This is a genomic window from Bradyrhizobium diazoefficiens (assembly GCF_016612535.1).
Taxonomy (GTDB): Bacteria; Pseudomonadota; Alphaproteobacteria; order Rhizobiales; family Xanthobacteraceae; genus Bradyrhizobium; species Bradyrhizobium diazoefficiens_C.
This window is the reverse complement of record NZ_JAENXS010000001.1, coordinates 3,197,014-3,254,004: the sequence shown is the minus strand read 5'-3', so window position 1 is coordinate 3,254,004 and position 56,991 is coordinate 3,197,014. Positions and strand designations below refer to the sequence as shown.

Sequence of the window (56,991 nt, the reverse complement as noted above, 5' to 3'; positions counted from 1 at the left end):
AACTTCGGAAAAGATTGTCGAGAGGCTAGGCCATGCTCTTCGCCCATGAGAATACCTTTCTCTGCGAAATACGGATGAGGTCGAGCTTGTAGTTCAAGTCGGGTTCGAGCGTCGTTTTGGTTACGGTGTTACGCATCATCGATCTGACGAAATCACGATCTACCGCATGTTCACGACTGAAGCCGACATTCTTCTTGCGCTGCCGATAAACTGACCAATCCCCCAGCTGCTGTCGATAGGTGGGCGGCCATGGCTGAGCGGTAGCGATCGTCCCGTTTGTCGAAGCCCGCTCGGTTCGCCGCGCAGGCGTCCTGATGGACGCTGCTGGTGGCCTTCGCCCCCGTTGCGATCGCGTTGCTAATGCTGAGCGCTCGCCGGGGGCGCCGCGGTGGAGGATGTCTCAGCCGGCTCATCATCGGCGATCGCCCGCCAGGCGGCGCCATCGAGATCGTCATATTGGCCGTTCTTGAGCGACCAGAGAAAGGCCGCAAGGCCGAGCGCGCCAAGTACGAGCGCAAGAGGCACCAGATAGAGCAGGACTTCCATCAGGCGGGTTTCCTCTGCCGGCGCGCGCGCAAGGCATTGAGCATCACGAGCAGCGACGACGTGGACATCGCGGCCGCGGCGATGAGTGGCGTCACCAGGCCGGCCATAGCGAGCGGCACGGCGAGCGCGTTGTAGATCACCGCGAGCCAGAGGTTCTGCCGCATCAGCCGCACCGCCTGGCGCGAAATGGCGATTGCGGCTTGCACGGGTGCAAGCCGCTCGCCAAGAAACACCGCATGCGCCACCGACTGACTGAGGTGCGTCGCGGTGACCGGCGACATCGAGGCGTGAGCACCGGCCAGCGCCGGCGCATCGTTCAGGCCGTCTCCGACCATCAGCACCTTGTGGCCGTGGCGCGCGAGCTCGTCGATGCGGGCGATCTTGTCGACCGGGGTCACCTCGGCACGCCAATGATGAATGCCGAGCGTCTCGGCAGCGGCCCTGACGGCCGGCTCCCGGTCGCCGGAGAGCATCTCGACGGTCAAGCCGACCCGCTGCAGTGCAGAGACGGTGTTCGCCGCATCAGGACGGATCCGCTGCCGGACTGCGAAGACATGGCGCGTCAAACCATGTCGAAACGCGACGACGGATGCCTCGGGATCGTCCTGGAGAATCTGGTTAGCCGGCTCATCGGCGCCGCACCAGGACGGCCGCCCCAGCCTGATGTCGAGGCCATCGACCACGCCGGAAACGCCCTGCCCCGGCACCTCCGCGATGTCCGGCAGCGGCGCTTTTGCGCCTGCCGCGCGCGCAACCGCGGCGGCGACCGGGTGCCGGCTGGACAGCGCCAGGCGGCCGGCCAAATCGAAGACATCGGCAGGAATCGACGCGGCATTTGCGACGTCGAGCTCGGGCAGAGTCAGCGTGCCGGTCTTATCGAAGATCACCCGATCGACCTCGGCGATCCGCTCGATCGCCTCACCTGCATTGAGCAACACGCCCGAGCCGAACAGGGTGCCGGAGGCCACCGTCTGAACGGCTGGGATGGCGAGGCCAAGCGCGCAGGGACAGGTGATGATGAGGACAGCGATGGCAATCACGATCGAATCGTGGAGCGTGGCGCCTGCGACAAGCCAGCCGGTCATGGTCAAGAGTGCGGTCGCGTGGACAAGCGGCGCGTAAAGCCGCGAGGCACGTTCGGCAAGGCGCAGATAGCGCGACCGCGATTGCAGGGCATTTTCCAGCAGCCGCGAGATTTCAGACAGAAGCGTTGCTTCGCAAGCCGCCGAGACGCGCACGCGCAACGCGCCGGATCGCACCAGGGTCCCGGCGTAGACCGCACTTCCGGCGATTGCCGTCGTTGGCCGCGTCTCGCCGGTGATCAGGCTCTGATCGATCTCGGAGCGGCCGCTGAGGACAGCGCCGTCGACGGCCGACCGCTCGCCGGGACGGAGCAGCACGATGTCACCGGGGCGGATCGCGGCGACGGGAACGGTGCGGATCTCCTCGTCAGTGATGAATTTCGTTGCCGTTTCCGCCTTCAGCGCGGCAAGATTGCCGGCAAAGGCGCGGGTGCGCCGCCGCACGTTCTGGTCGAGATAGCGGCCTGCCAGCAGGAACGCGATCAGCATGATCGCCGCGTCGAAATAGGCGTGCTCGGCATGCGTCGCCGTTTCGAACAGCGACATCGCCAGCGCCAGCACGATGCCGATCGAGATCGGCACATCCATGTTGACACCGCGCGCGCGGAGCGCGGCACAGGCGGACGCAAAGAACGGCTGGGCCGAATAGGCTGCGGCCGGCAGCACGATCAGCGCGGAGAGCCAGTGAAAGAAGTCGCGCTGCTCGCCCAGCATGTCGCCGACATTGCCGGACCAGACCGGTACCGACAGCATCATCACATTCATCACCGCGAAAGCGGCAACTCCCAGGCGCCGCAGCAGCGCACTTGCGAGGTCGGCTTCCCGTGTCTCGGCGCCCGCCGGCTCGAACGGATAGGCCTTGTAGCCGAGCTCGGCGAGACGAAGGACGAAGAGCGCGGGATCCACCGCGCCCGCCTTCCACTCCAGCGCCAGGCGCCGATCGGTCAGATTAACCCGGGCCAGGGTGACATCCGGGATCTGCGACAAATTGCGCTCGATCTTGGCCATGCAGCCGGCGCAACAGATGCCGTCGACCGCGAGATCGAGGCGCAAGCGATCGGGGCCAGACCTCTTCAGGAAGTGCGAAAAATCGATGGTCGAATGCATTGCCTCGCGCCTTCAGTTCAGGACGACGCGGTTGCGCGACAGGAATAGGCGCTTTCCGTCCCGGTCGGCCTCGATCACCAGGTCCCACTGCCCCACCGCAACGCCATGCGCAATGCCATGGTAGTTGCCGTCGCCCGCCTCGATCATCGCAAACGCCTGGTCGGCTCTGCGGTCGGTCGGCCGCTCGAGCCGGCCGAAGACCGACAACCCGGCAAGCGGCGCGCCGTCCTGCGCCTTGGCGTCCAGAGTGAGCCGAGCCGTCCCGCCGGCCTGGCGCTCGATATGCGCATCGACTCTCCAATCGCGCCCGTTCTGCTGATGCGCAGCCTGGATTTCCTTCTGATAGGCAAGGCTCACGCTATAGGCGCTGTCGACGTCGGTTCCCGGCAGCGTGGCAATGGCAAGCCGCATCATCACCGCGTTGACGCCGATCACGACGGCAAAGAAAGAGACCACGGCGATCAGGACGAAGTGCCCGGTGATCGGCCGTATGGCGGATGAAGACGTTGTCATGTCCGTTTTCCTCAGATTTCAGGGCGTCACAAAATGATCGGTGGCGGAGGCAACCTCGCCGAGTCCGATGTCGGTGATGCGGAATTTCACCGGCTGGGTCTTCTCCATTGTCTCGTCGAAGGACGCAGTCACCAGCACGCGCAGCTCGGTGGTGGCATCGCGCGCAAGCACGATCATCGGCCGGTCCGGCGTGACGGAGTCGACGCCGACGATGTGGATCTGCGCATTGGCCGGCCCGTCGACATCGACGGCAATCACGCGATCAAATCCGCGCTTATTGAGGAAGCGCAGCGTATAGCCGTTGCGGATCGCGCCGGCGCTGAGCTTGACCGCCACGGGGTTCCGGTCGTGCAGCACGTTGAGGTCCAGCAGCGAGCGCGTCAGCAGCGCATGCAGCATCACCGCGCAAACCATGGCGATCAGCGCGGCATAGACCACCGTCCGCGAACGGACCGGCCTGAAGACTTCCGCCTTGCCGGATGTCCGCCGCTGCACATTGATGTCGTTGTCGTAGCCGATCAGGCGCATCGGCCTGCCGATCCTCTTCATCACGTTGTCGCAGGCATCGATGCAGAGGCCGCACTGGATGCAGCCGAGCTGCGCGCCGTTGCGGATGTCGATGCCGGTCGGGCAGACTGCGACGCATTGGTTGCAATCGACGCAATCACCGGCCGTCTCGCCCAGCGCGCGCTGGGCTCTCCCCTTCTTCACCGAACAGCGCGGCTCGCCGCGGTCGTATTTGTAGGTGACGTTGAGCGCCCACTCATCAGTAAGCGCGGCCTGGATGCGCGGCCATGGGCACATGTAGAGACAGACCTGCTCCCGTGCGTGGCCGGCCAGGAGATAGGTCGAAGCGGTGAGAATGCCGATCCAGATGTAGGCGATCGCCGGCGCCTGGAACGTGGCGAGATCCTTCACCAGCGTCGGTGCATCCGAGAAATAGAGGACCCAGGCGCCGCCGGTCCACCAGGCGATGATCAGCCAGATCGCCTGCTTCAACGCGCGCCGCGCCAGCCGCGCGGCCGTCAGCGGACCGGCATCGGCCTTGATGCGCGCGCGGCGGTCGCCCTCGGTCCAGCGCTCCACCGCGTAGAACAGGTCGGTCCACACCGTCTGTGGGCAGAGATAGCCGCACCAGGTGCGGCCGCCGAGCGCATTCATCAGGAACAAGGTGAAGGCAGCGAGGATCAACAGTCCGGTGAAGTAGTAGACCTCCTGCGGCCACAGCTCGATGAAAAAGAAATAGAAACGTTCGTTCGGCAGATCGATCAGCACGGCCTGATCGGGCGCACCAAGACCGCGGTTCCAGCGCAACAACGGCAGCAGGTAATAGACGCCGAGGCAGAGCGCCATCAGCCCCCATTTGATCCGCCGGAAGGTGCCCGAAACCCGTTGCGGATAGATTTTCTTCTGTGGTGCATAGAGCGGCAGATCATCATCGCCACCCATCAACTCCTTCGAAGTGACGTTCTTGGTCATCGGAACGCCCATCAAAATCCCCCGACAAGGCACCATTGCCCCAAGGCGGAACGGCTTCACCTGGGTGAACCGGTCAAACCTCGCCCGGCATTGCTATTTGCCACCGCCCAGCGAGTGGACGTAGACCGCCATCGCCTTGATGGTCGAAGGATCGAGCCGCCCTTCCCAGGCCGGCATGACCCCGGCGCGGCCATTGCTGATGGTCTCGATCAGGGTCGCCTCGTCCGAGCCGTAGAGCCAGATCTTGTCGGTCAAATTGGCGGCGCCGAGCTCCTGATTGCCCTTGCCGCCGTCCCCGTGGCAGGCGACGCAATTGTCGGCAAAGATCTTCTCGCCCTTGGCGGCGTCATAACCTTTCCGGGTCGAGAGGCCCGACAGCGAGCGCACATAGTTGGCCACCGTGACGATCTCGTCCGACTTGAGCACGCCGTCCTTGCCGAAGGCGAGCATCTGGCCTTCATGAGCCCTGGCATGACCGGAGCGTGCGCCGAACTGGATGGTCTGCATGATCTGCTCGAGCGTGCCGCCCCAGAGCCAGTCGTCGTCGTTCAGATTTGGATAGCCCTTCGCGCCGGCGGCGCCACTGCCGTGACAGGGCGCGCAATTGTCGCCGAACACCGTCTTGCCCCGCGCCCGCGCCAAGGCCAGGAGGGCCGGGTCGTTCTCGATCTCGGCCAGAGACGCGGTGCCAAGCGCCTTCATCTTTTCGCCGCGCATAGTTTCGAGTTGGGCCAGATTTGCGGTCACGGCGGCGCGATTGGTGTAGTGCAGGACCCCGGCCGTATAGCCGCTCACCAGCGGCCAGGCCGGATAGACCACCCAATAGCCGAAGGCCCAGATGATGGTGGCGTAGAAGGTCAGCACCCACCAGCGGGGAAGCGGCGTATTCAGCTCCTCGATGCCGTCCCATTCGTGGCCCGTGGTCGACCGGCCGGAAATGTGGTCGGTGTCGTTGTGCTGGCTCATCCGTCAATCCTCCCGCAGCGGCATTTTCGCCGCGGCATCGAACAGCGCCCTGTTGCGGGGACGCAGCGCGTAACAGACGATCGCAAGGAAGATGCCGACGAAGACCGGCGTCCAGAAGTTGAGCACGAACTGCGAGACCACGTTCTCAACGGAGACAATCACCTTCATCATAAACAGCCTTCAACGCAGATTGGCTTTTTCGTCGTAGAGCTTGAAGTCGACCAGCGTCCCCAGCATCTGCAGGTAGCCGACCAGCGCATCGAGTTCGGTGGGTTGGCCGGCCTTGCCGTCGAAGTTGCGGACAACCGCATTTGGATAGCGCTTCTGCAACGCTTCGGCATCCGCACCATCGGGATCGAGCTGCGCCTTGAGGTCGGCTTTGGCATTGGCGATCTGGTCGTCGGTATAGGGTACGCCGATCGCGCGGCTAGTGCGCAGATGCGCGGCGACGTCCTCAAGCTCGAGTTCGGTCGCAGCCAGCGATGGATACCCCGGCATCACCGATTGCGGCACGATCGCCCGCGGATTGATTAGGTGCCGGACATGCCAATCATCGGAATATTTGGCGCCGACCCGGGCAAGATCGGGACCCGTACGCTTCGAACCCCACTGGAAGGGGTGATCGTACATGCTCTCGGCGGCCAGCGAGTAGTGGCCGTAGCGCTCCACCTCGTCGCGCAACGGGCGGATCATCTGCGAGTGGCAGAGATAGCAGCCTTCGCGGACATAGATGTTGCGGCCGGCAAGCTCGAGCGGCGTGTAGGGACGAACGCCGTCGACCGCCTCGATCGTGCTCTTGAGATAGAACAGCGGCGTGATCTCGACGAGACCGCCGATCGCGATGACCACGAGGATTCCACCGATCAGGATGGTCGCGTTCTTCTCGAAGATCTTGTGTCGATTCCAGAAGGACATGGGATGCCTATTCGGCAGGCTGAAGCCGGCCGGCGGCGCGTGCCTCCTCGGCTTCGCCGGCCTTGACCGTCATCCAGAGATTGAAGGCCATGATCAGCGCGCCGATCAGGAACAACGCGCCCCCGGCTGCACGGATGATGTAGAAGGGATGCATGGCCTCGACGGTCTCGATGAAGGAATATTCGAGGAAGCCGAGCGAGGTGTAGGCCCGCCACATCAGGCCCTGCAGGATTCCGGACACCCACATGGCGGAGATGTAGAGCACGATGCCGAGCGTGGCGATCCAGAAGTGCCAGTTGACGAGCTTGAGGCTGTAGAGACCGTTACGATTCCACGCCCATGGCACCAGGCAGTAGAGCGCGCCGAAGGAGACGAAGCCGACCCAGCCGAGCGCGCCCGAATGCACGTGCCCGATGGTCCAATCGGTATAGTGGCTGAGCGAGTTGACGACCTTGATCGCCATCATCGGGCCTTCGAACGTCGACATGCCGTAAAAGGCCACAGACACGACGAGCATGCGCAGCACCGGGTCGGTGCGCAGCTTGTCCCAGGCGCCCGACAAGGTCATGAGCCCGTTGATCATCCCGCCCCAGGAGGGCATCCAGAGCATGATCGAGAATGTCATGCCGAGCGTCTGCACCCAGTCAGGCAGCGCGGTATAGTGCAGATGGTGCGGGCCGGCCCAGATGTAGAGGAAGATCAGCGCCCAGAAGTGGATGATCGAGAGCCGGTAGGAATAGATCGGCCGCTCCGCGCGCTTTGGAATGAAATAGTACATGATCGCGAGGAAACCGGCGGTGAGAAAGAAGCCGACCGCATTGTGCCCGTACCACCACTGGAACATGGCGTCCTGAACACCACCCCAGGCAATGTAGGACTTCGAGCCGAACACCGAGACCGGCAGCGCGGGGTTGTTGCCGAGGTGCAGAACCGCGATCGTCACGATGAAGGCGAGATAGAACCAGTTCGCGACGAAGATGTGCGGCTCCTTGCGCTTGACCAGAGTCGCCAGGAACACCAGCAGATAAGTCACCCAAACGATGGTCAGCCACAGATCGGCGTACCACTCGGGCTCGGCATATTCCTTCGACTGCGTCACGCCGAGCAGATACCCGGTACCGGCGATCACGATGAAGAAGTTGTAACCGAGCACGACGAACCAGGGGCCGAGATCGCCGGCGAGCCGGGTGCGGCAGGTCTTTTGCACGACATAGAACGAGGTCGCGATCAGGACGTTGCCGCCGAATGCGAAGATCACGGCCGAGGTGTGCAGCGGGCGCAGGCGGCCGAAGCTGGTCCAGGGCAGATCGAGATTGAGCGCGGGCCATGCCAGTTGCGAGGCAATGACAAGTCCCACGGCAAAGCCGGCAATCCCCCAGAACATCGCCGCCACGGATGCAAACCTGATAGGGCCAAGATTGTAGTTGGGACGCCCGTTGATCTCCTGCGGCGGCAGCTTGGCCGAGCGATCATAGTAGCGGTTGAGGATCGCAAACGCAGCCGCGATGCTGGCGGCGCAGCCAAGCGAGGCGTGAAAGGCGAACGGGGCGTCATGCGCGAATCCCGCACCGATCAGGCAAAGGAATGCGAGCACCGCAAACAGCGGCCACAACGTCGCTTCTCCGATCGTCATCGATTTTGCGCCAGCGGAGACGTTCGTCATGGTGCGACATCCTCGAGGAGTGGCTCAGGGAGGCACGCGCGGCGCCCGGGTTGATCGACATCAATTGCGGGTGGCGGGGACCGGCAGATTCTGTGGGGCGCACCGCTGCACATCATCCGCCAACGCCCGCAGCGTCTGCTCATTTGGGCAGTATTTTGCGGGCGTCGCTTGCCGCGCGTGATTCAAGTCGCGGGCGCAGCGCGCCTTGGACGCGCATTGGCTGCACACGCGTCGCAGATCGCGGAGCGCGTCACGGTGAAATTCTTCCTCGTGGTCCTCGGCAAGGCCCGCATGGGAGAGGCGCCTGCTCAGGGACTGAAGCGACCCCGAAGGCTTCAAGATCAGCGCAGCGAGCTCCGTCGTGGAAAGGTTCAGCTCGCGCGCGATAACCTCCATGTCCCGCTGGTCCAGCCGCTGCAACTCGTTCCTGCGATCCACGACGCCCTTCAGGCGGCCAAGGAGATTGCCGAACAATGTGCTGCACGTCTTGCCGGCCGCTTCAATCAACATGTGACGATTTGGGTCCCTTTTTCGATGATGTGTTACATCGGCCAAGGGACGTTGTCGTTGATGCAGATCAAATTGCGCTGCTGAACTGCGCGGCCTGCGCGCATCGATAGGTGTCGAAAGTTGCGGCGATGACGCGAACGACGGCCCGACCAGCCTCTGTGACTGTCAATCTGGCGCCCGCGATCTCGACCAGCCCCGCTGATTGCATCGGCGTCAGCCTCGCCATTTCATTGCGGAACTCGGCATTCGGCGCGACGACATCGAGATCGACAATAAAATCGCACATCAGCCGCTCGATGATGTGCGCGCGCTGCCGGTCGTTTTCATCGCGCCGGCATCCCCTGGCTGAGGCGAGTGAGCCGGCAGCGATGGCACCGAGATATCTCGGAACATCGGCTGCGTTCTGCGCGAAGCCGTCTGCGAAGGTCGATATCGAGGAGGCGCCGAGCCCGAGAAGAACGCCGCTGGCATCCTCGGTATAGCCCTGGAAATTGCGATGCAGCGTCCCGCCTGCCGCGGCCCTTGCGAGCGCATCGCCAGGCCTCGCAAAATGATCGATGCCGATTTTCACATAGCCGGCGCGAATCAGCTCCTCGGACATGACCTCGGCCTGCTCGATGCGCTGATCCTGCGACGGCAGTTTGGCTTCATCGATACGCCGCTGGTTGGCCTTGAGCCGCGGCAGGTGCGCATAGCCGAAACAAGCGATGCGGTCCGGCGCCATCGCCGCGACCAACGCACAAGTCTTGCGAATCGAGGCGGCTGTCTGCAGCGGCAGCCCATACATCAGATCGAAATTCAGATTTCTGATTCCGGCCGACCGCAATCGCTCGACGGCCGTCTCGATGACAACCAGCGGCTGGAGGCGGCCGATCGCGGCCTGCACCAAGGGATTGACGTCCTGCACGCCCAGACTCGCACGGCTGAGGCCGAGTTCCGCCAGGGCTTCCACGAGCGCGACAGTCACGTGACGCGGATCGAGCTCGATCGCGTGCTCGGAGCCGTTCGCAAACGGAAACTGACGGCGGAGCGCGGTGATCACGGATCGCAGGCCGTCAGGTCCGAGAATGCTGGGCGTTCCGCCGCCCCAGTGCAGGCGGGCAATTTTGGGCCTGGCCCCGAGCAGGCTCGCAACAAGATCGATCTCCGTCTCAAGCGCGCGACGATAGGCACCGACCACGTCATCACGGACGGCCATTTTGGTGTTGCAGCCGCAGTACAGGCATATCTTTCGGCAATAGGGCACGTGAAGATAGACCGAGACGGCCTGAGCCGCCCCGAGGCCGGCGAGCCAGGCCTCGTGATCTTTCGCGCCGACGTCGGCTGAGAAATCGGCGGCAGTCGGATAAGACGTATAGCGCGGCACATTGTAGCCGGCATAGCGGCGCACGACGGGGTTCAAGACACATCGACCTTGCTAGGAGGCCCCGGCCCGCTCCAGCGCGGTCGGCGCCCGGAATTCGACGGCATCTGCGAAGATCGTCCAGTCATGAACGTGCCTCTGCCGGCAAAAATCGGCTTCCGCTCGTCCAACCGCGTCCGTCAGGGATGGAGCTTCGATGGTGAACGCCGCCTCGCACGCGCGATGCTCGTGCCCCCTGTCGTCGCAGACCGTCTTGATGAAGCGCACCTCAAATAAGGACATTGTGTTTCTCCTGTTTGCCGACATGTTGCTCAGAACCGGAGCGAAGTCCTTGAGCAAGATCAATCAGGCATCGCGCCCGATCGCCCACGCTGCAGTCGACGCCCCTCGTCGGCGCAAGCACTGGCACCGGTCGGGCCGGCGACCGGCGGCTAGCTGATGCCGGGCTGCCCCCAGGCCTCACAGACCCACAGCGAGCGCGAGACGCATCAGTTCGGACATGCTGCGCGCCCCCGTCTTCGCCATGAGATTGGCACGGTAGACCTCGACCGTGCGCGGACTGATGCTGAGCTCATGCGCGATGACCTTGTTGATCTTGCCGGCCACAATCCCCTGCAGCACGTCGCGCTCGCGGGGCGACAGGTCTGCGAGCCGTGCCGCGGCCTGCTTTCGCGCGGAATTTTCGCCCGGAGCGGAGGGACGGGTATCGAGCGCGGCGCGGATCGCGTCCAAGAGCGCCGCATCATCGAACGGCTTTTCAATGAAATCCGCAGCACCCGCCTTCATCGCCTCCACGGCGAGCGCGACGTCGCCGTGGCCGGTGATCAGGATGACCGCACTGGCTGCTCCTTCGCGCTTCAGCTTCCTAACCAGCTCGATGCCGCTGATGCCCGGCATGCGAATATCAGAGACGACGCAGCTTAAAGTCTCGGCCCCGCCGCCGGCCAGAAACGCATCGGCCGTCTCGTAGACCTGCGACCTGTATCCATTGACGTCGAGCAGGAACGCCAGCGAATCCCGCATCGCAGCGTCGTCGTCAATGACGTGAATGACCGGCTTATCGTTCATCCGCCACCTCCGTTTCGGCGAAGGGCAGCGTAAATTCAAATACGGTGCCCGCGCCACCGTTGGGACGTGCCGCGACGCGTCCGCCGTGTGCTTCGATGATGGTTCGGCAGATTGAAAGACCTACACCCATGCCGTTTGCCTTGGTGGTGACGAAGGGTTGAAACAGCTTCTCGGCAATCTCCGGGGCGATGCCCGTGCCCGTATCGGTGACGGAGAACAAGGCGAACCTGTTTTGGCGGGTGACGCCGATGGTCAGCTCGCGCCGGCTGGTCGTTTCCATCGCCTCGATGCCGTTCCTGATGAGGTTGAGCGCGACTTGCTGGATCTGGACCTTGTCGACGACAACGTCGGGAAGGTCGTGGTCACAGCGCAGTGACACGCGCACACCCTGTTCCCGGGCCCCGACCAGGGCTAGCGCCGCGGCCTCCTCGAGCAGTGCCGCCGGATTCTCGATGGTGTGCTCGGTCTCGCCCTTGGCAACGAACTCACGCAGGCGCTTGATGATGTCGCCGGCGCGCAACGCCTGGTCGGCGCTACGGTCCATGGCCTCGCGCACGCGCTCCTTGTCGACTTCTTTCGGCTTCAGCAGGGTCGCGGCGCCGCGCAGATAGCTGGTGATCGCGGACAATGGCTGATTGAGCTCGTGCGCGAGCGAGGACGCCATCTCGCCCATGGCGGTCAGCCGCGACACGTGCAGTAGCTCCGACTGCAGCTCCTGCATGCGGCGCTCCTGGGTTCGCCGTTCCGTCAGGTCGCGGACGAAGCCGGTAAAGTACCGCTCGGCGCCGGCCTTGGCTTCGCCGACTGCGAGCTCCATCGGAAAGGTCGAGCCATCCTTGCGCTCGCCGACCACGATCCGCCCGATCCCGATGATGCGGCGCTCGCCTGTGGCGCGGTAGCGATCGAGATAGCTATCGTGCTCCTGCCGGTAAGGTCCCGGCATCAGGATGGAGACATTGTTTCCGATCGCCTCCGCGGCCGACCAGCCAAAGAGGCGCTCGGCCGTGACGCTGAAGGATTGCATGATGCCCCGCTCATCGATCACGACCATGGCTTCCGGGACGGTATCCAGGATTGACTGAAGCTGGGCCTGCCGATTTCGGGCATCTTCGGACTGTTGCCGCAGCCGGTCTCCGATCACGCCGAGGATCGGTCCCATGACGGTGAAGAAGGAGACATCGATCAGGTTCGCCGGGTCGCTATAGAGGCTGGTTCCGAGGAAATAGGCGCTGCTTCCAAGACAGAGCAGCGTGGCGAAGATGGCCGGCCCGCGGCCGCCGGCAAAGGCCGCAAAGACGACGACCGGAACGTAGATCACGGTGAAGGTCCGATCCTCGAAAGAGTGATGCAAGGCAAGGCGCAGACAGAGGATGAAAGCGGAGGCGGTTGCCGCCGCGCCGTAGCGAAGCCAAAATCGGGCTTGTGCTGTCATTCAGTGGCCAGATGCGAAAACGAAAGCGTCTTTGCGAGACTGGATGGTGATCGCCTCATAGCTCGACTGGCCGTCCTTTCGACAAGAGGTGGGCTGGAGCAAAACTAGTCTTTCGCGGGCCACGGACGCCAGTGCGTCGGATGAATGATGACGCGCTCGCGGGTGGTATCCTTGATCCAGCCGCTCGGGGTGCGACGGCAGGCGAAGATCAGCGCATGCACGCGATTGCCTTCGATCACGGCGAGCTCGAGCGCTCGTTCGTACGGGGCCGTCGAAATTCCTTCCCACACCGTTCGCTCGTCCATTGCTTTCATCTCACAGGATACCCTTGCCCCCTGGGGGAACATGCAACGGTCGCGCATCCAGCGCGTTGGCTGGGACTTCTATTCGGCAAACCCCTTCACGCCCAGGCATGGACAGTGTCTGGCTTTTATCCACCTCGATACTCAACTGCATCGCAAGCTCCCGGCCGAACCGACATGCTGGAATATTTCCGCGTCGACCGGCCGTCGGGTCACCAGATGGCACTGACACTTGAGCGAAGCCGGCCCCATCGGAAGGCTGCCCATGACATCTCTCGCACCAGGATCCTCGCTGATCCTAAAAGCCTGCCAGAGCTCATCTGATCGCCGCCGCACGTGACCGGTCAAAAATCGCCGCGCAGAGCCACTGGGTGTTCAATCAAATTTGTAGGAGGCCTGGATGAACGTGCCCCATCGTTCCATGCGGTATTTCGCAAGAGCAGCCTCCTGATCTCGGCCGCCCTGCCAGTTGGCGTTGTAGATCACATCGCTGTCCTTTTTGGTCCACATTGACCAATATCGACCACCAACTCCGATGCTGACATTCTTGGTGAGAAAGTAGGAGAGCGCCCCTTCCACCTGAAGGCCTCCGCCACCGTCTCCGCGCTGATCGTAGAACGTTGTCGCTGGGCGGAGGAGATGGTTGTCGCGACCACTGAACTCGGTCCATGGCAGGTAAGCAATGTCGGCGCTCACGCGCCAGCGCTCAAGCACCAAAGCCTCGGCGCTAACGCCGATGCGCGGCGCATTCCAATCGGTGTCTTGAGTGCCGATGAGCTGCCCCTGCCGCTGGGACGGCCCCGTGCATGGCCAGGCCGGCGAGGACGAAGCGGTCTGCACGCAACCTATCGAATCCGACTTCTCGCCGTAGGAGGTCCATCCGACAAACGCGCCCACCTTGTAATTGCTGCCGCGCAGAAAATCGTAGCCGGCATCCGCCGTGTAGTATGTGAATCGTCCGTTCGCCTGACCGGATAACGCGTTGAGATAGGCCCACTGCCCGAGGCTCGAATCTTCGTCGTTCCGCTTTCCTTTGTTGAAGCGTCCGAGGCCAATATTGCCCTTCAGGAATATCCTCCAAGGGCTGTCAAGGCGCCCGAACATCTCGCCGGACACGCCGTCGAGCCCCTGATAGGTGAGCCTTGAAGTGGGAACGCTTTCATCTCCTGGAAACCGGGGCGCATGTGTGTAGTCCCACTGGAAAGCGCCCCGGCTGAGCCAGACTCGTGAGCCGCCCTCGAGCGACCAGCCGCCCGTAGATAGAACGGGCTTGGCTTTGGCGCTCGCTGTTGCGGGGCGCAGCGGCGCATCGGCCCATTCCGCGGTCGGATCGACACCAAAATGGTAATTCAAGCCGACTTTACCGACGTGATAATCGCTAGATAAGCTGCTCGTGCTGGCGGGGATGATAGCAAGGGGCGGACGCTGCACGGTTGGAGGGGTCGCCACACGAGGTCCGCCAAAACCCATATAGTCGTACTCAAATTTGACGGACCAAGCGGGCGTGAGCTGCTGCTCGATGCCGACACCGACGGTCGCGCCGAAACGACCGTCATCGAACTGCGTCGTATGCCGCGGGTATCCGGCAAAGGTCCCGTCCCGGAATTCGTTGTGATTGGTGATCGCGCCGCGATTGTTTTGCCAAGCAGCGCCTCCTTTGACGTAGGCCAGCGTGTGGCCCTGCGGGCCAAAAGCATAACCCACACGAGCGGTTCCCGTGGCAAGGACGCTTGGACCTGCGTTGCAGGTTGCGATCACAACAACGCTGGAGAAGGCAAGACAGGTGTTTGTGCCGTCCGAGACAACACGGCTCGCTTCCAGCTCAACGCCGAACACCCAGCCGTCCCTCTGCCAGTTGTAACCGAGCTGTCCGCCGGCCAGGAATGCAGGCGTATCAACGACGTCCCCGTAAATCGATGGGCCATAGGGATCACTGAACGACGTCCGGCCGTAGCCCCCGGCGGCGTGTCCGCCGATATATCCTCCGGTCCAGCTCCACAGTTTCGGCGGGACTTTTGCGGCCGGCTTGAGATCTGTTGAATTGACTGCTCCGCTTGCAACGAGCGCAGCTGTTGCGGCCCACCAGGTAAGCACTTCAAATCGCATCATCACCTCACAATGTGCGTCATCATCGAACGAAGGCTGATGACACACAGACATTTGCACCCGTCCTTCGGTGGACCGAGTACGACAACTGCTTCAAGCGTGTCGTCATAGCGCATGCATCAGCGACACACCGAGATGGAGATGCGTCGAAGCTCACCGCCTGCGACGGGCAGCGGGTCGATCGCAGTCCCAAACCGTTGCGTTGCTGATGCTGTTACGCCGCCTTACACACGCAGCCTTCGCGACTGCAGGATCCAGGCCAGCGCCAAAGCGCGCCTTCATTGCCTCTGGCTTGTCGTGCGCAATGTCGCGTTCGCGTCAGCTTGGCGAGCTTCGGACAAGCCGTGCGTTTGCTTTCGGACATGGGCAGCTCGGGGCGCCGCTACCTGCCTCCGACCGCACCCGTGCCCTCTGCACAGTGACCATGACTCTTTGGAAGGGTCGGGATCGCTTCGACCGATTTTGGCGCGGGCCTTGTCCGCAGCGAAGTCCATTTGATGCGGCAGCTCCCGGCATCCCTCTGCCGTTTCCAAGCGGTGATCTCGCGGCGCGATGGGTTAGATCATCGATCCAGCGATAGAGGCGTTTTCCCCGCAATACGCTCCCTCTCGATCTCAATCGTGTTGAGCCAGCTTGCATGGTTGGAGGTGTCGTGGACGTCCGAGCCGCCGCAATATCCGCCTGGCTTCGGCGGGCGGGAATGTCTGATCGGGGCGCCTGCGAGGTGGGTCGATCATTATCCCGCGCGATGCCGATAGATGTCACTGGCGGGGTCTTGCTGGCGAGGATCGGACGTCAGCTTCGAGAGGTCATAGAACAAGGCAGCCGAACGCGGGCCAGTGATCGCGACGCCGGCATGCAATTGCCGCGGGCCGCCGTCCAGCGCGCAGAGCGCTTCCAGGATCTCGTCGATGGCCGCTGGCGCCTTGAGCCCTTCGGGAGCAATGAGCGGCGGGCACGACGCGATCGCGGTCGCATCCGATGCCCATGAAGCCAGGATGCCCGCTTCTCGGCAAATGCTGAGGCCCGGGTGTGAGACGAGATCCCGCGGGGGCTCGAACGCGACGCCGCGATGAAGCAAACAGCAGAAATCGACAATGTTGTCGTCGGGAGCGGTCGCAGGCCGCGTGGTCGCCTCCTGAGCCAGGACGAGTTACCGCATCCGCCGCGGGGGCCCGCGCGGCGAGATGTTTCAGATGTTCGGGACGGATCAGGCGACCCGGGATTCGACCTGTGTGACGTTGCTCGGAGCGACGTCGCTGATCGCAATGCGGCGCGGCTTCATCGCCTCGGGGATCTCCCTCTGCAGGTCAATGACGAGCAGACCGTTCTCGAAGCGGGCGCCCTTGACCTCGACATGCTCGGCGAGCGTGAACTGGCGCTTGACATTGCGTGCCGAGATGCCGCGATGCAGGTAGATCTTCTCTTCCTTCTCGCTCTTGCGGCCCTCGAGTGTCAGGACGTTCTGCTCGACCGTCAGCGAGACCTCGTCCGGCGTGAATCCGGCGAGGGCCACCGAGATCTGGAAGCGGTTCTCGTCGAGACGTTCGATGTTGTAAGGGGGATAGCTCTCTTCGGCGGTCCGCTGGACCTCGTCGAGAACGTCGAAAAGACGGTCGAAGCCGATGGCGGACCTCCCGAGGGGAGTCCAATCATACCTCATAGCCAAATCCTCCTTGGAGCAAGATGGGTACGAGCAGGCTCCGGACATCGTCCGGCGCCCGACTCATTTCGCGGGACCCTAAGAGCATCCCGATCGCCGCGGCGGCGACGCCGAAAAACTAAGAAGGCCGGAAAACGTTTCAAGGGCGCGGCGCGAATTTATCCCGGCCACGACTCGCGTTGGTTAGCTCCCTACCATCCGTGCTCCTCGGTCACGCTGACATCCTGGATATCGTCGAAGTCCGTCGACGCGAGACGACAGGAGATCACAATGCGCAAGGCGCTGCTTCGGATACCGCAGCGATGCTTGACCGTGACGAGCTTCGCTGCTGCGGCCGAAATCGTGGTCAAGATGCTGAACAAAGGTTCAGATGGCGGCAAAATGGTGTTCGAGCCGACGCTGGTGAAATCGAACCCGGCGACACCGTCAAATTCGTTGCCGCCGACAAGTGACACAATGCCGCAAGCAGACGACCGGCTGATTGATCGTCCCGAGCGTCTCCTAGACGGTACCCTTCGTGAAGAGCCCATGGCTGAACACGTTGAAGCCGAGCTCGCGGATCGCCGCCACGTTGCGCCGCAAGCCTCTTGCCAAAAGAACAGGCCGCTATTTTTGCAAAGATTTTTATGTTGTCAGAAGTTATTTGGTCTGGTGGCGATGAAAACGTGCCGCAGGCTCGCCTACCCGAATGAGATTCAGCTGTACGCCAACCCGATGGGCGGCGGGCATTAGAATGCCTCGATCAAGGCGGTGACGAATGCAAAAACGACCGGACTGGGTGGACGACATCGATTGGGACGACCTCTATCCAAGAGTCCTCGCTGTCGCCTTTCGGATGAGTGCCGGCCGAGCGAACAGGCGGCACGAAGCCGAGCAACTTGCGCAAGAAGCGATTACGCGGAGCTTCACAACCAGGACGGTTGATTTAAAGAAATACGAGCTCTTCGTCTATCTCGTCGGCATCATGCGAAGCATTCGCAGCGATCAGATGAGGTCACCAGGTGCAAGGTTGTTCGATTTCGATGATGAAGCGGTGATCCGCTTCCCCGCGCGTCCCACTCAAGACGACGCGCTGTCGATCGCGAGTCTTTCACGACTCATCGAACAACAGGACCCAGGGGCCAACCAGGTGGCGATGCATATGCTCGCAGGCCTCAGAACCTCGCGTGAAATAGCCGAGGCCATGAGTGTTTCTCCTCAAAAAGTGGACGCGCTCAAGAAGAATTTGCGCCGCATCATTCTGGAGCTTGGACGCAACGACTTGCGCCTCGTGCGTAAGCCGCCGTCTGGCGCCAAGATTGCTGATCTGGAGGAATAAATATGGGTAAATCGCTTATCGAAATGATCTTGGCTCGCCTCGACGCGAACCCGCCGGAAGATCACACGGATGTTCTCGATTATCCGGACGCCGTCATTCGGGAGGAACTGCGAGCAGCGGGACTGCGCCCCGAAATGCCGCCGGCACTGCGCGAGCTGACAGCAAAGTCTCAGGGCGATCCGAAGCCTCGGGGAGAACTCCATCCAGGTGGGCGATTCGGCGCTGCTGCAAACTCGATTGCGCGCTTATTCACGACGCGATGGTGCCTGCGTCTAGGGTTTGGAATTGCTGGCGTCGCTCTGGTTGTAAGCACGACAACGATGATCGAATTCTCGCTGGAGTTGCGAGCTGAAGTTGCCGAGATGCACTGGATCAATCAGTCCCTTAGAGCAGAGCGCTCGGAATCACTCGCGAATGTCGTCGCCTCGTTTGTGAAGCAGCAAAAGGAAGTCATAGCAGAGCTAAAGAACAGGCAAAATGAGATTTCCGAAATCGCCTTACAGATCAAGACTGCGCGGCCTTCCTTCGCCAATCGGGAAGGACATGTCATGTTCTCCCCGCCGCCCCTCGAAGAGACTCAGACCTCCGGAATGAAGGATCGGACATTGTCTTTGGCTCATGCAACGCCATCCACATCGAAGGTCATCGAGATGCCAAGATTGAGTCGCGACGTTAACTCGTCCATCGACCTTGAGAAGCTCGGTTATATGAAGAGTGTTCGGTGCGCGCCATTACCAGCCAATACGGACAAAATCGAGCCCTGAGAGGCAGCAATGAAGCCGGCGAGTGCACCCTCACTCGCCGGCTTCTTCTAAATGCCCAGCGCGTGAGCAATCGCCATGGCAAAGTAGATCAGTGCGATGGCAGCGTAACTCGCGCAAATGATCAGGCTCTCCTTATTCATTCTTTGCCGCCTTGCTCATTCGATTCGTTTGCCGTCGATTGGCCGGTCGCAACGTGCGCTTTGTTCGAAAACCGCCAATGTACCCAGGCGACGACCACATAGATGACCGAAATTGCGATATATCCTTGCGCCTCAAGCATCCAAAACGCCTCCATCAAAGCCTGTCGTTACTGAGTAAGGCGGGCCAGGTTCTGGATTTCGGATCGCGCGATGGCGATTGCTCAAGGAAAGCAAATTGCAATTTCAAATGAGATGTTCGCGCCGCGGCTCCCGACTGGCGCGAGATTTCCATCTCGATGTCGATTTTAGTTCACCTCATGCTTCGTCAATTTCCCAAAACCACCGTAACCGACATGAGGCCTCCACCTCGTCATCGCGCGGTTTGCTTGGGATACAGGCTGGCATGAGCTGATGGGAGGAGGTGAAGCGATGGCAAATGCCATGCTTGGTGCCAGGCAGGAAGGTGAGGCGCTTGGGTGACGGAAACAGGTCGTTTCTGTGCAGAGCCGAAGACGATCGGCGGACCCGCATCGCGCGTCGACGGAACAGATCTGCGTCACCGACGGGACAATAGCGTTGCGCGCCGTGTCGCATCGATGACGCGCCCCGCCCCGCCTATTCCAAGAAATCCAGCACTTCTCCCCTTGGCACGTATGTTGCTGAGCGGACTCGAGCGGTGGCCGTGCCTGATGATCGGGCCATGTCGTCACAGCCAAACCGCAAAACGCCCCGCCGCGCCAGGGAAAGGAGATGAGCGATGACTGAGGCACTCACACTCAACAAGATCACAAGCCAGAAGGGCATCAGTATCGGGGAGGCGACGCGCCTCATCGCGGATCTGGGCTGGACCCCGTCCTATGTGCAGGACGCGATGGCGATCCCGACCGACTACAAGATCAGCAAGCCGCCGCGCGACCCGATGAAGCAGGTGCTGCGTTCCTATTTCCCCATGCAGGAAGAGAAGGACAATCGCGTCTATGGCGCGCTCGACGCAGCCTTGCGCGGCGACATGTTCCGCAACGTCGAGCCGCGCTGGATTGAATGGATGAAGCTGTTCCTGGCGATCATCCCATTCCCGGAGATCTCGGCCGCGCGATCAATGGCGCCGCTCGGGCAGCTCGCCCCCGGCGACCATCTGCGCACCGGCTTCACGATGCAGATGGTGGACGAGTTCCGGCACTCGACCATCCAGATGAACCTCAAGAAATGGTACATGGAGAATTATATCGATCCGGCCGGGTTCGACATCACTGAGAAGGCGTTCGGCAAATGCGCTGCGACGACGATCGGGCGGCAGTTTGGCGAGGCCTTCCTGACCGGTGATGCGATCACCGCATCGAATATCTATCTCCAAGTCGCCGCCGAGACGGCGTTCACCAACACGCTGTTTGTGGCGATGCCGTCGGAGGCCGCACGCAACGGCGACTACGCGTTGCCGACCGTGTTCCTCTCGGTCCAGAGCGACGAAAGCCGCCATATCGGCAACGGCCATTCGATGCTGATGTCGGTATTGAAGGAGCCAGATAATCATCTGCTGTTGGAACGCGATATTCGTTATTGCTTCTGGCAGAACCACATGATCGTTGACGCGATCATCGGTACGATCATCGAATATGGCACCAAGAATCGTGACAAGAATAAGGAGAGCTACGCGGAGCTGTGGCACCGCTGGATATTCGAGGACTATTATCGCACTTACATGCTGCCGCTCGAAAAATACGGCATCAAGATCCACCACGACGACGTCCATGAGGCGTTCGATTCGATCGTCAAGAAAGGCTATGTCCACAAGTTCGCGCAGTCCATCTCGGCCGGCTGGTGGGCGACTTTCTGGCGGATCGAGGCGCAGACCGAGCGCGACTTCGAATGGTTCGAGGCCAAGTATCCGGGCTGGTACGACGAGTTCGGCGCCTGGTGGGAGAATTACGAGAAACTCTCGAAACCCGGCAGCGAGATCATCACCTTCGCCGACACCGGCTACGTTTATCCGCATCGCTGCTGGTCGAGCCTGGTGCCATGTGTCGTCCGCGAGGACTTCTGCGTCGACGAGGTGGACGGCGAGCTGTTCACCTATGCCAGCGAGGTCGACCGTTGGACCCACAAGGAAGCGTTCGCCGCCGAATATCGGGGCCGTCCGACCCCGGCGATGGGCCGCTTCTCGGGCCGCCGCCAGTGGGAAGAGGTCTATGACGGCTGGGATCTCGCCGACGCCATCGTTGACATGGGCTTCGTGCGTCCTGACGGCAAGACGCTGATCGCTCAGCCGCACATGTCGTTCGAGGAGAAGGACATGTGGACGCTTGACCATGTCCGAGGCCACACCATCCGCAGCCCGCTGCTCGCGTTGCGCGAACTGAAGCCCGAGGCGCGGGCCAAACATGTCGAGGACTATCGCAAGGGTTTCAAGATCCGCCGGATCTGACTTCCACCGGCAGCCGGGGAGGTGGTGTCGCCGCCTCCCCCGGCATCCGCTGCGACTGCCTCGCGGAGAATGATCATGGGACAGGAAATGCCTCAGCGCAGGCCGGCGGTGCACAAGGTGCGCCTCGAGCCGGTAGGGGTCGAGATGGAAGTGGAGGAAGGTGAGACCGTCCTCGACGCAGCCTTCCGCCAGGGCGTCGCCCTGCCGCACGGCTGCAAGGAAGGGCAGTGCTCCGCGTGCAAATGCATCCTCAACGAAGGGGATGTGGACATGCTCAAATATTCGACCTTCGCGCTCTCCGACCCGGAGAAGGAAAGCGGTCGGGTCCTGCTGTGCCGGACGCTCGTCTATAGCGACGTCAAGGTCGAGCTGCTCAACTATGACGAGGACTTGCTGTCGCGCTCGATCGCAGTCAAGGCGTTCAACGGAAAGCTGGCGAGCGTCGAGCGGCTGACGCACGATATCGTTCGCATCGCGATCGACCTAGACGAGCCGATGAAGTTCTGGGCCGGACAGTATGCGGACCTGACGCTCCATGGCGCGGAGATCACGCGCTCCTATTCGATGGGCAATCCACCGAGTGAGTCCGATCGCCTGGAGTTCATCATCAAGCGTCATCCCGGCGGTGCCTTCTCGACCGTGGTCGGCGAGGCGAAGATCGGTGATCCGATCACGGTGAAGGGGCCTTATGGCTCTTGCTTCCGTCGCGAGCAGCGCGACGGGCCGATGATCCTGGTCGGCAGCGGATCGGGCATGGCACCGTTGATGTCGATCCTGCTCGACCAGGCGGCAAGCGGCGAGACGCGCCCGGTTCGCTTCTTCTACGGCGCCCGGACAACGCAGGATCTGTTTGCACTCGACGTCTTCGCCGACCTTGAAGCGCGGATGCCCGACTTCAAGTTCATTCCCGCCGTGTCACATGTCGAAGCGGATTCGGAGTGGAACGGCGAAACCGGATTCATCCACGACGTGCTGCGCCGCCACCTGCTCGACATGGAGAATACCGAGGAAGCGGATGCCTATAGCTGCGGTCCACCGCCGATGATCGATGCCGCACTGCCGATCCTGCAAATGGCCGATATCGACCCGGCCAGGATGTATTTCGACAAGTTCACGCCCGCCACCCAAGCATGAGGCCGAATGCCCAAGAGAGAGAGAGGGAGAAGACGATGTCTGGACGATTGATGGAGCAGGAGCAGAGGTCCGCAGCGGCGGGCGCCAAGACCTTTCCGGGATCGGATAGCCGAGCCTATAATTATTTCGAGCCGAAGGGGCGTCGGGCGACGCATTACGAGGACGTCACCGTTGACGTCCAGCCGGACCCCGAACGCTACCTCCTCCAGAATTGGATCATGTCCTTCGGGGACGGCACGCCGACATACTCGAAGGAGTGGACCGCGCTGAAGAGCAGCGACTGGCAGCTCTATCGCGCGCCCGACCAGGAATGGGAACGGACGCACTATCAACGCCAGTCGACCATCTGCGGCATGATCAAGAACGTAATCGACAACGCACGGCGCGCCGGCGCACCGAGGCGCTTCGACAAGGCGTGGGTGAAAATACTGCAAGATCATCTGGGTGCCTTCAAGCATGCCGAATATGGCCTGGGCACCGCGCTGATGCGCGCGCAGCGCTACGGCTATACCCAAATGGTCAACAACGCGATCCTGACCAACTCGTCCTACAAGCTGCGGCTGGCGCAGGATCTAACGCTCTATCTCGGCGAGATCGCGCTCGACATCGAAGGCTTCGACGTCGACGCCGGCAAGCGCAATTGGCTGGAGAACTCGATCTGGCAGAAGGCTCGCGAACTTGTGGAATCTGCACGCGGCGCCGAGGATTTCCTGGAGCAGTATTTCATCGTCAACGTGCTATTCGAGCCACTGGTAGGCGAGTTGTTCCGCTCCGGTTTCGTCATGCAAGTCGCGGCGGCACAGAGCGACTATTCGTCGCCCGTCCTCATCTCAGCGGCGGAAGCGGATTACGAGCGCAATCTAGCCAATACGGTTGAGCTGTTTGCACTCCTGGTGCGCGATCCCGTGCATGGTGAGGACAATCGGCGCCTGCTGCAGGACTGGTTCGACGAATATTCGCCGATCGCGACCCAGGCGGCGCTCGATCTACAACCCATCTGGTCACAGCCGCGGGTGAAATCCGCGCAGTTCGCCGAATCTTATGCGTCGGCGATCAACCGCCTGCAGGCGATCGTGTCGGAGATCGGCGTCTTCTCGACGCAAATTCCGATGCCGGAGCTGCAGGTCGCCGAGCCCGTCGAATAATCGCGCGACGAAAGGAACCCATAGCATGGCCGTTACCACCGAGCAGCAGCTCTTCACGCCGCTCAAGGACATCACCCAGGAACGCACCATCTCGCATCAATGCGGGGTGACGATGAACGACAGCGTCGAGGCACGCTGCATTGCAGAGATTATGGAACAGCGTCCCGGAATCAAGGTCACCTACCTGCCGGCGATGATCCGTGTGGACGGCGAGGGTAAGATCGTCTTCGACATGGCCGAGATCAGCGAGGCGCTCGGCCGCGAGATGACACCGCACATCTTCGAGATTTCCACCGCCACCCATTACGGCCGGATGGTGATGATCGACGAGAACACCGTGATCCTCTTCGGGGACATGGACGAGGCGCTCCAATACGAATGACACGATCACGCGCCGGCGGCCGCGCCGCCGGCGCGTGTCATCCCCCTAGCCAGACCGGAATGACAAGGCTCCGCCCAACGGATGGCGGCGCACACAGGAGACGATAGATGGCCAAGATCATGCTTTACGATGCTGACGCTAGGGCGGCGCTTGCGCGCGGCGTGGACCAGCTTGCCCGCGCTGTAGTCGGCACGCTCGGCCCCAAGGGAACCAACGTCATCATGGATCGCCCGATCGGGACGCCGTTGGTGTCGCGCGATGGTGTCAGCATCGCGGCCGAGATCGAGTTACCCTGCCGGTTCGAGAATCTGGGCGCGCAGGTTGTTCGCGAGGTGTCCGCCCAGACCAATGAGATCGCCGGTGACGGCACCACGACCGCGACAGCGCTCGCCAATGCGCTGGTGCAGGATGGCGTGAAACTGGTCGAGCACGAGCACAAGGCGGTCGACGTTGTCGCCGGCATGGACCACGCCCGCGATCTGGTCATCAAAGCACTGCGAGAGGGCTCTCGGCCGCTGCGTCAGGGCGAATTGCGCATGGTTGCAAGCGTCGCGGCCACCGAGACGTCACTGGGAGAGCTTATAGCGGAAGCGCTCAAGCGGGTCGGCATCGAAGGCGTCGTCCATGTCGAATATGCGTTGCCGGGCTCACCGACGCGGCTGGAGGTCGACGAAGGGCTCGTGCTCGATCGCGGATTCGTATCGCACCATATGGCGACCGACAGTCCAAGCCTGGCCGCCGAACTCGACAGTCCGGCGATCCTGCTGACCGACCACAAAGTGCCATCGGCCGAGCCGATCCTGCGTATCCTCGACCAGCTCAAGGAAAGCGGGCGTCCGCTGCTGCTGGTAGCGGACGAGATCGCGCCTGAGGTCATCGCGGCGGTGATGCAGGCTCGGCTTCAGGGACGTGGCACCGTCGTCGCGATCAATCCGCCGGAATTCGGCCATTGGCGCAAGGCGATGATGGAGGATCTCGCGATCATGACGGGTGGCCGGGTGATCGCGCGCGACCTGGGTGCCCGGATCGAGGAGGTGACGATCGCCGATCTGGGCAATGCGACGCGCGCGAGGGTATCCGCATCCGCGACCGTGATCCTGGGCGGCAATGGCGACAAGGCGGCCATCGACGGGCGGCGGCAACTGGTCCAGAAGCTGTGGGACGAGGCACCGCAGAATATCGAGCGCGACAAGCTGGCCGATCGCCTTGCAAAGCTCACCCGCGGGACCGCGCTCCTGCTCGCAGGCGGCGCCACGCCGGTCGAGCAAAAACGCACGGCGCAACTCCTCGAAGATGGCCTTAACGCAGCCCGGGCTGCCCGTGGCGAAGGTGTGGTGGCCGGTGGCGGTACTGCCCTCGCGCAGGTCGCAGCGCAGCTCGATCCGTTGGTGGATCACGAGGTTGATGGCGCACAGGCCGGTGCGATGCTGGTCCGCGACGCGATCAAGCGCCCATTGGCGATCATCGCGGGCAATGCCGGACAGGATGGCGCTATGATCGTGACACGGGTCGTCGCCGAGCAACCCGGCACGGGCTTCGATGCCAGGAGCGGCAGATTTACCGACATGTTCGAAGCCGGCGTCATTGATCCCGTCAAGGTTACCTGCGCCGCTCTCGAGAATGCGGTGTCGGTGGCCAAGCTGATCCTGACGACCCATTCGCTCGTCGTCGACCTTCCTGAAGGCGTCGATCCTACCGCCGGCCCTGCGCGCGGCGGCGGTGCCGAAGTTTACGGCCGGAGCTGATCGGCGCGGACCGACGATCGCCATCGCGTTCGTTCCGCTCCGATCGATATGTCTACTTATCTTCCGAATCGTCAATGATCACTAAACGAGGCTTTTCGCAGAAAGAGCCATGCCCTCAGTTCCTGGTAGTTTTCCCGCCGGGAAGGGTAACGAAACGAGCTGGCTTTTGGGCCACTTCACGGCGCTACCTGGGGCTGATGAGAAGGTCCGAAGCGCCGTTGGCCTCTGGCGTCGGCCAGGTTACCAGGCGCTGATCGATCTTCCGGCTGCGCCCGACGCGGCGTGCTTTCTCCAAGGCGCAACTTATGGAATTGAAGCGCCCTTCGATGCGTCCGATCCCATGCATCAGTTGGTCTTCCGCGGTGAACCTGGTCTGCTGGATGATCTGATCCAGACGTTTCCTGCCCCCGCTCGATAGGAGAGCGGGGACGGCTTTCCGTCTCGCTCACTTTCGACAGCACGTTCGCCATCCAATGGGTGACGCGGCCGGCGATTTTTGCGCCGATGAGGTGATGCAGGATATGCGCGATGCTCTTGCCGCCGGAGGAAACAGTGCGACCGCCTTTCATCACCACCAATTCTCGCTTGCCGGTGCCCGCCTCAGTCGCAGGTTTTTCATCCCGGAAAGCTCGGGAATGTCGCTTCCGTCCAGGGGGGCCTTGATGACTCCCGTTTCCTTCTCGTCACGTGCGGCTGCGATTTTCACCACCGCGCCGCTCGTCGCTTTCGGCACCATCACGCCGTTGTCATCCGGGCTGACGATGTCGCCCGGATGAACGGCAATACCCATTGCAACATCGCCGCTTGCCTGATGCCGCGAGACGGTCCAGATCGGTACACAGGCATTCGGCTTGTGGCGCTGAGTCTCACTTGAGCAATAAAATGCGCCTTAGAGCCCAGCATGACGCTCAAATTCTGCGCTAGACGGACTCTTTCAGCGGATTTCGCCACAACGATTGTGTCAAGTTGCGCCGTACCTTAGCAGCTTCAGCGGCGCACCTTCTACATGGAAAGTCAGCAACTGGGAGCGAGTTGCGGATTGCAGCGCATCAAGCTGACATCCTATGGTTGGCCGGTCGAGCCAGTCAGCCGAAATAATTCCCTGAATTCCGCCAGCGCGGAATAATCTAAGGATGGAGCTCCTGGATCCGATGCCGCCGAATTTATCTGGGCGAACAAAACGGCTCGGAAAAGGGCCAGACGCGGGTCAGGATGTACTCAGGCAATTCACATGGGAGATCAGATCAATCAATGTGTGTCTGGACGACCTTCGCTGCTTCCAGGCGAATGCGCTCGGTATCACTGGACCGCAAATGATGATCTTGATGGCTGTAACCGAGTTGGAACGCGACGGCGGTGTTCCTGTCAATGTCGTTGCAAAACTAATGAACATCGGCTCGTCTTTCATCACGAAACATTCCAAGGAGCTTGAGAACAAACGATTTCTGCGGCGCACTCCAGGCCCAAAGGACGCCCGTCTCGTACATCTGTCTCTAACAGAGAACGCTCGCAAAACGTCTTGCGAGCATCGCGGCCCAGCAGGAAGAGCTCGATCAGTTTGTTTTTGACTATCTTGGTATTCAGGAATTCGCGAGATTGGCCAGCTGCCTTAGGGGAGTTAGGCATAGGCTAGAGAAAGCTCGCCTGCACGCTGAACTCAAATCTTGAGATGAACTGAGTGACCAGGATGGCGATCTCGCTTCCTGAAGCGATTCGCCGTCTCCAGCTTCGTTCGAGAAGGAAGCATGCGGAGGAGGATAGGACATCGCCGCACGGATTTCGTCGCGCCAGCAAGTATCAAGCAGCGCCTGCTGCCTTGCCTCTGCGGCACGAACATCTCATTTGAAATTGCAATTTGCTTTCGTTGAGCAATCGTCATCGCGCGATCCGAAATCCAGATTCTGGCTCGCCTTACTGAGCAACGACAGGCTCGATGGAGACGTTTTGGATGCTTGAGACGCAAGGATATATCGCAATTTCGGTCATCTATATGGTCGTCGCCCGGGTTCATTGGCGGTCTTCAAACAATGCTCACGTTGCAGCCGGCCAATCGACCGCGAACGAATCGAATGAGCAAGAAGCCAGAGAATGAACAGGGAACCTAACGCTGCGGGACTGGGCGATCTCCGCACTGCAAGAGTCCGGCGGGATCCGCGAATGCGAGAGCACGGCTGGATGCACGACCGCGCCGAAGCGGGACGCCCTGTTCCGCCGCGATCATAGACCTGGACTTCTTCAAAAGGATCAGCGGCAGGTACGGGCGTCCCGTTGGCGATGAGGTGCTGAGGAGCTTCGCCGTTTCGGTGGCGGCCGACATTCGAGCGTCGACAAAGCTGGGTCGTTACGGAGCGAGGAATTCCACCTGATCCTGACGTGCACGTCTCGGGCGCCATCCGGTCAACCTCGTCGATCGCATAAGAAATCGTCGATGAAATGGACTGGGACACGATCGGCGACGGGTTCAAGGTGTCGACATCGGCAGGCGTCAATCAACTCAGACCGGACGATGTGCTCACCCGAGCAGACGTTAGCTTTGTACCGGGCCAAGAATGCCGCAAGAAATCGCGTGAGCAAGGACTATTGATCGATTTGGCTCTTTCGTCTCGACCCTTCAGGAGCGGAGGCGTGGAAATGACGGCTCCGGCGCCCCCCAGCCTCACGCCGGGCCGTTTTCATTCTTTAAGCGAGCGCCAGTTCAAAGTGGAGGGATCCGGGTCGCACTCGTAATCTCAACTGACGAGCTGTCTCGGTAGCACCATCACAGCGTTGATCTGCTCCAGTGTCTTTGGCGATGAAGACGGGCGAATGTCATTGCGCAGACGATGAGCCCCACGCGGGGCTTTTGGTTGCGTGGTCCTGGACGGTTGAGAAAGGTGCAGATTTTGAGCGCGCGATCCGGCAACGGACGTTGCAGCGTCTTCGCCTCATTCCATGGCGCTCATCGCGCCCGTTAAGGAACTGGTTACTAGTCACTGTCACCATTTGCATATTAAGTCGGCATGTGCAGTAGCGCATTCTGAGAACGGTTTATATTCGACACACTCGGTTGGCGGTCTGTTGCAGGAGAGGCCTAATGTTCAAGGGCTTCACGGTGGCAGTTGTGGCGCTGATTGGCACAGCGCAGCTGGATCGATACCCTAACCAACGGCCGGTACACCGGCGCGGCTACGGAAATGCTGCGGCAAATCAGGCACGCGTTTGGGTTTTAGACAATTCTTTGGCGCGGAGGCGCGTGATGGACATCTCATGGGCTGATCTCGATTGCGGCGAACGACGCACCATTGCGATATTGGGAGCCGGACTTTCCATTGAACTGTGCGACCCGCTTGCACTCCTGACGTTAAGGCGGCTCGGTCTGATCGTAGGATTCCATTTGACGGCTGCCGGACACAATCTGCGAAGAGATGCGGTTGTGAAGAGTGTCGCGGGCTAAGCGTTGCGGGTGGGTGATTAAGACTGGCGGGCGGGTGGCAAACGCAATCGAGCTTATTGTGGACGGTTACGTTAGCCTGAATGACAGGAGGGCTCTCGACGATTTGCGCATGCAGCGCCGTAAGCTGGTCGTGGAACTAAAGGCACGCACCGGTTTTGATTGCCGGACAACCATTCAGCAGATCGAGGAAGATATCATCGTGATCGAGGCTGGGTTGGCGCAGTTGGATGGCCCGGCGACGACCTAATCTTTCCAAAGCGGTTTGCGTTTCAAGCTGCCGGGCTATCTGCCTTCTCAACCCCGCTGTTAGGCGGAGTAGCGAGGATAGAGGCTTGTGGTGATGCTGTCGAGATGCACATGGAGAAGCCGCCGACCTGCTCGACCTAGATCAACCGCTCCTTGGTGACCCGCAAGCTGCGAACGTAGTAGCCCTGCCTCTGAACGGCCGACTTGATCTCGGCGCTGACTTTGAGAACTCTTTTTCTGCTCTTGCGCCATTTATTCCGAGAGCAAACGCCGGGTATTGCAGAGCCGTTGCTTAGAACAAGCAACTCGTGCTTGCCATTACGATAGACATCAAACACTCTTTGTCCCCGCTGCTCGTATGAAGTAAACATGAAATATGTTTCGGTCGTCTCAATGGACGAGCTTGGCATCAGCTTAGTATCTCGAATGGCTACGCGGGTTGTAGATCTGCAACGTCCGCGATTTTTGGCTCACCGCGTTCGGGGTTTGGAACGAACTGATGCAAGCCCGATCATCGCCCAACTGGGCGCGCCTAGCGCAGTTACTTCGGCGATCGCGTGAACGGCGCGGGCATCGGTTCTCTGGCTTTAACCAGCATGCCACTGCGGCGAGAACGTGTTGCGGATGTTGGTGAACGGTGGGCTGCCTGTAGGACTCTCGCGGTCGGCCGAGTCGAAGAGCCTATCGAATTCCGCCACAACTGCATGGGCTCGCTCGGATCAACCCGACATGGATCCGCCCGAGCGGCGTTGCCGCTTGTGACCTGCGGCACGAATTTCTCCACGCGGACATTGTCCGGAATGACCCCGAGCTCATCGCGCGGAATGACCGGACCAGTGGTCAGCAGAGCTTTCAGAGAGAGCCGACCGCCGCCAGCAGCACACGATGGGCGTTCCGCACGCGTTCCGAACGGCCTGCAACCGTTCCGAAGGTCATGGACAGGAATGGCTCCTCTGCCGCCGGCATCCAGTCTGGCAGTGACGCGCCGGAGGCTTGCCCGATCGGAATCTCAGGAGCCACACGGAAGCCGGCAGGGCGGTCAGTCAGCGGCGGACCGCGGTCAAACGATGGCGGAAGGGACGTCAAGGTACGCTGGTTGCGCTGTGCGAGACCACGGTCGGGCTTCAGGCCAACGCGAGTGCGTATTCACTGCAATAAACCGCGACACCGGCTTGTGGAACACCCGCGGCCTCTGCTGCGACCAGTGAGGCGAACTCAGCGGACTCGCGGACGATGAGATCCGGGCGAAACTCCTGGATCGTCCGTTGTAGCTTAGGCAGCGCGGCGCGAGCGGCCGCGCCGGCAATGCCCTCGCGGAAAGCGAACGCGATGGCTTCCTCGCCTTTCAGTTCGACGACGCGCTTCATGACGGCTTGCAGTTCTTCGGGGCGGGTCGATCGAATGGCGCATGCGCGAGCCCCGCCTTCTGCAGCATCGCGACCGCGCCCTCGTCGGCGGAGGTGGCTACTCGAACCTCGTACCCGAGATCGCGGAGACGTCGCGCATAGGGCACGAGAGGCGTGATGTGCCCGATGTCGTTGACGGTGGAAAACAGGATTCGCGTGGCAGCTCCATCGGCCGGCTCGCAAGAAAACGGCAAGGGCAAAGACGGTTCCGCCGAACACGTGCGAGGCTTATCCGGACCGTCGGGCGTCGCAGGTTGGCGCTTCGCGACGAATTTGACAGGCTCGCCGAGGTCACCTTCCTGAGTCAGAGCCGACGTGATTTGCTGACCGCGAGCATTACGGCTCGTGACCCATCTGCGACATCATGGCCAATTTCGACCGAGGACAATCCGGGCCTTCCAGCCTGGCGGTCAAGACCGATAAGACGTCTAGCCGCAGGGCGGATGACGGGGCCGCTCCCTTGACATCGATTACTTCCGCCGCAAGCTGCGCCAATTCATCCTTTTTGCTTAACTCGGGAAAAACGGATCGTTGAAGGGCTCGCTCATAGCGGTACGCGACATCACGTTCGATGGCCTCGGCGAGCCCCTCGTCGACGAGATTGGATGGGGACTTGGCCTCGTGATCTGCGCCTGGCGGAACGACGATATTCGCGTTTTTCAATTCCTGGACGAGGTGCGCGGCAATCTCACCCGGCATTGTGCGCTTCATTTGCCGAAGTGTGAAAATATCAAAATGCTTTTCTTTTAATTCTGGAAAATCATCAATGCGGCGCGTGAGCTCGCGCCAGCCAAAAACGGTTACGCGGAAAAGCCCCTCGGCGGCGTGTTTCTCAGAAATTGCATTGACGTGGTCCGTGACGGTGACGTCGTTATCCGCGGTAGTCGCAATAATGTAGGTCTTGAGGGCGGGACTGAATTTCTTAGCTTCCTCGATTTCCGCATTGATTTCCGCAATCGTTGGTTTCGTGGGCGGCCAAACGCGCTTTCCCTTGCATTGAACGCCAGAGGCGGCACCGTTTTGCTTTCCGTAAATATCGACGCCATTTTGCCACTGGCCACTTCGCCCGTACCGGACGAGCTCTGGGTCGCTCCAGATTCGAGAAAAGAGATCGGCGCAGATCTCTTCGAATTTGTCCCAGCTTGCCGGCGGATGAAGTTGTTCGTCAGACATGGACCGATCGTTCGACTCACTATCTGGAATACAGGTTAGTCCCAAAGAACATTTGGAGAACAATTTCAATGGAGTGGCGAATATTGCCACTCTTCAACCTACTGGGGAGAGGACATACATGGGGACTTAGATGGACTCAATTTCGCAGGTGAAATCTTCTTATCTATCTGATAGCTGATAATTATGCCAACTCATCTTGGGGACAAAGAAGAGGACATTTCGGCGGCTCTTGATCGCGGCGAGCCGGTTTCTTCCATGGAACCGCTGCTCATTCGAGAAGATTCCCGCCATCGAAGCGAACTGACCGATTTGGCGGTTGAGCTCGTGGGCAAGTCGGCCGGCTTCAAGAGAAGCCTACCGCAGAGCCTGATAGGCTCCTTGGCCGATCTCATCCGAGCGATGAACTGCTATTACAGCAACCTCATCGAGGGACACGATACTCACCCGGTCGACATAGAACGCGCCCTGAAGAACGACTATAGCGCAGATCCCCGAAAGCGCGATCTTCAGCTCGAAGCCAAGGCGCACATCGCAGTGCAAAAATGGATCGACGAAGGTCATCTCCGCGGTCGCGCCCCGACCATAGAGGGCGTTCGGGATATCCACCGCCGCTTCTGCGAGCACCTTCCCGACGCGATGTTATGGATCGAAGAACCCGATACGAAGGAACGACTTCGTGTTGTGCCCGGCGAATTGCGGCTTCGCGGCGTCAAAGTGGGACGTCATATTGCCGTCAGCCCTGGCGCTGTTCCACGCTTCCTCTCCTATTTCGAGAAAGCTTACAGCGGTGCAGGAAAAGCCGACGCCATTCTGGCTGCGGCTGCCGCGCATCATCGCCTTTTGTGGATTCACCCCTTTCTCGACGGTAATGGCCGAGTCACGAGGCTGATGTCGCACGCCATGCTGTTGGAAGCGCTCGATACCGGGGCCGTTTGGTCGGTGGCGCGCGGGCTTGCTCGTAGTGAGGCCGCATATAAGCAGCATCTCATCCAATGCGACCTTCCGCGACGCAACGACCTGGACGGCCGCGGCAACCTCAGTGAAGAAACGCTCGCATCCTTCACGCGCTTCTTCCTCAAGACCTGCATTGACCAAGTGAACTTCATGGAATCGCTGATGCAGCCAAATCGGCTGCGCGCGCGCATATTGCTGTGGGCCGAGGAAGAAACTCGCCTCAGCAAACTCCCCCCCAAAGCGGGCGCCGTAGTCGAAGCAATCCTCTATCGAGGCGAGCTTCCGCGTGGTGATGTCGCCGCTCTTCTCGATCTCACACCACGTCATGCACGGCGCATCGTGTCAGAACTCCTCAGCCGTGGCGTCCTTACCTCAAGGGGATCACGCGATCCGTTGCTGTTGGCTTTTCCTGCCACCCTTGCCTCGCGATGGATGCCAGGACTCTTTCCGGAGCACACGGCGAATGACTGATGAGAGCTTTAGTGCATCCATGGATACGGAGGCGCGTAAAGCGGCTCTGGAGATCATCGCTACGCTCGTCTACATCAAGAGGATTGCTGCGGATCGCCTGCTGAGATCAGCGAACGTCCCCGACGATCTCATCAAACGCTTTCTAAAAGGCAAGGATGCGACGACGGGCGGCGCGCTCTCGAAGCGCCAAGCTGCGTCGCTGATATTGGATGAGCTTGCGCAAACAGGCCAAGATGGGGTCGTCATTCGCAATCTGTTGAAGATTGCGGCTGATTGGACCGCCTTCGAACTCGCTCAGGATGAATACAAGGCACGCGCCGTGGTTCAGAAGGCGCGGGAAATGGTCGGCACACTTGCCGAAGCCGACGCGCGTGAGAAGGCGCATCGCGATGCAAAGACAACGACGGCGGCTGCGCGCCAAAAGGCTGACCGCGAGGCCAGCCTCAAACGAGAGAGCGCACTCCTTCTCGCTCAATTCGAAGCTCACGCTGTCGAGGAGAACACGCAGACACGAGGGTATCTGCTCGAAGATCTGCTCAATCGTCTTTTTGTGCTTCACGGCATTCCGATTCTGCGCGGCTTTCGGCGCAACGCAGGCGCCGAGCAAATCGACGCTGCGTTCGAATTGGAGGGCTGGCACTACCTCGTTGAATGTCGCTGGCGAACCAAATTGGCGAATATTCGTGAGCTTGACGGACTTTATGGACAGCTTGAACGATCTGGGATGCAAACAATGGGACTGTTTCTGTCCGTCAATGGCTGGTCAGACAACGTCGTCCCTGTCATGAAGCAGAACCCGAACAAGCGCATCATACTGATGGAAGGCTATGATCTCCGTACCGTGCTTGCGCAACCGGTCGACCTCCGCCGCCTACTGAAGGCCAAGTTGGGCGCGTTGAACCTCGAAGCTGAGCCTTACTTTTCAGTCGCTAAAACAGCGACGCCTTCCATCCGCCGAACGAGTGGAACGCCATAGGCACTGGGATCGGGACATTGATGCCGACCATGCCGACCTTGATCTGATGCGCAAATTCTCGGGCGGCATCCCCATCGCGCGTAAAAATCGCGGTGCCGTTGCCGAACTCATGCTTGTTGATCAGGTTGGCCGCCTCCTTGTAATCTTGAGCACGAACGACCGACAGCACGGGGCCAAAGATCTCTTCCTTGTAGATCTTCATGTTTGGCTTGACGTGATCGAACAGGGTACCGCCCACGAAATAGCCGCCCTCGTAGCCTTGCATCTTGAAGCCTCGGCCATCGACGACGAGCTTCGCACCTTCGCTGACGCCCGAATCGATATACTCGATCACCTTTCCCTGGTGTTGCTTCGTTACCAACGGCCCCATTTCCGCCTCGGGATCCGTGCCAGGTCCGATCTTGAGCGCGCCAACCCGCGGGGTGAGCTTCGCCATCAAGACATCGGCAGTGCGCTCGCCGATCGGTACGGCGACCGAAATGGCCATGCATCGCTCGCCTGCGGATCCGTAAGCCGCACCCATCAGGGCGTCGACGGCTTGATCGAGGTCTGCGTCCGGCAGAACCACCATATGGTTCTTGGCACCCCCCAAAGCCTGGCAACGCTTTCCGTGCTTGGCGGCGGTCTCATAGATGTATCGTGCGATCGGCGTCGATCCTACGAAGCTGATTGCGCTGATGTCCGGGTGATGCAGCAAGGCATCGACCGCTTCCTTATCGCCTTGAACCACGCTGAAAACGCCATCGGGCAACCCAGCCTCCTTGAGCCACTCGGCGATCAGAAGCGAGGCCGACGGATCACGCTCGGACGGCTTCAGTATGAAGCAATTGCCGCAGGCGAGAGCGACGGGAAACATCCACATCGGCACCATCGCGGGAAAATTGAACGGGGTGATGCCCGCCACAACGCCGAGCGGTTGGCGCAACGAATGGCTGTCTACACGCGACCCGACATTTTCGGTGATCTCGCCCTTCAGCAGATGCGGCGCACCCGTGGCGAACTCAACAACTTCCATGCCACGCTGACTTTCGCCGACGGCATCGGCGTGAACCTTGCCATGCTCGGCACTGATCACGGTCGCCAGCTGCGCCGTCCGTTCCTCGAGGATGCGGAGGAATTTGTTGAGGATGCGCGCACGACGCAGAGGCGTCGTCACCGCCCAACCTTCGGAAGCCTGGACCGCAGCCGCCACGGCGCGATCGACGTCTGCACGGCTCGCGAGAGAAAGCGTTCCAGACCGCTCGCCTGTAGCTGGATTAAATGCCGGCTGCGTCCTTGTGCCTTCGCCGGCAAAGCGCCGACCGCCGATGTAATGACCGATCGATTGAGACATGGCTAACGACTCCGGAAGATGGTTCACCGATATGTACTTGCAAGCTCCCGGTCCTTTGCGAAGTGCTCGCCGTATCGATGCTTCCGGTGCCAGTTTCTCAATCTTCCAACAAGTCCTTTTCTTACTGCCGCTATCGCATGAAAAATCACATCGCCACCAAGCTATGTTGCGGATCGCGAACACCTCGAACACGGGAAAAGGTCGATGAGCCTAGATATTGGAGATAGACTGCGCTACTTGCGCATTCGGCACAAACTATCTCAACGACAACTTGCCAAACGGGCGGGGGTGCCGAACTCCACGGTCTCTCTGATCGAATCCAATCAGATGAACCCGTCGGTTGGCGCCCTAAAGCGCATCCTAGATGGCATTCCGATCGGGTTGGCCGAGTTCTTTTCGTTTGAACCGGAGCAAGCGAGCAAGGTGTTTTACCAGTCCGAAGAACTTGTAGAAATTGGCAAGGGGAAGATCTCCTATCGCCAAATTGGCGAGCACCTCATCGGCCGGGCGCTCCAGATCCTGCGCGAGCGCTACGCGCCGGGCGCGGACACCGGGAAGGTGCTTCTCGCCCATGATGGCGAGGAAGGTGGCATCATTCTATCTGGTCGCCTGGAAGTGACGGTAGACGGTGAGCGCAAAGTGCTCGGCCCAGGTGATGCTTACTACTTTGCCAGCCGCAAACCGCACCGCTTCCGGTGCGTGGGACCGATAGCTTGCGAAGTCATTAGCGCCTGTACACCGCCAACGTTCTAAGCATGAGGCTAGTCACTGTCCCGGACAATTGAGACGTGGGCGGCCACTATGCGCCACCCCTCTCTGGTGCGGACCTAAGTTTGCGACTGGCGGCCGACAAGTCCGGTTGCCTCGCGCACATACTCAATATCTGTGGTGCCCATATCGTTTCCGAACGTGGTGATAACTTCGCGCGTAACCTTCCGCTTAGGTGCGCCCCCGATCTTTGAACGATTTTTGCGATAGGCGCTTATTTCCCTGTGCCCGTACAGGTTTTCGGCTACGCCATACCTGATGGTCTTCGGGGAATTGAAGAACAGATGATCAAGAATCTCCTGCCTGTTTGATGCAAGAGCAGCTTCGTACTCCCGGAACGCCTTGGTGAGTTCTGCTAAAGGTCCTTCAAGATTAAGCTGCACCGCCGCAGTCCTCCATTCCGGATATAGTTCGCTGGCTTATCGCTACCTACCCAACCCCCGGCGACAAAGCTAGACGATCTCGCGAATTCAGCTGCAGAGCATGTCTACGATCTCGTCGATCTTTACCCTCGAAGCAATCAGTGACGGCAGGCGACAGATCTATCGTGTCGCCCACCGATCGTATCGCGCTATGCAGCAGATCGCCTCTCGCCGTGAGTCCGAATCGGCCCAATCAACTCGGCAAGAAGCTCCGCCGTAGCGGCCGAGAGCGTCCAGCCAAGATGTCCGTGTCCGGTATTATAGAAGATACCTGGGCGCGATCCGGCACGAACCACGGGCATCATGTTTGGCATCATAGGTCGCAGACCTGCCCATGACGCTACTTTCGACGTCTCAACGTCTGGAAAGTGGCGACGCACCCATGATATTAGTGGGTCAATACGATCCGCCCGCACGTCGCGATTATCGCCATTGAACTCGGCCGTTCCAGCCACCCTGAAACGATCCTCGCCTAGCCTGCTCGTCACAATCTTGGCCGCCTCGTCCAACAGGCTCACACGTGGAGCAGATATTTGGCTCTTCTTAGAATTGAGCCCGACGGTTATCGAGTAACCCTTCACAGGATAGATGTTTATTCGATCTCCAAGCATGGCGGCGAATCGTCTGCTTGAAACTCCGGCGCAGATGACGATCGCGTCGGCATCTATCGAGTCTGCATCACCTGAACGATTGGTCCAACCTACCTGGACGTGATTGTGTCCTGGAACTAGTCGTTCAACATTCGCCTCGAAATTGAACGTTGCCCCACGCCGCATGCAAGCTTCGGCTAGACCACGGCAAAATTTATGTATGTCGCCAGTCGAGTCGGATGGCGTGAAGAATCCGCCGTAACACGCCGCTTGAAGCGCCGGTTCGATCGACCGAATCTCCTCTGCTGTCACGGGATGGCGGTCAAGCCCTCCTTGTCGAAGCAGATCGTTAACCTTCAAGCCCGCCTCGAACCCCTTCTTGTCCTGAAAGACATGAAGAATGCCGCGGCGCTCCAGGTCAAACTTGATATTCTCTCGCTCCGCCACGCCGAAAAGATAATGGCGCGCAGAGATCGCCAGTCTCGTCGTATCGATAGTGTTTTCGCGATAGTTTCGAATTTGCCAGACGAACTCGGCGAGCCACGAGTACTTATGCCAGCTCGGAGCAACTCGCAAAAGGAGTGGCGCATCCCTCCGTAACATCCACCTCAAGCCCTTAACGATCGTTGCCGGGTTGTTCCATACCTCTGCGTTGCAAGCCGACAATTGTCCGCCGTTCGCAAACGAGGTTTCCATTGCTGGATACCGGTGACGGTCCAAGACGGTTACTTGGTGGCCTCGTTCAAGCAAGGCATACGCAGACGTTACGCCGGTGATGCCGGCGCCTACTATGACGATGTGGCTCATGTTCAGTTCTCGCTCTCTGTACCGGGACAAAATTCACCCAACTCGGAAAGCGAGTTGGGCCGCCCCATCTGTCTCGGTACCTGAGAGCTTCATTCGTCTGCGCGAACAACAAACGAACTTCCCCTTCGGTGGGCACCGCGGTGCCTCTCTCCAGATTTCTTCTAACGAAACGGTCCTTCTGCCTGAGAGTTTCCGGGGCGGTTGCTCCATCGGCGTCGAAACGTCTGATAACGCTCCGATCTCTCCCGTCTCGTTGCACTCTCGAAATTAGAATACGAACAATGCCAACTTCTTCTTGGAACTCTCCTATTTGATCAACTCAGCTTTCATGTCTACACCAATCAACTTCCGCGCGCCAGACTATTGCTTCAAGTCGCTCTTGCGACTCGACTCGCACTAGGGTCTGTTGAGATTCATCTGGAATGGATTACAGCGGTGGCGAGGTAAATCATGGCCTCGAAGCTGCTGTCTGTCTTGTCGCAACGCATTGCTATGCGTTTGAATTCCTTGAGCTTGCCGAAGAAATTTTCGATCAAGTGACGCCATTTGTAAATGTCTTTGTCGATGTCGAGAGGCTGAGCGCGCCTTTGATGTTGCGAGATGACGATCTTGGCCTTGCGTTCGTTCAAGTCTTCGATGATCCAGTTGGAATCAAAAGCCTTGTCGGCGATCAAGCCACCGAACTCGATATCCTTGATCAGGGGCACGACGCCGACGGTGTCAAAGCGATGGCCGGGGAGCAGGATGAACCGCACCAGATTCCCGAGCGCGTCAGTCAGCGCGAGGATTTTGGTGGTCCAGCCGCCTTTTGACTTGCCGATGGCCTGATTTTTGGTCCCCCTTTTGCTCCCTGCCCGTGGCGGTGAACCTTGACGATGGTCGCGTCGACCATGGCGAACTCCATGTCCGGATCATCCGATACGGCATCGAAGATCCGCTTGAAAACACCGGCTTTCACCCAGTCGCGATAGCGTTTGAACACGGTATTCCAGTTGCCGAACGTCGGCGGCAGATCCCGCCATGGGCTGCCCGTGCGGGCGATCCACAGTACAGCTTCCAGAAACAGACGGTTATCGCTTCCACTGCGGCCGGGGTCCCTCGGCTTGCCCAAACAAACCGGCTCCATCTTCGCCCATTGAGCATCTGTCAGAACGAATCGGGGCATGCCAAACTCCTTTCGGAGCTTGAATCACGGACATTCCGTTCTGTGAATCCTGAATCTCAACAGACCCTAGATCGCCGCACGGCCAGATATCGGCATTGGCCATCCTATGTTTCTCAACATCGACGGTGGAGCGTTTTAGGCGTCGCCGTGCCGCTCGCCCTAACTGCAAGAGCTTTTGCATCAGCCCTCGTTGGCGAGCGCTCCTGATTTCCGGTTCGCTGGAAACGGGAAAACCCGCCGCGCTCGAAGCAATTGAAGCAATGCGCCAGTCGCGCGAGCCAGAGCCCCGTTCATCGCATTGGACATCGTCTTCTGGCGTCGAACCACGCCAACTCATGCGCGTCCTCCTAGTTAGAACTATCGGCGAGCGTTGACACCGCTCACGGACTTAAGGACATCGGTCGGCAGGGCATGCTCGCCCTGCTTCAAATCTTCGATTTCGTCTCTCTGAGACGACGGTATTCTTCGGCAGCCTCTCGCATGGTCAAAAAGACCGCTCCTCGCTCTAGCAGAGCCGAGATCAAGCGCTCCAACATCATCATTCGGTGTCCTCTACCGATGACGTACGGATGGCACGTGTATGTGAGCACGCCCCAGTCGCACGCTCGCGTCATATACTCGAAATCATCCGTCCAGTTTTGCAGGACGGCGTTAGAAGCCATCAATCCCTGCATGAGCGACGTTTGAGTTCTAAGGAACTCGAAATGCACAAAGTCATCCAAAGACCAACTGATTGGCATCTCGATGAGAGGCGTCTCCGCGCCGAAGACCATTGCCTCTTCCAACTCGACCTTGTCGCCCTGCCTTACTTGATGGGGCATGTGATCGTCACCCATCAAACTGCTTTCGTACAAGAAGCCGTTCTTCAGTAGAAGATCGACGGTATGGACACTGAGATCCCATGAAGGCGACCTGTATCCTGCGGGGTTAGAACCCGTGAATTGGTTGATGAGTTCGTTTGCCCGAACCAATCCACGCTCTTCCTCCTCCCGCGACATGTTCGCGGGAGGCACGTGCGTCCACCCATGATTGCCGATCTCATGTCCCGCGGCGAGAATGTCCTCCACGGCCTTCGGATATGTTCCGATGACCACGCCGGGAACGAAGAACGATGCTTTCAGGCCATACTTCGCTAGTAGCGCGAGAATTCGACGCACGCCGATGACGCCAAATTCCCCCCGCGAGATTGGGGTTGGCGTGGTCAGCCCTCTGGCGATCATGCCGGACATGGCGTCGAAGTCGAACGTTAAGCACGCGATATGTCTGCTCATTGGCGAGCGCCTTCCTTCACCAGCTTACATCAGCTTCGAATGAGCCGTTTCCTTCAGCGAAACCACGGCAATTGTCGAAACGACAGCCGCTCCGATCAGATAGAACGTCGGAGCTAAAGGTGAGCCCGTTGAACTGATGAGGAGCGTTGCGATGTAAGGCGCGAAGCCTCCGAAGATCGCAACTGATAGGCTATAGGCAGTCGACATCCAGGTTGAACGCCCGTCCGTCGGGAACAACTCGGCGATTGCCGCCGGCCCGGGTCCCGAGAAGGTCGCGAGCATCAGGGCGAAGATTACCTGCACCAGGATTGCAACAGCGAGGCTGGAGTACGTAAGCAGCGCCGAGAACAATGGGTAGCTCAACACGAGGAAGCTCAGCACCGAGATTAGGATCAGCGGCTTGCGGCCCACCCGATCGGAGATCAGCCCCATCAACGGGATCGCTGCGGTGATCACGAGCAGCCCGATTGTGTTGGACCACAACGCCTCCGCACGGGCCAGGCCGGCATACTTTTGCGTAAAGGTCGGCATGTAGCTGAGCATTGTGTAGAAACTGACCGTCCAAAGAATCGTGAACCCGAACGCTTGAAGCGCTGCACGCCACGGCACGTCGCGGGAAACCCGCTTCTGCGCCTTAACTTCACGGAACGCAGGGGTATCGTCTACATTCTTGCGAATATACATTCCGAGCGGCAGGAGCACGCCTCCGAGGAGGAATGGGATGCGCCACCCCCAGTTGCTCATTTGCTCTGGCGACAACAGTGTCGCCACCAGGGCGGCCGCTCCGGAGCCGATTAGCAATCCGCCAGCGACGCTGGCTTGTTGTAGACTTCCATAGAAGCCGCGCTTGTTGGACGGCGCCCACTCGACCATGAAGGCTGTCGCGCCACCCCACTCGCCCCCTGCGGAAAAGCCTTGCACAATTCGACAAAAGACCAGGAGGACCGGAGCTGCAATTCCGATTGATTCGTAGGCCGGGACCAAGCCGATGCCTACCGTAGAAAGTGCCATTAGCAACAATGACAGCACCAACGCTGTCTTGCGACCATAGACGTCACCAATGCGTCCGATCACGATCCCGCCGAGCGGTCGCGCGACGAAACCAACGCCAAACGCTGCGAAGGCCGACAGCAACGCTGTCGTGTCATCTTTTGAGGGAAAGAAGGCTTGCGCGATGGTGAGGGCGAGAAAGCCGTAGACTGCGTAGTCGTACCATTCAACGACAGTACCCCATACGCCAGCGGCGATCGCTCTCTTCACGTGCGGGATTTCTTCTACGGTGCTTCTAACCTCTGACTGGATCACTGCTTCCGTTGACATTTTCCGTCCTCCCTCTGCTAATTGACTGTCCGCCGCGCAAATCAGTGTTGGATGAAGTTGGCTCCCGAACATTGACATCGCTCGGCGCTGACCCGATGGATCGCAAGCGCCAGCACTTTGGCTCGATCGAGCAACGTCGGGAGTTCGACGTACTCCAGCGGCGAGTGTGATTTCCCCCCGACCGGTCCCACCCCGCACAGAGTCGGAGCGCCCTGCGCACTTGCAAATCCAGAGTCGGAACAGCCGCCGGTAAGTTCGCCCTCTACTTGGATGCCCAGATGAGCGGCCGCCGTTTTGTAGATGTCGAACAGAGCTTTGGAGGCGCTTGTCTCCTCGAGAGGCAGGAACTCGCCTTTGATTGTCAGCTTTGCAGATGTCTCAGCCGTTCGGCAATCCTCTGTGATCTCCAGAATGCGGCTCAGAGCAGACGCACGATCCTGTTGTTCGACGAAGCGCAGATCAATTTCAGCGGCGGCGTAAGGCGCTACCGTGTTGACGGTTTGGCCACCGCGGACGAGTCCGACGTTCAGAGTTATTCCTTTTCGCTCGTCGGTTACTCCCTTAAGCCGAACGATCTTGTCGGCGAGTTCGTTGATCGCGGACGCGCCGTCGAAGAAATTGACACCAGAGTGAGCCGCCTTGCCAAAGATCTCGAGGACGGAGAAGACGGCTCCTTTTCGCCGCGTAACAATGTTTCCGTTTGGTCGAGCCGGCTCAGTATTAAACACGGCAACGGCCCCGTTGGCATGCCGCTCGATGATCGGACGAGAGAACGGTGAGGCGATCTCCTCGTCACCGGTAAATAGGCCAGTGAGCGGCGTCCGAAGCCCTCCCAGTTCCTTGAAGGCAGCGAGCATGAACGCATTGACGACGACACCGGGCTTCATGTCATTGACGCCGGGACCAAAGGCACGACCATCGCGCACGTGAAATGGTCTTCGAGAGGCCTCACCCTTCTCGAAGACTGTATCTCGATGTCCCAGGAGCACAATCGGCTGCTCGTTGGAAGCAACCGATTGCTGAACCGTGGCGACGATAGCATCACCACGTTTCTCATCGTGAACAACGCTGGTGGAAATTCCAGCATCGTTTAGGAAGCGAATGAGGACGGAGCCAGCTTTATCGACGCCCGCTTTGTCGGCAGAGCCAGAGTCAGTGTTGACCAGCTCCTCGAGCAACGAGACCATCTCCCCCTGATGATTATCAAACCACTTTAGGAGGCGCGCGTCGGCGTCGGCGATATCAGTCATGATACTGTCCCGTCCAAGACAACGCTACTCGGCGGCCTGCACTTCAGTCGCTCGGTACTTCGCAATCCATTCGGCTCGCTTGCGAAGGCTCCACTCGTACTGCGGCGGCCAAATGTCGTAGGCATCGAGCCCCTCAAGCTCGACAGCAGCCTGGATCGGCCACTGCGGATTGAACAGCAGTTCGCGCCCCAGACAGACCAGATCCGCCTGCCCGTTTGCAACGATCGACTCCGCGTGCTTGGGGTTCACGATCAATCCTACGGCCGCGGTCATGATGCCCACCTTCGCACGGACCTGCTCGGCGAAGGGAACCTGGAAACCAGGCCGGCGAGTTAGAGCCGTGGCGACGGTACGGGATCGCTCTGCGTCGATGCCGCCCGAAGAGCAGTCGACCACATCGTAACCCATCTCCCGCAGATGACCCGAGAAGACGAACGTGTCTTCGATGGTCCAGCTTTCCTCAAGGCCGTCGATTGCAGAAATTCGGAAGAACGCCGGCTTGTCTGCTGGCCAATTGTCCCTAACAGCCTTTGCGATCTCCAACGGATAGCGCATGCGGTTTTCAAGGCTACCGCCGTATTCGTCGGTCCGACGATTGCTGACGGCGGACAGGAAGGAGTGGATCAAGTAGCCGTGCGCACCGTGGATTTCCACGACATCGTAGCCACACTCGCTGGCCCGCCTCGCGGCCGAGCCCCAAGACTCAACAATGCGACGCATCTCTTCGCGATCAAGCTCAACGGGCGCCGCCCGCTTTGGATTCGCCGCAATTGCAGACGGCGCGACCATGCGCCAGGGACCTTCTCCTTTGGCGGCCTCGGCGTCACCGAGAGCTTCCGCTCCTTGCCAAGGCCTCTGGCTGCTTGCCTTTCTGCCGGCATGTCCCAGCTGAATTCCAGGCACAGATCCTTCTTTTCGGATGAAGTCCGCGATCCTCTTCAGCGGCTCCTTCTGCGCATCGTTCCAGAGACCGGTGCAGCCGTGCGTAATTCGACCTTCCGGCTCCACGCCAGTCGCCTCGACGAGAACGAGCCCGGAGCCTCCTGTTGCCAGCTTCCCGTAGTGAACAAAGTGCCAGTCGTTGGCGAAGCCATCGACTGCTGAATAGAGGCACATCGGGGATACGACGATGCGATTGGGCAACGTCACACCTTTCAGCTTGAGAGGTGAGAACAGTGGCGAACGAGATTTCTTCATTAGCGCAATCCTCCAGGGGGTGTTTATCTGTGAATGCGATTTCACAAGAAAGCGCTTTCACAGTCAAGTCCCTTTTTTTAAGCAATGTCCGCACATGTAAATGTCCATTCATGAATGCGCTTTATCGCCGCACGAACGGTTTTTACGCTCAAGGATCGCGACTTTTCCTGGATGAGGACTAAGCCAAAACCGCCCCACTCGGGCTTGTGAATGCGCTTCCATCGCTATAATTATTGTAAATTCAATTTGTTAGGAGAAAGACGTTTGGCTGAGCGAAGAACTCGGGCTGGATCGAAGCCGACGGCTGGCGCCCCAACGATGGAGGATGTCGCGCGAAGCGCCGGGGTATCGCTCGCGACAGTTTCTCGCGTGATAAATCGGCCGGATCGCGTGGGCGCCGACATTGTCGAGAAGGTGCGCGCCTCGATTAAGACTCTGGGATACATCCCCAACGGATTAGCTCGCGCCTTGGCGAGCAAAAGCACGCGAACCGTCGGTGTGGTTGTGCCGACCATCAATGGCGCAATTTATTCCAGGATGGTCACCGCGCTACAGCAGAGCCTGGAACAACAAGGACTCGTTCTCTTCGTCGCAACTCACGAATACTCTCTCGCCCGCGAGCTCGAGAGCGTTCGCGCGCTAATCGAGCGAGGCGTTGATGCCATGATACTCGTCGGGCAAACGCACAAGAAAGATGCATTCGATCAGATTCGCCGAAAGCAAATTCCGCTCGTTTTGATGTGTGTGTACGAACCGAAAAGCGAATGGTCCACGGTGGGATGGAGCAACAAGGCCGGCGGGACGCGAATCGCCGATCATCTGGCACAGATTGGCCATCGAAGAATCGGCATCATCGGCGGCATTGCTTCTGATAACGATCGTGCAAGGGATCGCGTTGAAGGCTTCATCTCTGCGTTTCGCCAGAAGAACATAGAAATCCACGATGATTATATCGTGGAGTGCCGCTACGATCTCGCCGACAGCGGACGAGCTCTTCGTCAGTTGATGGAAAACTCCAGCCCGCCAACGGCGATCTTGTGCGGGAACGACGTGCTTGCCACAGGAGCTCTGCTGGAGTGCTTGAGACTTAAGATCCGGGTGCCGCAAGATCTCTCCATCACGGGCTACGATGATTTGGACTTGGCGGCGCACCTGGTCCCATCGCTCACAACCCTGCGCATTCCAGCGGATGAGATTGGCCGCCTGTCGGCACAAACCTTGATTGGATTGCTGGAAAACAACTCCAAACCTCGTCACGTAGATGTGGACGTGGATTTGATATTGCGCGAAACGAGTGCGCCGCCAAGCCACTAGCCTTGCTTTGACTATCGTCGGGATGCAGCAGGTAGACGCACTTCGCGTGTTTTCGGGGGCAGCAGGTCGATCAGGCTTTGCGCTTTTTCACGGCGCCCGGTGCAGCAGGTCCGGCACCGTTACCCCAGTAGAGCCCGGTTTGGGCACAGATCGCCGCCTGGAGGAGCACCCATGGTACGCGGCGCGATCATGACCTGGCCATGCCGCGCCAACAGTGCGCGCGCTTCCGAATATGATCGACTCGCCCCATAGAAATGGTCCACGACCTGAGGCGTGGTCAGACGGCCTGAGCTGATGAAGTCATCCCCACAACTTCCCGGAATCGCGAGCATTATTGGCGCGGCGGTGCGCCCTCGAAGATTCCGTACTGGGCCATTCAAGGCAACACTTCAGGCCGAGCCGAATGGTGCAGCGTCCGGAATTGTACCCCACCAAAACAAGGAGGCGACGGCTATGTTTTGTGTGTGGCACACTTCTTTGCCAACATTTGGAAGGACAACTGGTCAACAGAGCCGCTCGTAGCGCTTACGCTTAGGAGCAATCGGATGATCACGCCGCTTCGACGGAACTGGAGTCCAAAAGAATTGTTCAATGCTCTTACGCCGGCGATGTTCAGCGCCGAACCATCGGTTGTGCGCGCACGTTGGAATAAATTGTGGCCTGACCTGTACACGGAGTATGACGCCAGGCATTTGAAATCCGAGTTATCCGTCCGCAATCTGATTGCCACCGATGAAGCTCGGGCGTTTTTTACTGTCTGGGCCGCGGACGAAGAGCGTCACACCGATGGCTTTGTCCGCATCATTGAACTTGTCGCCAATGGATCCGAGAGGAACCTCCGAGAGAGATTGGAGGCTCGACCGCATGATTTCGGTGCGATCAATGATCACCTCACCGACGAGTTCTCTGTGATGGTTATGATCGCATTCGATGAGATGTGCACTTGCCATGCCTATGCCGCAGAGAAGCCGTTCTATACCGAACTTCGCAACGACATCTTCCTTCATTGGCTGCGAGAGGTGGTTGCCGACGAGGCGATTCACTCGATGAACGCCGTTAACGTGATCCGCGCACGCTATCGCGACCGTGTTGGAGAAATTGGTGCAATGCTCGATAGGATAATCAGCCACCTTGATGATCTGAGCTACGCTGGCACCTTCCTCCTGGACTATTTCGGCGCCGCATACACGAAGGAGTTGCTCGACAAATGCCGCGTCGCGATCCTGAGAAATGTCGAAAAACCTCTCCAGGCCGTAGAGCGAGACAGATGGAGCCACCGCCCGAATTGAGGTCGATGCCGTGACCCCGTTGGGGAGTGATTTCGGCGCGGAGCGCCCAGGGCTGGCTCTTCGGGTTGCACACCATCGGTGCGAGCGATCAGGCACGCTGGCAATGGTCACGCCTTGCTCTGACGAGAATACCTTGAGGTTTGTATCTACTCGTCACGATATCGCGGTACGTAGCGATCGATGCCGACTCCGAACGAGAGATTTTACCGCCCATTCTTGCGGTCGATGGCTGAACCAAAACGAACTGTCTCGCCGAACGGTCTCTAGTGTTATAGAGAGCCATTCAAACAATGGATATCTTCGATCGCGCGGTTGTGAGCTGGGTGGGGCACAGCGGTTGGCACTGTCGAGATGATTGGAGATGCCATGGTCGACGATTCGCAGAGAGACGGGCGCTGCACGGGATACGATGATCCGACCGGTAACGGCTCGACCCTCACTGCCTTTCGTGCGCTGCAGCTCTGAGCCCCCGCAGCGAGCCTCGAAAAGCTTCCGGTACTCTGATTTAGGGGAAGAATGCGTGCCTTGACATTACACAGATCTCGAAAGCGGCGGCATCATTAGCCTAACCGCTCGAAGATAACGTTGATGTCAGTCTTTGCAGCAAGCCGGTATGATCTGCATTCCATCAGCTTGATAATTCGAGCCGTGTTGCCCTCTAGAAAGTGCTCACTCGGCTCGCACTGGATGACAGCGGGTTTGATGCGCTCCCAGTCAATGGCCTTCACGAGATCGTAATCGAGCCCTTCGCAATCGATCGACAAGAAATCGACCTTGTTGGCATAAGGGAACAATAGCTCGTTGATACCGAGTGCGCTGACCTCGATATGATCTCGGACCCCTCCTACGCCCTCGAAATTTCCGAAGCTTTTGATATGCGCCTCATCCAAAGAAGACAACTCATGAGCGTTTCCGATGAAGAGCGTCGCAGACGACTGCGGAGCCGGCAAGACAACGGACGGCACAAGAACGTCTCTCGGGCGCGCGGTCCGGATCAGCGATCCAAGTTCAGGATTGGGTTCAACCAGAACGCCGTTCGCGCCTCGTTGATAGAAAAGATAGGTATTCGAGGTCGAGATGGGGTGATTGGCGCCGATCTCGACATAGAACACGCTGTCCCAGGATCTCTGGCTTTTGTAGAGTCTTGCAGCCAAGAGTCCTTCCAAAATAACGTCTTCTCCGGCTTGTGCGTAGCTAACCGGGGCGAAGTGTTTGATCCGAGAGTTAGGAAGATTGAGCCTATCGATTTCCTGGTTTATGCACTGGTTTTCAGACTCGGAAAACATACGCTCGCGCTCCATGTCAGCTGATGCAAATAGCTGTCGCATGCGCCCATCTGGGGAGACAACTGGTGATCCTGATAGTTGACAACGCCTACGCAACTGCGCGCGGTTCACGACAAAGCGCCTCCGCCTGAGCGTTCGCAGCCGAACCCCGCGGCGAACTGTGCCGATGCGGCCTTCTGCAGTTGTTGCGAGGCAGCTCTCTCATTGGCTTTCATAAGCGATCTTGGTGCGAACGACGCCTCACGCTTCCCTTTATCATTTGACGCAAAGCCGCAAAGCGATCGCGACCGCGTATTGTTGCGCGGTCGCCAATTTGGCGTGAGGCTTGAATACTCGGAGGAAACGGACCGGCTGCCGGCCCAGGCGACCGCCCTTTTGTCGGCGCTACCCTCGACTGCGCAAGACGTTGCGCCGAGATCAGATGCTCAGATGCTCCAGTTTTCGCCGCGCTGCAGGCCCGTCCAGTGTGGTGAAAGCCTCGTCATTAGCCGCTATTGCTGTCACATGCCTACCGTCGGAGGAGCGATCCAACGATTTCTCTCGAACACTGACATGCGCCAGTTGCGAGGTCGCGGACGCGCCAGCGTCGCCTCCCTATCAGAACACTCTGCACTGGGTCCGCGGCTCGAGCCAATTCGCCATCGCTGTGCACAGGACAAAGAGATTTATGGGAGGGCAAGATGGGGCAGCGTGAGTTCGCCCTTGCCCGCAACGACAGAGACATTAAATTTGTGCGCGGCGGCAGTCAACACTGGCACCGGAATCGCGCTCTCCCCCGCCAAGCGCACAGCGCACTCAACATCCTTTGCCGAATTCGCGATCGAGATAGCCAGAGCATCGGGCTTCTCGCCCAACGTGAAGGCCACAAAGGCTTGAAATATTCCGCTGTTAGTGGCGCCGCGACCGACCAGAGAGCGGAGCGTGATGAGATCGATGTCAAGTCCGTGCGCAAATTGGCACACCTCCGCGGCTACAGCAGCTATCCCCATAGTCATACTGTTGTAAACAAGCTTGAGCTTGTGGCCTTGTCCGACAGCACCCACATGAAGAACCGTCTCACAAAACCCAGAGAGAATGCCTTTAGCCACAGGAAACAGCTCTTCATTCGATCCAACGATAGCATTGAGAAGGCCTAGCTCTGCTTGTTCAGGGCTCCGCGTTACTGGTGCATCCAACAGGCTCAGGCCACTTCTTTGAGCTTCCTCGGCCAACGCGACTGTCGAGGCAGGATAGGAAGTCGAACAATCAATGATCAATCCTCCTTGGGGCATATGGACGAAGAGTCCATCTTGACCAAGGCACACTGCCTCAACTTCCCGACTGGATGGCAAGGACAACACGACGGCACTTACATGCTGCGTCAGATCCGCGATCGAAGGATGTTCAAGGGCACCCGCACAAGTCAAGCGATCCGCACCGAAGCGATTCTTGTTGGCTTTGATGTGCAGCTCAATCTGGCGACGCAAAAGGCTGATGCCCATACCGGTACCCATGCGTCCGGTTCCGATGAGGCCTATTCTCAGCTTCGAGGTTTCGGGAAGGACGTTGGGTGACGATTCCTGGCCAACCATGATCTAAGCATCCGGGAAAAAGCCATGCCGTTTCAGAATCGGCAAGAGCTCATAATGATTTTTAACTGTGTAGTCTGGACGCGCTGCCCGCAGGCGCCATTCCGAAACAAATCCTCCAGTAATGGATATGCTTGTGAGGCCGAGATTACGTGCAATATCTATTTCGACCGGCATATCACCAATGATGAAGGTTGACGCCGGCTCGAGGTTGTTCTTCTGCATGTATAGACGAAGCCGATCGCCCTTGCTCATCGATTGATATTGACTGGCGCGGCTTTCAAAGGCGATCACATCGTCGATGTAGCCGTCGATTTCAAGTCGTCTCAATTGGGCGCGCAGAGGATCGACTATGTGGTTACTAACGATGATAGAGGAAGCCGCTTGTTGGCGTGCCAGCTCCAACATTCTGCGCGCGCCCTCGCGCAAATCGGCTCTACTGGCAAGAGGTTCGTAGGTGTCGTGAAAGATGGCACTCCCATCCTGATCTACCGCTGCGACCTCGTCTCGCGACATTCCGAGACTGCGATAAAGAAGAGACAGAGGAACGTCGCAATGTTCGCGAAAGGTGTTCATGTCGATTGCCGCATGCCCAAAGCGATCTAGTATGGAATTGGTGGTTTGGAGCAGTGCGGACGCGTCATCGAGCAGCGTCCCATTCCAATCAAAGACGAGGGTCGGTTTCATGATGTACCTCGAGAGCGCGTCGATTCCAGGTGGAAACACCGGCGAGCAATTGGTGCAAGCTTCTATTCGCGCGCTTCTGTCCCGCAGGAGTGGGCATCTCGAATGTAAACGGCGACAAATCGAAGTTGTCTGGCCTGCAGGGCAGCGACGATAGGAGAAGTGCGAACGGCAGGTACGCGATCGTGGCAGCGTCGATGGATGCCGCGACATTATGTTCAATGATTCCGAGAACTTCGATCTGCATTCTGTGAAATCGAAGGCTTTCCGTGCGGTGTTCGGGGGCCAGTCGCTTCCATATCTGCCAGAATGCCAACTCATCCAGCGTGTTGATACCCATGCCATAGTAGTTCGGAGCCACAATAGGGGGCGAACCAATCGCCCAATGTACGGCTTTAGCCCCAGCGCCAAGTAGCATACTTGTGACAGCCCGGCTGGTATCGCCACGAATGAGGGCCTCGTCGACAATTATTATTGTAGCTTGATCAAGATTAGGTCCTGACACGCGGTACTTTCGAGAAATGGTACACGTCCGCTCGCTGGGTGCACCAATGAGGGTTCGCTGAGAAGATTGCGTTTCGACTACTTCCTGCCGCTGGGCGAGCACGCCGTATTCGGGGAGAGCTTCAAACAGACCATCAGCGTACGGCCTCCCAGTATGCGGCATTGACGAAACGATTATCGGCGCGGAATCTGGTTCTGATTGCACTCGCTTCGCAACAAGGCCAGCAAGAGCGGCGCCGATGTTATAACGCGTTTCGAAATGTGATTGGCCTTTGATCGATGTCTTCGGGCTTCCCAGGTAGAGGGTTTCGTAAGCGCAAAGTTTGGCTTTGTGCTGCCCGCAGCTCACCAAACGATCAACGCAAGCTCCCATTTTTCCGTCTATATACTTGATGTGGCCCGGTAACATTTGCCCTGTCTTGCCTTCCAGACCGGCAAAGGCACAATTTTCAGAAGCAAAGAGCAAGAAGCCGTCGTCTGTTTGCATAGTTTCCAACGGACGCAAACCCGATCGATTGCGGTAGGCAACTAGACTTCCCTCTCCGTCCAGGAAAAGCGCGCTAACAGCCCCATCAATACGATCATCAATGTCGCGAAAGACTTTTTCATAATTGACGGCCAGGCCGTGCCGCCAATAATCTCTTTCACAAGAGCGTTCAACCCACTTAAGCAAAAGCTCATCATCCGTGTTGTCGCTTAACCTATAGCCCTCGGAGAGCAATTCTCCTCTAAGTTCACGGGCATTGACCAAGGCTCCATCCAGAGAGATGGCCAAACTGCGACTGACACCCGCATTGTGGCGAATTGGTTGCGCGTTGCGATCGCCGGCGCCGGCGCCGCGGCATCGACTACAAATATGGGCGATTGCGACATGGGGCCTGAAATCCTGTTCATTGCAATCAATGCGCAGTGCATCACATGATGGCTGAAGCGCTCTCGCGTATCGAGGACCTTTGTCGTACATGAAAGCTGCAACGCCGACCCCCGCCTGTCCACGAAGTGCAAGTTTCGGAACCATGTGCCTGAGCCGATCGTAAACCGTCGCCCGTGACGTGCTTGAAGAGCATCGAAACGCAGCAGCTACGCCGGACATATCTTGGCTCCCGTCGCTCAAGAAGCGACGTACCGGTCCATTGCAGGCGAATGTATTTAGTCGGCAAGGGAGCGAATACGTGGTTTCGCTTTCCTTTTAAGCAAGCGCCATACCACTTCCTCGATCGCTTCGTGTGCGCGCCCCCAGTGCGACGTTCCTAAACACATTTGATCATTTGGTTTGCGAACGACGATCTCGCGCGGCCGACTCCCGACAAATGTCTGAAGCCGGACGCGTTCGTATTCGTACGAAAAGAGCAAGCTCTGAATGTTGTTCCTCCCAATCCTGGGGGCGCCAGTGAGCCAGTTTTTGTGGGCCGTGCTGAGCGCCGCATTCGCAAAGGTGACGCCCTCACCTCGCCTGGGGGCCAGGCCTAACCAACAGTTCGGCGGCGGGCTAGCTAGCGCTCTGTGTGATCGCAGTTGGCCGTTCCCAAACCTAAACAAGACAGTCTTGCCCGAAGCGATTTTTTTGCGCCTCGCTACCGACGAGAGTTCGCGGGCAAAAAGGCTTCCGACCCAGAAATGGGATCGTCGCACTCATGCAAATTGTCGGATCGACGTCCTGGGAATTGCTTCGTCTTGTATGCGCCAAGCGGGATCGCTTGACCAAGCTGAAGAGCAGTGTTTGCGGAGACGCTGTTGGCCTTCTGAACCGCCCCGGGTTTGCCGGAGGCTCCAACTCCTGAGAGGATGGGGCCATGACAAGCAAGACGACGAACAAGTTTTCACCCGAGGTCCGGGCCCGTGCGGTTCGGATGGTTCTGGATCACGCGAGTGAGCATCCCTCGCGCTGGGCGGCAGTGACGTCGATTGCCACCAAGATCGGCTGTACGCCGCAGACGCTGCATGACTGGGTCAAGAAGACCGAGGTCGATAGCGGTCAGCGGGCCGGCGTTCCGACCGACATGGCCGAGAAGCTGAAGGCCCTCGAGCGGGAGAACCGGGAGCTTCGGCAAGCCAACGAGATCCTGCGCAAGGCGAGCGCGTATTTTGCGATGGCGGAGCTCGACCGCCGGTCCAAGCCATGATCGCCTTTATCGATGATCATCGTGGGGCGCATGGGGTCGAGCCGATCTGCAAGGTCTTGCCGATCGCCCCCTCGACCTACCACGCCCATGTGGCCAAGCGGCGCGATCCCGCTAGGCTGTCCGCTCGCGCTCGGCAGGATGCTGCGCTGAAGATCGAGGTCCGGCGCGTGTTCGATCAGAACTTCTGTGTCTATGGCGTGCGCAAAATCTGGCGACAGCTCAAGCGCGAAGGCTTCGATGTTGCCCGTTGCACAGTGTCGCGACTGATGCGGGACATGGGTTTGCAAGGGGTTATCCGCGGCAAGCCCGCCAGAACCACGATCAGCGACAAGGCCGCGCCATGCCCGCTGGATCACGTCAACCGCCAGTTCAAGGCGCCAAGGCCGAACGTTCTCTGGCTCTCCGACTTCACCTATGTCGCGACATGGACCGGCTTCGTCTACGTCGCCTTCGTCATCGACGCCTATGCCCGCAGGATCGTGGGCTGGCGAGCCTCGCGCACGGCACATGCGAGCTTCGTGCTCGATGCGCTGGAGCAGGCACTGCATGATCGGCAGCCGGTCCATCGCGGCGGGCTCGTGCACCATAGCGACAGGGGTAGCCAAGGCGGATTCAAGCGGTCGTCGCAACACTCACACATTGGAGGTTGCGATGAGTATTGGAGGACGGAGATCGGCACGGTCTGGACGCGCGCCATTGCCATCGCCGGGGCGGCCACAGGTGGCGGGGCGTGATGAACAGGGCAGATTTTGGCGGGGGATTGCCGCGGGGCTGAGCAGTGAAGCAGCTGCGCTTGAAGCCGGAGTATCGCAGCCTGTCGGATACAGATTGTTCCGAAAGGCGGGCGGCATGCCACCAGCAATTTTCCGGTTTTCGGCAAAGCCGCTCTCCGGGCGGTACCTATCGTTGGCCGAGCGCGAGGAGATCGCACTTCTCAAGGTGCAGGGCCACTCCATGCAAGAGATCGGGCGCCGCCTCGGTCGGTCCGCCTCGACAATCTCCCGTGAACTACGACGCAACGCGGCTACCCGAAGCGGCGGGCTGGAGTATCGGGCGACGACTGCCCAGTGGCATGCAGACCGATCGGCATGTCGGCCCAAGCTGACCAAACTTGCGCTCAACAAAACCTTGCGCACTTATGTGGAGGAGAGACTTGCCGGCGTCGTCGTGGCACCGAGCGGCGCTCCCGTTCCCGGCCCGGTCGTTCCGTGGAAAGGTCGCCGGCATGGCCCGCGAAGAGATCGGCGATGGGCCAAGGCCTGGAGCCCGGAGCAGATTGCGCGACGCTTGCCGATTGACTTCCCGGACGACGACACGATGCGCATCAGCCATGAAGCCATCTATCAGGCCCTCTTCGTTCAAGGCCGGGGAGCGCTACGCCGCGAACTGACGGCCTGCTTGCGAACGGGACGCGTGCTACGAGTACCTAGAGCGCGCGTAAGAAGGCGAGGCAAGGGCTTTGTCTCGCCGGAGATCATGATCAGTCAACGGCCCGCCGAAGCAGCCGATCGAGCAGTGCCGGGACACTGGGAGGGAGATCTCATCCTGGGTCTTGGCAGCTCAGCAATTGGTACGTTGGTCGAGCGTACCACGCGGTTTACGATGCTGCTCCATCTTCCCCGTCTCGTGGGGCACGGCGAAGCTCTGCGCATCAAGAACGGACCTGCGCTCGCGGGACACGGAGCTGAAGCCGTACGGGACGCGATTACTCGTACCATCACCACCTTGCCACAAGAACTGCGCCGTTCGCTGACCTGGGACCAAGGGGCCGAAATGGCCCAACATGATCGTCTCAAGATCGACGCCGGCGTGCAGATCTACTTTTGCGATCCGCAGAGTCCTTGGCAGCGTGGCACTAACGAGAACACCAACGGGCTGCTGCGTCAGTACTTCCCCAAAGGCACTGACCTCAGCGTACATAGCGTCCAAGAGATCACCGCCGTTGCTGCTGCCCTAAACGCCCGACCGAGAAAGACGCTGGGATGGAAAACGCCAGCGGAGGCGCTTGACGAGTGGCTACCATGAATGAACACAATCGATGTTGCGACGACCGCTTGAATCCGCCCAATACGTCTCGATCAAATACACCGAGCGCCTGGCTGAAGCAGGCGTGGAGCCCTCTGTCGGCAGTGTAGGAGATTCCTATGACAATGCTCTCGCCGAAACCATCAACGGTCTCTACAAGGCCGAGGTGATCCATCGGCGCGGGCCATGGCGCAGCTTCGAAGCTGTCGAGTTCGCGACGCTGGAATGGGTTGACTGGTTCAACAACCGAAGGCTCCTGGAGCCCATCGGAAACATTCCGCCGGCCGAAGCCGAACAACGCTGTTACGCCATGCTGGAACAACCGGCCATGGCGGCGTAACTTAAACCAAACGGCCTCCGGCAAACCCGGGGCGGTTCATTCCGCCAGTGCTGCCTTCGCGCGCGCAAGGCTTTACTGCCAGCATCGAACGTCCCTATGATTTGCCACAGTCAGAACGTCTCCCGCGCTGGAGCATCTCATCCAGTGATCTGAGGATAAGAGCAAGCAAGGTCGTTAGGACGCCAACGGCTAGACCAGCAGCGGCCGCAATCAATCTGTTTTTTGACTTGGCCGTGACCTTGATCAATGTCAGCCTCGGCGAAAGCATGCGCGGCCCGAGGCGCTCAGAGTTGTGGGTGACAGCCGGCGCGCCGCGGATACTTCCGCCTCCCGCGGCTCCCTGTCCTCGCATCAGGGAAGCGTTCGTCGCGTCGGATGGCAAAGGCGCGGCCGAATCAGCGACTCGCTCTCGCTTTGACCTGGTTCAATGGAACTAGATGCGACCTGCCGTGACCAGGCCAGTGAGGATCATAAGAGACTCGAACAGGAAGTAGCTCCCGAATATCAGTTCTGCGTCTTGTGCTGCATCGATGTCCCGCGCCACGGCTTTTCGGGTGAAGCATCCGCCGGTGAGTATTCCAGGCGGACGCTGGTCGCCAGAGCCGATGGGCGTGAGGTATCCCGAGACCAGCTGCGTCACGGTACGTTCCGCGAAGTCTCGGTACTTGGCACCCCCGCTGGGCCGGAGTGCGGACGCAAGCCGCAAACATGCTGCCGCCGCGATAGCGGTGGCCGCAGTATCTCTGCTGGCACTCGGAATTGCTGGATCATCAAAGTCCCAGTACGCGACCAGGTCCGTGGGAACGTGGTCGATCCACCAGTCCAGCACGCGCGCGGCAAATTCGCGCCACAAGGGCTCCTCGGGACGAACCATGGCCGCATGAGCGGTATAGAGCATCGCCCAAGCCTGTGCGCGACCCCAGGTGCTAACATCGCTGTATCCCTTGTGGGTATGCGTTCTCCGCACCTTCCCCGTCTGCGGGTCGAGCGTGGATGATTGGATCACCGAGTTATCGGGTCGCACATGGATCTCCAAAACCTTCCGCATGTGCGCGTTGGCGATCTCTTCCATGCGCGAGTCACGGAGCTGGTCCGCGGCCCAGTAGAGCAGGCCCGTGGCCTGGAGGGAGTCGATGCTGCTTTCGGCTGAACCGACGGCGCTGGCCTCCTCGGCATCCTGACCGAGCGGGATCAAGCCCAGTTTCGGGTCGAACATCTGTTCAAGAGACCTGGCTGCCGTGAGCGCGGCATCGCGTGCCGCTTCGTCGGCGAAGAGGATGTTTCCAAGCGCAGCACCGTGGTAAAATCCAA

The 56,991-nt window shown here is 59.6% G+C and carries 54 protein-coding genes, 3 pseudogenes, 1 riboswitch and 1 other annotated feature (1 of these 59 only partly in view); of the genes and pseudogenes, 21 read left to right on the top strand and 36 right to left on the bottom strand.

Features of this window, described 5'->3' with window-relative positions; genetic code table 11:
• Positions 1–357 precede the first annotated feature (357 nt).
• From ccoS to JJE66_RS38885, 9 genes are all read right to left on the bottom strand, one after another.
• Complete coding sequence (gene ccoS / locus JJE66_RS15410; RefSeq protein WP_200515057.1) at positions 358–546, bottom strand: cbb3-type cytochrome oxidase assembly protein CcoS; 189 nt, start codon at positions 544–546, stop codon at positions 358–360.
• A complete protein-coding gene (locus JJE66_RS15405) occupies positions 546–2,735 on the bottom strand; it encodes a heavy metal translocating P-type ATPase (protein WP_200515056.1) in 2,190 nt (729 codons plus the stop codon). The genes ccoS and JJE66_RS15405 overlap by 1 nt, the downstream gene beginning before the upstream one ends.
• 12 nt (positions 2,736–2,747) lie before the next feature.
• A complete protein-coding gene (locus JJE66_RS15400) occupies positions 2,748–3,248 on the bottom strand; it encodes a FixH family protein (RefSeq protein WP_200515055.1) in 501 nt (166 codons plus the stop codon).
• Positions 3,249–3,266: 18 nt separating this feature from the next.
• Positions 3,267–4,727 carry a cytochrome c oxidase accessory protein CcoG gene (ccoG, locus tag JJE66_RS15395; RefSeq protein ID WP_200515379.1) on the bottom strand — a complete coding sequence of 487 codons (1,461 nt, stop codon included), beginning with the start codon at positions 4,725–4,727 and terminating at the stop codon, positions 3,267–3,269.
• Between the two features lie 93 nt (positions 4,728–4,820).
• The gene (gene ccoP, locus JJE66_RS15390) at positions 4,821–5,693 is read right to left on the bottom strand and encodes a cytochrome-c oxidase, cbb3-type subunit III (protein WP_200515054.1); all 873 of its coding nucleotides are present in this window, start codon (positions 5,691–5,693) and stop codon (positions 4,821–4,823) included.
• A 3-nt stretch (positions 5,694–5,696) separates the two neighbouring features.
• The gene (locus JJE66_RS15385; RefSeq protein WP_200496213.1) at positions 5,697–5,861 is read right to left on the bottom strand and encodes a cbb3-type cytochrome c oxidase subunit 3; all 165 of its coding nucleotides are present in this window, start codon (positions 5,859–5,861) and stop codon (positions 5,697–5,699) included.
• A 12-nt stretch (positions 5,862–5,873) separates the two neighbouring features.
• Positions 5,874–6,608 (bottom strand): cytochrome-c oxidase, cbb3-type subunit II, encoded by a 735-nt coding sequence (gene ccoO / locus JJE66_RS15380; protein ID WP_200515053.1) that lies wholly within the window; start codon positions 6,606–6,608, stop codon positions 5,874–5,876.
• A gap of 7 nt (positions 6,609–6,615) precedes the next feature.
• The gene (gene ccoN / locus JJE66_RS15375) at positions 6,616–8,241 is read right to left on the bottom strand and encodes a cytochrome-c oxidase, cbb3-type subunit I (RefSeq protein ID WP_409362835.1); all 1,626 of its coding nucleotides are present in this window, start codon (positions 8,239–8,241) and stop codon (positions 6,616–6,618) included.
• A 90-nt stretch (positions 8,242–8,331) separates the two neighbouring features.
• Entirely contained in the window at positions 8,332–8,499 is a 168-nt protein-coding gene (locus JJE66_RS38885) for a hypothetical protein (RefSeq protein WP_409362834.1), read from the bottom strand.
• On the opposite strand from JJE66_RS38885, the gene JJE66_RS15370 reads away from it, so the two are divergent.
• Complete coding sequence (locus JJE66_RS15370; RefSeq protein ID WP_200515051.1) at positions 8,440–8,865, top strand: hypothetical protein; 426 nt, start codon at positions 8,440–8,442, stop codon at positions 8,863–8,865. The two genes, JJE66_RS38885 and JJE66_RS15370, sit on opposite strands and share 60 nt — an antisense overlap.
• On the opposite strand, the gene hemN is transcribed toward JJE66_RS15370, so the two are convergent.
• The 8 genes from hemN to JJE66_RS15330 all read right to left on the bottom strand — a co-directional run bounded on the left by hemN (position 8,849) and on the right by JJE66_RS15330 (position 16,715).
• On the bottom strand, positions 8,849–10,183 hold the full coding sequence (hemN, locus tag JJE66_RS15365; RefSeq protein ID WP_200515050.1) for an oxygen-independent coproporphyrinogen III oxidase: 1,335 nt from the start codon (positions 10,181–10,183) through the stop codon (positions 8,849–8,851). The genes JJE66_RS15370 and hemN overlap by 17 nt on opposite strands.
• A gap of 15 nt (positions 10,184–10,198) precedes the next feature.
• Positions 10,199–10,426, bottom strand: a complete 228-nt coding sequence (locus JJE66_RS15360; RefSeq protein WP_200515049.1) for a hypothetical protein — start codon at positions 10,424–10,426, stop codon at positions 10,199–10,201.
• 177 nt (positions 10,427–10,603) lie between these two features.
• Positions 10,604–11,212 carry a response regulator FixJ gene (fixJ, locus tag JJE66_RS15355; RefSeq protein ID WP_200515048.1) on the bottom strand — a complete coding sequence of 203 codons (609 nt, stop codon included), beginning with the start codon at positions 11,210–11,212 and terminating at the stop codon, positions 10,604–10,606.
• Positions 11,202–12,644, bottom strand: coding sequence for a PAS domain S-box protein (locus tag JJE66_RS15350; protein WP_200515047.1), 1,443 nt, complete (start codon positions 12,642–12,644; stop codon positions 11,202–11,204). The genes fixJ and JJE66_RS15350 overlap by 11 nt, the downstream gene beginning before the upstream one ends.
• Positions 12,645–12,748: 104 nt before the next feature.
• Positions 12,749–12,949: a hypothetical protein gene (locus tag JJE66_RS15345; protein WP_200515046.1), complete on the bottom strand. Its 201-nt coding sequence runs from the start codon at positions 12,947–12,949 to the stop codon at positions 12,749–12,751.
• 372 nt (positions 12,950–13,321) lie between these two features.
• Positions 13,322–15,106 (bottom strand): outer membrane beta-barrel protein, encoded by a 1,785-nt coding sequence (locus JJE66_RS15340; RefSeq protein WP_246756210.1) that lies wholly within the window; start codon positions 15,104–15,106, stop codon positions 13,322–13,324.
• A gap of 682 nt (positions 15,107–15,788) precedes the next feature.
• Complete coding sequence (locus JJE66_RS15335) at positions 15,789–16,133, bottom strand: hypothetical protein (RefSeq protein WP_311979883.1); 345 nt, start codon at positions 16,131–16,133, stop codon at positions 15,789–15,791.
• A 129-nt stretch (positions 16,134–16,262) separates the two neighbouring features.
• Positions 16,263–16,715 carry an Hsp20 family protein gene (locus tag JJE66_RS15330; protein WP_200515045.1) on the bottom strand — a complete coding sequence of 151 codons (453 nt, stop codon included), beginning with the start codon at positions 16,713–16,715 and terminating at the stop codon, positions 16,263–16,265.
• A gap of 270 nt (positions 16,716–16,985) precedes the next feature.
• Here JJE66_RS15330 and JJE66_RS15325 point away from each other — a divergent pair, with 270 nt between their 5' ends.
• Genes JJE66_RS15325 through JJE66_RS15315 form a run of 3 tightly spaced genes read left to right on the top strand, consistent with a single transcriptional unit; the run spans position 16,986 to position 18,797 of the window.
• Positions 16,986–17,447, top strand: coding sequence for a hypothetical protein (locus tag JJE66_RS15325; RefSeq protein WP_200515044.1), 462 nt, complete (start codon positions 16,986–16,988; stop codon positions 17,445–17,447).
• A gap of 25 nt (positions 17,448–17,472) precedes the next feature.
• Positions 17,473–18,033, top strand: a complete 561-nt coding sequence (locus JJE66_RS15320; RefSeq protein WP_197969507.1) for a sigma-70 family RNA polymerase sigma factor — start codon at positions 17,473–17,475, stop codon at positions 18,031–18,033.
• 2 nt (positions 18,034–18,035) lie between these two features.
• A complete protein-coding gene (locus tag JJE66_RS15315; protein WP_200515043.1) occupies positions 18,036–18,797 on the top strand; it encodes a hypothetical protein in 762 nt (253 codons plus the stop codon).
• A 136-nt stretch (positions 18,798–18,933) separates the two neighbouring features.
• Here JJE66_RS15315 and JJE66_RS15310 read toward each other — a convergent pair whose 3' ends face one another.
• A complete protein-coding gene (locus JJE66_RS15310; protein WP_197969509.1) occupies positions 18,934–19,077 on the bottom strand; it encodes a hypothetical protein in 144 nt (47 codons plus the stop codon).
• A gap of 617 nt (positions 19,078–19,694) precedes the next feature.
• Between JJE66_RS15310 and JJE66_RS15305 the strand changes: the two genes are divergently transcribed.
• The 5 genes from JJE66_RS15305 (at position 19,695) to groEL (ending at position 25,765) form a co-directional block, all read left to right on the top strand.
• Positions 19,695–21,359 (top strand): methane monooxygenase, encoded by a 1,665-nt coding sequence (locus JJE66_RS15305; RefSeq protein ID WP_200515042.1) that lies wholly within the window; start codon positions 19,695–19,697, stop codon positions 21,357–21,359.
• A gap of 75 nt (positions 21,360–21,434) precedes the next feature.
• Positions 21,435–22,493 (top strand): NADH:ubiquinone reductase (Na(+)-transporting) subunit F, encoded by a 1,059-nt coding sequence (locus tag JJE66_RS15300; RefSeq protein ID WP_246756208.1) that lies wholly within the window; start codon positions 21,435–21,437, stop codon positions 22,491–22,493.
• Between the two features lie 35 nt (positions 22,494–22,528).
• A complete protein-coding gene (locus JJE66_RS15295) occupies positions 22,529–23,638 on the top strand; it encodes an aromatic/alkene monooxygenase hydroxylase subunit beta (protein WP_246756206.1) in 1,110 nt (369 codons plus the stop codon).
• Between the two features lie 25 nt (positions 23,639–23,663).
• Positions 23,664–24,020, top strand: coding sequence for an MmoB/DmpM family protein (locus JJE66_RS15290; protein ID WP_027545366.1), 357 nt, complete (start codon positions 23,664–23,666; stop codon positions 24,018–24,020).
• Positions 24,021–24,127: 107 nt separating this feature from the next.
• Positions 24,128–25,765, top strand: a complete 1,638-nt coding sequence (gene groEL / locus JJE66_RS15285; protein ID WP_200515041.1) for a chaperonin GroEL — start codon at positions 24,128–24,130, stop codon at positions 25,763–25,765.
• Between the two features lie 568 nt (positions 25,766–26,333).
• On the opposite strand, the gene JJE66_RS15280 is transcribed toward groEL, so the two are convergent.
• On the bottom strand, positions 26,334–26,555 hold the full coding sequence (locus tag JJE66_RS15280) for a hypothetical protein (RefSeq protein WP_200515040.1): 222 nt from the start codon (positions 26,553–26,555) through the stop codon (positions 26,334–26,336).
• Between the two features lie 343 nt (positions 26,556–26,898).
• Between JJE66_RS15280 and JJE66_RS38640 the strand changes: the two genes are divergently transcribed.
• From JJE66_RS38640 to JJE66_RS38875, 4 genes are all read left to right on the top strand, one after another.
• Positions 26,899–27,333: a MarR family transcriptional regulator gene (locus JJE66_RS38640; RefSeq protein ID WP_311979880.1), complete on the top strand. Its 435-nt coding sequence runs from the start codon at positions 26,899–26,901 to the stop codon at positions 27,331–27,333.
• 603 nt (positions 27,334–27,936) lie between these two features.
• Positions 27,937–28,131 carry a diguanylate cyclase gene (locus tag JJE66_RS38880; RefSeq protein ID WP_200515375.1) on the top strand — a complete coding sequence of 65 codons (195 nt, stop codon included), beginning with the start codon at positions 27,937–27,939 and terminating at the stop codon, positions 28,129–28,131.
• A 707-nt stretch (positions 28,132–28,838) separates the two neighbouring features.
• Positions 28,839–29,198, top strand: coding sequence for a hypothetical protein (locus JJE66_RS15265; RefSeq protein WP_200515039.1), 360 nt, complete (start codon positions 28,839–28,841; stop codon positions 29,196–29,198).
• Positions 29,199–29,307: 109 nt separating this feature from the next.
• A complete protein-coding gene (locus JJE66_RS38875; protein WP_210349828.1) occupies positions 29,308–29,445 on the top strand; it encodes a hypothetical protein in 138 nt (45 codons plus the stop codon).
• 136 nt (positions 29,446–29,581) lie between these two features.
• Here the strand turns inward: JJE66_RS38875 and JJE66_RS38010 are convergent, their stop codons facing one another.
• The 4 genes from JJE66_RS38010 to JJE66_RS15245 form a co-directional block, all read right to left on the bottom strand.
• Complete coding sequence (locus tag JJE66_RS38010; protein WP_311977739.1) at positions 29,582–29,782, bottom strand: hypothetical protein; 201 nt, start codon at positions 29,780–29,782, stop codon at positions 29,582–29,584.
• A gap of 786 nt (positions 29,783–30,568) precedes the next feature.
• A complete protein-coding gene (locus JJE66_RS15255; protein ID WP_200515037.1) occupies positions 30,569–30,811 on the bottom strand; it encodes a hypothetical protein in 243 nt (80 codons plus the stop codon).
• Positions 30,808–31,050, bottom strand: a complete 243-nt coding sequence (locus JJE66_RS15250; RefSeq protein WP_200515036.1) for a hypothetical protein — start codon at positions 31,048–31,050, stop codon at positions 30,808–30,810. Before JJE66_RS15250 ends, JJE66_RS15255 begins: the two co-directional genes overlap by 4 nt.
• Positions 31,051–31,186: 136 nt before the next feature.
• Positions 31,187–32,023, bottom strand: coding sequence for a hypothetical protein (locus JJE66_RS15245; protein WP_200515035.1), 837 nt, complete (start codon positions 32,021–32,023; stop codon positions 31,187–31,189).
• A 183-nt stretch (positions 32,024–32,206) separates the two neighbouring features.
• Between JJE66_RS15245 and JJE66_RS15240 the strand changes: the two genes are divergently transcribed.
• Together JJE66_RS15240 and JJE66_RS15235 are read left to right on the top strand one after the other, a co-directional pair.
• Positions 32,207–33,448, top strand: a complete 1,242-nt coding sequence (locus JJE66_RS15240; protein WP_200515034.1) for a Fic family protein — start codon at positions 32,207–32,209, stop codon at positions 33,446–33,448.
• On the top strand, positions 33,441–34,424 hold the full coding sequence (locus tag JJE66_RS15235) for a hypothetical protein (protein WP_200515033.1): 984 nt from the start codon (positions 33,441–33,443) through the stop codon (positions 34,422–34,424). The genes JJE66_RS15240 and JJE66_RS15235 overlap by 8 nt, the downstream gene beginning before the upstream one ends.
• Here the strand turns inward: JJE66_RS15235 and JJE66_RS15230 are convergent.
• The gene (locus JJE66_RS15230) at positions 34,378–35,757 is read right to left on the bottom strand and encodes a CoA-acylating methylmalonate-semialdehyde dehydrogenase (RefSeq protein ID WP_200515374.1); all 1,380 of its coding nucleotides are present in this window, start codon (positions 35,755–35,757) and stop codon (positions 34,378–34,380) included. The genes JJE66_RS15235 and JJE66_RS15230 overlap by 47 nt on opposite strands.
• A 204-nt stretch (positions 35,758–35,961) precedes the next feature.
• Between JJE66_RS15230 and JJE66_RS15225 the strand changes: the two genes are divergently transcribed.
• Positions 35,962–36,510, top strand: a complete 549-nt coding sequence (locus tag JJE66_RS15225) for a cupin domain-containing protein (protein WP_200515032.1) — start codon at positions 35,962–35,964, stop codon at positions 36,508–36,510.
• Positions 36,511–36,584: 74 nt separating this feature from the next.
• Here the strand turns inward: JJE66_RS15225 and JJE66_RS15215 are convergent, their stop codons facing one another.
• From JJE66_RS15215 to JJE66_RS15185, 7 genes and pseudogenes are all read right to left on the bottom strand, one after another.
• A complete protein-coding gene (locus JJE66_RS15215) occupies positions 36,585–36,908 on the bottom strand; it encodes an AtzH-like domain-containing protein (RefSeq protein WP_200515031.1) in 324 nt (107 codons plus the stop codon).
• A 188-nt stretch (positions 36,909–37,096) separates the two neighbouring features.
• The gene (locus JJE66_RS15210; protein ID WP_200515030.1) at positions 37,097–38,344 is read right to left on the bottom strand and encodes a D-amino acid dehydrogenase; all 1,248 of its coding nucleotides are present in this window, start codon (positions 38,342–38,344) and stop codon (positions 37,097–37,099) included.
• 160 nt (positions 38,345–38,504) lie between these two features.
• Positions 38,505–38,602, bottom strand: a riboswitch (glycine riboswitch).
• Positions 38,603–38,826: 224 nt separating this feature from the next.
• Positions 38,827–39,470, bottom strand: a pseudogene (locus JJE66_RS15205) (IS5 family transposase); the annotation flags it as partial.
• A 464-nt stretch (positions 39,471–39,934) separates the two neighbouring features.
• Entirely contained in the window at positions 39,935–40,780 is an 846-nt protein-coding gene (locus JJE66_RS15200; protein ID WP_200515029.1) for a polysaccharide deacetylase, read from the bottom strand.
• 24 nt (positions 40,781–40,804) lie between these two features.
• A complete protein-coding gene (locus JJE66_RS15195) occupies positions 40,805–42,100 on the bottom strand; it encodes an MFS transporter (protein ID WP_200515028.1) in 1,296 nt (431 codons plus the stop codon).
• Positions 42,101–42,141: 41 nt separating this feature from the next.
• Complete coding sequence (locus JJE66_RS15190; RefSeq protein WP_200515027.1) at positions 42,142–43,350, bottom strand: M20 family metallopeptidase; 1,209 nt, start codon at positions 43,348–43,350, stop codon at positions 42,142–42,144.
• 24 nt (positions 43,351–43,374) lie between these two features.
• Positions 43,375–44,547, bottom strand: coding sequence for an NADH:flavin oxidoreductase/NADH oxidase (locus JJE66_RS15185; RefSeq protein WP_200515026.1), 1,173 nt, complete (start codon positions 44,545–44,547; stop codon positions 43,375–43,377).
• Positions 44,548–44,865: 318 nt separating this feature from the next.
• On the opposite strand from JJE66_RS15185, the gene JJE66_RS15180 reads away from it, so the two are divergent.
• Together JJE66_RS15180 and JJE66_RS15175 are read left to right on the top strand one after the other, a co-directional pair.
• Positions 44,866–45,861, top strand: coding sequence for a LacI family DNA-binding transcriptional regulator (locus JJE66_RS15180; protein ID WP_200515025.1), 996 nt, complete (start codon positions 44,866–44,868; stop codon positions 45,859–45,861).
• Positions 45,862–46,406: 545 nt separating this feature from the next.
• Positions 46,407–47,150, top strand: a complete 744-nt coding sequence (locus tag JJE66_RS15175) for a hypothetical protein (protein WP_246756205.1) — start codon at positions 46,407–46,409, stop codon at positions 47,148–47,150.
• A gap of 560 nt (positions 47,151–47,710) precedes the next feature.
• Here JJE66_RS15175 and JJE66_RS15170 read toward each other — a convergent pair.
• The 4 genes from JJE66_RS15170 to JJE66_RS15155 all read right to left on the bottom strand — a co-directional run bounded on the left by JJE66_RS15170 (position 47,711) and on the right by JJE66_RS15155 (position 52,156).
• Positions 47,711–48,478: an FkbM family methyltransferase gene (locus tag JJE66_RS15170; protein ID WP_200515024.1), complete on the bottom strand. Its 768-nt coding sequence runs from the start codon at positions 48,476–48,478 to the stop codon at positions 47,711–47,713.
• A 623-nt stretch (positions 48,479–49,101) separates the two neighbouring features.
• A complete protein-coding gene (locus JJE66_RS15165) occupies positions 49,102–50,007 on the bottom strand; it encodes an NAD(P)-dependent oxidoreductase (RefSeq protein ID WP_200515023.1) in 906 nt (301 codons plus the stop codon).
• Positions 50,008–50,010: 3 nt separating this feature from the next.
• Complete coding sequence (locus JJE66_RS15160) at positions 50,011–50,691, bottom strand: HAD family hydrolase (RefSeq protein WP_200515022.1); 681 nt, start codon at positions 50,689–50,691, stop codon at positions 50,011–50,013.
• Positions 50,669–52,156: a hypothetical protein gene (locus JJE66_RS15155; protein WP_200515021.1), complete on the bottom strand. Its 1,488-nt coding sequence runs from the start codon at positions 52,154–52,156 to the stop codon at positions 50,669–50,671. The genes JJE66_RS15160 and JJE66_RS15155 overlap by 23 nt, the downstream gene beginning before the upstream one ends.
• A gap of 829 nt (positions 52,157–52,985) precedes the next feature.
• Between JJE66_RS15155 and JJE66_RS15150 the strand changes: the two are divergent.
• The 3 genes and pseudogenes from JJE66_RS15150 to JJE66_RS15140 form a co-directional block, all read left to right on the top strand.
• A pseudogene (locus JJE66_RS15150) lies at positions 52,986–53,920 on the top strand (IS3 family transposase); the annotation flags it as partial.
• Positions 53,270–53,386 (top strand) — a sequence feature (AL1L pseudoknot). Its footprint overlaps the pseudogene before it by 117 nt.
• A gap of 46 nt (positions 53,921–53,966) precedes the next feature.
• Positions 53,967–55,340, top strand: a complete 1,374-nt coding sequence (locus JJE66_RS15145; protein WP_210349678.1) for an IS30 family transposase — start codon at positions 53,967–53,969, stop codon at positions 55,338–55,340.
• Positions 55,341–55,377: 37 nt separating this feature from the next.
• Positions 55,378–55,680: pseudogene (locus JJE66_RS15140) on the top strand (integrase core domain-containing protein); the annotation flags it as partial.
• A 433-nt stretch (positions 55,681–56,113) separates the two neighbouring features.
• On the opposite strand, the gene JJE66_RS15135 reads toward JJE66_RS15140, so the two are convergent.
• Positions 56,114–56,991: the 3' portion of a glycoside hydrolase family 88 protein gene (locus JJE66_RS15135; RefSeq protein WP_200515019.1), read on the bottom strand. 286 nt of this gene lie beyond the right edge of the window; the window shows 878 of its 1,164 coding nt (coding positions 287–1,164); its start codon lies beyond the right edge, outside the window; its stop codon occupies positions 56,114–56,116.

Bases quoted from the DNA above. Each gene is read 5' to 3' on its own strand.
- JJE66_RS15180 (WP_200515025.1), top strand. From the start codon at position 44,866: ATGGAGGATGTCGCGCGAAGCGCCGGGGTATCGCTCGCGACAGTTTCT.
- JJE66_RS15330 (WP_200515045.1), bottom strand. From the start codon at position 16,715: ATGAGGTATGATTGGACTCCCCTCGGGAGGTCCGCCATCGGCTTCGAC.
- JJE66_RS15350 (WP_200515047.1), bottom strand. From the start codon at position 12,644: ATGACAGCACAAGCCCGATTTTGGCTTCGCTACGGCGCGGCGGCAACC.
- ccoG (WP_200515379.1), bottom strand. From the start codon at position 4,727: ATGACCAAGAACGTCACTTCGAAGGAGTTGATGGGTGGCGATGATGAT.
- JJE66_RS15155 (WP_200515021.1), bottom strand. From the start codon at position 52,156: ATGTACGACAAAGGTCCTCGATACGCGAGAGCGCTTCAGCCATCATGT.
- JJE66_RS15240 (WP_200515034.1), top strand. From the start codon at position 32,207: ATGCCAACTCATCTTGGGGACAAAGAAGAGGACATTTCGGCGGCTCTT.
- ccoP (WP_200515054.1), bottom strand. From the start codon at position 5,693: ATGAGCCAGCACAACGACACCGACCACATTTCCGGCCGGTCGACCACG.
- JJE66_RS15225 (WP_200515032.1), top strand. From the start codon at position 35,962: ATGAGCCTAGATATTGGAGATAGACTGCGCTACTTGCGCATTCGGCAC.
- JJE66_RS15290 (WP_027545366.1), top strand. From the start codon at position 23,664: ATGGCCGTTACCACCGAGCAGCAGCTCTTCACGCCGCTCAAGGACATC.
- JJE66_RS15255 (WP_200515037.1), bottom strand. From the start codon at position 30,811: ATGAAGCGCGTCGTCGAACTGAAAGGCGAGGAAGCCATCGCGTTCGCT.
- JJE66_RS15345 (WP_200515046.1), bottom strand. From the start codon at position 12,949: ATGGACGAGCGAACGGTGTGGGAAGGAATTTCGACGGCCCCGTACGAA.
- JJE66_RS15280 (WP_200515040.1), bottom strand. From the start codon at position 26,555: ATGGGTATTGCCGTTCATCCGGGCGACATCGTCAGCCCGGATGACAAC.
- JJE66_RS15145 (WP_210349678.1), top strand. From the start codon at position 53,967: ATGAGTATTGGAGGACGGAGATCGGCACGGTCTGGACGCGCGCCATTG.
- JJE66_RS15400 (WP_200515055.1), bottom strand. From the start codon at position 3,248: ATGACAACGTCTTCATCCGCCATACGGCCGATCACCGGGCACTTCGTC.
- JJE66_RS15235 (WP_200515033.1), top strand. From the start codon at position 33,441: ATGACTGATGAGAGCTTTAGTGCATCCATGGATACGGAGGCGCGTAAA.
- ccoS (WP_200515057.1), bottom strand. From the start codon at position 546: ATGGAAGTCCTGCTCTATCTGGTGCCTCTTGCGCTCGTACTTGGCGCG.
- JJE66_RS15385 (WP_200496213.1), bottom strand. From the start codon at position 5,861: ATGAAGGTGATTGTCTCCGTTGAGAACGTGGTCTCGCAGTTCGTGCTC.
- JJE66_RS15195 (WP_200515028.1), bottom strand. From the start codon at position 42,100: ATGTCAACGGAAGCAGTGATCCAGTCAGAGGTTAGAAGCACCGTAGAA.
- fixJ (WP_200515048.1), bottom strand. From the start codon at position 11,212: ATGAACGATAAGCCGGTCATTCACGTCATTGACGACGACGCTGCGATG.
- JJE66_RS15170 (WP_200515024.1), bottom strand. From the start codon at position 48,478: ATGCGACAGCTATTTGCATCAGCTGACATGGAGCGCGAGCGTATGTTT.
- JJE66_RS15340 (WP_246756210.1), bottom strand. From the start codon at position 15,106: ATGTCTGTGTGTCATCAGCCTTCGTTCGATGATGACGCACATTGTGAG.
- JJE66_RS38875 (WP_210349828.1), top strand. From the start codon at position 29,308: ATGCAGCGCCGTAAGCTGGTCGTGGAACTAAAGGCACGCACCGGTTTT.
- JJE66_RS15200 (WP_200515029.1), bottom strand. From the start codon at position 40,780: ATGAGCAGACATATCGCGTGCTTAACGTTCGACTTCGACGCCATGTCC.
- JJE66_RS15305 (WP_200515042.1), top strand. From the start codon at position 19,695: ATGACTGAGGCACTCACACTCAACAAGATCACAAGCCAGAAGGGCATC.
- groEL (WP_200515041.1), top strand. From the start codon at position 24,128: ATGGCCAAGATCATGCTTTACGATGCTGACGCTAGGGCGGCGCTTGCG.
- ccoO (WP_200515053.1), bottom strand. From the start codon at position 6,608: ATGTCCTTCTGGAATCGACACAAGATCTTCGAGAAGAACGCGACCATC.
- JJE66_RS15360 (WP_200515049.1), bottom strand. From the start codon at position 10,426: ATGTCCTTATTTGAGGTGCGCTTCATCAAGACGGTCTGCGACGACAGG.
- JJE66_RS15185 (WP_200515026.1), bottom strand. From the start codon at position 44,547: ATGAAGAAATCTCGTTCGCCACTGTTCTCACCTCTCAAGCTGAAAGGT.
- JJE66_RS15165 (WP_200515023.1), bottom strand. From the start codon at position 50,007: ATGGTTGGCCAGGAATCGTCACCCAACGTCCTTCCCGAAACCTCGAAG.
- JJE66_RS15315 (WP_200515043.1), top strand. From the start codon at position 18,036: ATGGGTAAATCGCTTATCGAAATGATCTTGGCTCGCCTCGACGCGAAC.
- JJE66_RS15245 (WP_200515035.1), bottom strand. From the start codon at position 32,023: ATGTCTGACGAACAACTTCATCCGCCGGCAAGCTGGGACAAATTCGAA.
- JJE66_RS38640 (WP_311979880.1), top strand. From the start codon at position 26,899: ATGGAGCTCCTGGATCCGATGCCGCCGAATTTATCTGGGCGAACAAAA.
- JJE66_RS15405 (WP_200515056.1), bottom strand. From the start codon at position 2,735: ATGCATTCGACCATCGATTTTTCGCACTTCCTGAAGAGGTCTGGCCCC.
- JJE66_RS15210 (WP_200515030.1), bottom strand. From the start codon at position 38,344: ATGAGCCACATCGTCATAGTAGGCGCCGGCATCACCGGCGTAACGTCT.
- JJE66_RS15190 (WP_200515027.1), bottom strand. From the start codon at position 43,350: ATGACTGATATCGCCGACGCCGACGCGCGCCTCCTAAAGTGGTTTGAT.
- JJE66_RS15230 (WP_200515374.1), bottom strand. From the start codon at position 35,757: ATGTCTCAATCGATCGGTCATTACATCGGCGGTCGGCGCTTTGCCGGC.
- JJE66_RS15265 (WP_200515039.1), top strand. From the start codon at position 28,839: ATGTTCAAGGGCTTCACGGTGGCAGTTGTGGCGCTGATTGGCACAGCG.
- JJE66_RS15310 (WP_197969509.1), bottom strand. From the start codon at position 19,077: ATGCTTGAGGCGCAAGGATATATCGCAATTTCGGTCATCTATGTGGTC.
- JJE66_RS15300 (WP_246756208.1), top strand. From the start codon at position 21,435: ATGGGACAGGAAATGCCTCAGCGCAGGCCGGCGGTGCACAAGGTGCGC.
- JJE66_RS15325 (WP_200515044.1), top strand. From the start codon at position 16,986: ATGCGCAAGGCGCTGCTTCGGATACCGCAGCGATGCTTGACCGTGACG.
- JJE66_RS15320 (WP_197969507.1), top strand. From the start codon at position 17,473: ATGCAAAAACGACCGGACTGGGTGGACGACATCGATTGGGACGACCTC.
- ccoN (WP_409362835.1), bottom strand. From the start codon at position 8,241: ATGACGATCGGAGAAGCGACGTTGTGGCCGCTGTTTGCGGTGCTCGCA.
- JJE66_RS15175 (WP_246756205.1), top strand. From the start codon at position 46,407: ATGATCACGCCGCTTCGACGGAACTGGAGTCCAAAAGAATTGTTCAAT.
- JJE66_RS15160 (WP_200515022.1), bottom strand. From the start codon at position 50,691: ATGAAACCGACCCTCGTCTTTGATTGGAATGGGACGCTGCTCGATGAC.
- JJE66_RS15295 (WP_246756206.1), top strand. From the start codon at position 22,529: ATGTCTGGACGATTGATGGAGCAGGAGCAGAGGTCCGCAGCGGCGGGC.